The following is a 57,671-nucleotide window of genomic DNA, read 5'->3' as shown; positions in this document are numbered from 1 at the left end:
CCGCGGGCATGAACCCGATGGACCTCAAGCGTGGCATCGACCAGGCTGTCGCCGCCGTGGTCAAGGACATCAAGGCGAAGGCCAAGAAGGTCAAGTCGTCGGCCGAGATCGCGCAGGTCGGCACCATCGCCGCCAATGGCGATGCCAGCGTCGGCGCCATGATCGCCAAGGCGATGGACAAGGTCGGCAATGACGGCGTCATCACCGTCGAGGAGGCCAAGACCGCCGACACCGAACTCGACGTCGTCGAAGGCATGCAGTTCGACCGCGGCTATCTCTCACCCTATTTCGTCACCAATGCCGACAAGATGCGCGTCGAACTGGAAGAGCCTTACGTGCTCATCCACGAGAAGAAGCTCGGCAATCTGCAGGCGATGCTGCCGATCCTCGAAGCAGTGGTGCAGAGCGGCAGGCCGTTGCTGATCATCTCGGAAGACGTCGAAGGCGAAGCACTGGCGACGCTGGTCGTCAACAAGCTGCGCGGCGGCCTCAAGGTCGCGGCCGTCAAGGCGCCGGGCTTCGGCGATCGCCGCAAGGCGATGCTGGAAGACATCGCCGTGCTGACATCGGGCCAGATGATTTCCGAGGATCTCGGCATCAAGCTCGAAAACGTCACCATCGAGATGCTTGGCCGCGCCAAGCGCGTACTGATCGAGAAGGACACCACCACGATCATCGACGGCGCCGGCAACAAGGCGACCATCCAGGCGCGCATCGCGCAGATCAAGGGCCAGATCGAGGAGACCACGTCCGACTACGACAAGGAGAAGCTGCAGGAGCGGCTGGCCAAGCTCGCCGGCGGCGTCGCCGTGATCCGCGTCGGCGGCGTCACCGAGTCTGAAGTGAAGGAAAAGAAGGACCGCATCGACGACGCGCTGAATGCGACGCGCGCGGCGGTGGAAGAAGGCATCGTGCCCGGAGGTGGCGTGGCGCTTCTGCGCGCCAGATCGGCGCTGGCCGGGCTGACTGGCGCCAATGACGATGTGACGGCAGGCATTTCGATCGTGCTCAGGGCACTCGAAGCGCCGATCCGCCAGATCGCCGAGAATTCCGGTGTCGAAGGCTCGATCGTCGTCGGCAGGCTGTCCGACAGCAAGGACCACAATCAGGGCTTTGATGCCCAGAACGAGGTCTATGTCGACATGATCAAGGCGGGCATCGTCGATCCGGCGAAAGTGGTGCGCACCGCACTGCAGGATGCCGGCTCGATTGCAGCGCTTCTGATCACCGCCGAAGCGATGATCACCGACGTTCCGGCCAAGGATGCGGCGCCTGCGGGCGGCGGTGGCGGCATGGGCGGCTACTGACCATCGCCCGAAAATTGCCCGCCTGGGAATCTGGGCGGGCATAAATCAGAACAGGCTGCCGGGGACATTTCCCCGGCGAGCCAGGAATTTCCGTCAGTCAGTCAAGACCAGTCAGCAACGACAGGGAGATCGACAGATGATCACATTTGCCCCGAAGCCAAACGCTGTATCCGCGACCAAGCCGGCGGAGGAGAGCCGCTTCGATCGCATCCGCCGGATTGCCGCCGACAAGCACAGGCAGGCCGATGCCGGGCCGATTCGCCGCGAGCCGTCGAAGACCGGCGACAAGCGGCCGATGTGACGGCTGCCAACCTCACGACATCGGCAACGCTCCGCCCTCTTCGGTGCGGCGGGCAATGAACTCGTCGAGCACATCGGATGTGGCAACGGCCGACGCCGGCGGCTGGAAGTCGGCCAGCGTCCGCTTCCAGATGCCGGTGGCGCGCTCGGTGGCCGACTTCGAACCGGACTGCGTCCAGCTGCCGAAATTCGACCAGTCGGCGACCAGCGGCTCGTAGAAGGCGGTGCGGTAGCGCGTCATGGTGTGGCCGGCGGCGAAGAAATGCCCGCCCGGCTGGACTTCGGCGATCGCCTCGAAGCCGATCGAATCCTTGTCGCCGGGGGTCGTAGCACAGAGTTCGGCAACCGTCTGCAATGCCTCGATATCGGTGATCAGCTTCTCGTAGGAGACGCTGAGGCCACCCTCCAGCCAGCCCGCGGCATGGATGCAGACGGTGGCGCCGGCAAGCACCGAGCCCCACAGCGCGAACTGCGTCTCGTGCGCCGCCTGCACATCGGAAATGTTGGCCGCACTGCCGCCGCCGGACCGCCAAGGCAGGCCGGTGAAGCGGGCCAACTGACCGGCGCCCAGCGTCGCCTTGACGTGCTCGGGCGTGCCGAAGGCCGGTGCGCCGGACTTCATGTCCACATTGGAGGAGAAGGATCCGTAAACCACCGGTGCGCCCGGCCGCACCATCTGCGCCAGCGCGAGACCAGCCAGCGCCTCGGCATGCTGCAGCGTCAATGCGCCGGCGACGGTGATCGGCGCCATGGCGCCGGCCAGGCAGAAGGGCGTGATGATGGACACCTGGCCGGCCTTGGCGAAGTCGATGATGCCTTGCGCCATCGGGATATCGAGCTGGCGCGGCGAATTGGTGTTAATGACGGTATAGCAATGGACGCCGGCCAGGAACTCGTCCTGCGAGAGGCCGCGCGCCAACCGGATCATCTCGAACCCGTCCTCGACCTGCGGCGTGCCACGGGCGAAGACGAAGGGAAACTTGTCCGACAGGGTCAGCTGCGCACGGTTGACGGCATAGTGGCGCAAACGGTTGTCGACATCCTGAGGCTCGATCCAGGGGCCGAGCATATGCAGCACGTCGAAATTCTGAACAAGCTTGGTCAGTTCTTCGAAAGCGGCGAGCGTGCCCGGACGCCGTCCGCGTTCGAGATCGGTGACGTTGGGCGCCCCGGCTCCGGCGAGGAACGTCATCGAGCCGAGCTCCAGCATGAGATCGCGGCTACGGTTGCCCGCCAGCGCCCGGATGGATTTCGGCGCCGAGGCCAGTGCCGCAGTGACAATATCGCGGCCGATGCGCACCATCCGGCTGTCCTCGTCGACCAGCGCACCGGCTTTGGCGTAGATCGCCCGTGCCTCCGGCAGCAGCACCTTGATGCCGAGCTCTTCCAGCACGCGCAACGCCGTGCCGTGGATGGCCGCGACCTGGTCGTCCGAAAACACCGGCTGCGGCAGGAACGGGTTCTTGAGCGAGCGATAGTTCGGGTGGCGGCTTGGCCCGCTGCCGGCCTCACCGGTGTGCCCGCGCCGGCGCTCGCGCCTGGTCTCCCTTATGATGTCATCGACCATGGCCAAAACTCCTCATTGCCGCATCGCCTGCCCTCGGGGTCGTATGGGAAGGCCGGAATAATTCGCGCCGGCCGCTCGACGCCGACAATGTGCACCGAAAGCGCGGTCCCCTCCCCGGCGAATTCGTCGCCCAGCAACGTCAGCGCGACGCTTTTGCCTATTGTGTAGCCATAGCCGGCTGAGGCGACGAAGCCGACGCGCCGGCCCTTGTGCTAGACTGGCTCGAAGCCACTGGCGTCGGCATCGACGGCGTCGACCTCCAGCGTCACGATCCGGGCGGCGCTCAACAAACCGTGCGGTGTGGCCTGGCTGCCCTTGTGAGCCGGGCTGAAATGGATGAATAGTCTTGGCCGGGTATGCCCGCCCTGAAATTGCCCGCTTGCGGTTCTCAGGTGGGTTGGGTGAGTTTCGGGAATGGCCAGTCCTTTAGAACGACGTCCAAGACGAAGAGGTCCGATCGCCGCCGCATTGCTGGCGGTGGACGCGTGGATCGATTCCTCGCTCTACGAAATCGGCTTCAAGGCCGGCCAGTTCTGGGAATCGGCAACCATTTTTTCGCGGCGCTTCCGAGTCACCGGCTGGCGACGCGGCATCATCGAGGTGCTGAGCGAAGGTTTTACGATGGGCGCCGGCGGCGTCGTCGTGCTGCTCGCACTCGCGATGCCGGCCTTCCAGATCACCACCGGCGACTGGCGCAGTCAGGGCGATTTCGCCGTCACCTTCCTCGACCGCTACGGCAACGAGATTGGCCAGCGCGGCATCATCCAGCGCGATTCCGTGCCTGTCGACGAGATGCCGGACCATGTCATCAAAGCGGTGCTGGCGACCGAGGACCGGCGCTTCTTCGAGCACTACGGCATCGACGTGCTCGGCCTGTCGCGCGCCATCTTCGAGAATGTGCGGGCCAATTCCGTCGTCCAGGGCGGCTCCAGCATCACCCAGCAGCTGGCCAAGAACCTGTTCCTGTCGAATGAGCGTACCTTCCAGCGCAAGATCAAGGAAGCCTTCCTGTCGCTGTGGCTGGAGGCCAATCTGTCGAAGAAGGAGATCCTGCAGCTCTATCTCGACCGCGCCTATATGGGCGGCGGCACGTTCGGCATCGAGGCGGCGGCGGATTTCTATTTCGGCAAGAGCGTCAAGGATCTGAACCTCGCCGAGGCGGCGATGCTGGCCGGCCTGTTCAAGGCGCCGACCAAATACGCCCCGCACATCAACCTGCCCGCCGCCCGTGCTCGCGCCAATGTGGTGCTGTCGAACCTCGTCGATTCCGGTTTCATGACCGAAGGCCAGGTGCTGCAGGCAAGGCTGCATCCGGCCGAGATCGTCGACCGCGGCGAGCAGAAGAGCCCGGACTATTACCTCGACTGGGCCTTCGATGAGGTCAAGAAGATCGCCAAGCCCGGCCAGCATTCGCTGGTCGCCCACACCACTTTCGACGCCAACATCCAGAAAGCGGCGGAGGAATCCGTCGAATTCCATCTCCGCCAGTTCGGCAAGGAATACAACGTCACCGAGGGCGCCGTTGTAGTGATCGAGACCAATGGCGCGGTGCGGGCCATTGTCGGCGGCCGCGACTATGGCGCAAGCCAGTTCAACCGCGCCACCAAGGCGCTGCGCCAGACCGGCTCCTCGTTCAAACCTTACGTCTACGCCACCGCCATGGAGCACGGGTTCACCCCGGACTCCGTCGTCTCAGGCGGGCCGATCAGCTGGGGCGGCTGGTCACCGCACAATTACAATGGCGGCTCGGCCGGCAATGTGACGCTGATCACGGCGATCGCCAAATCGATCAACACCGTGCCGGTACGGCTGGCCAAGGACTATCTCGGCATCGGCCCGATCAAGGCGATGGCCGAATCATTCGGCGTGGAATCGCCGCTGGAGTCGCACAAGACCATGGTGCTCGGCACATCGGGCATGACGGTCATGGACCAGGCGACGGGCTACAGTGTGTTCGCGCAGAACGGCTTCGCCGGCTCGCGGCACGGCATCACCCAGCTCGTCACCCGCACCGGCGATGTCGTCTACGACTTTGCCAAGGATGCGCCGGCGCCGCATCGGGTTCTGTCGGAACAGGCTCTGAAATACATGAACACCATGCTGGCTGCGGTGCCGGCGATCGGCACCGCGCGGCGCGCGCAGCTGCCCAACATCGTCGTCGCCGGCAAGACGGGGACGACGCAATCCTACCGCGACGCCTGGTTCGTCGGCTTCACCGGCAATTACACCGCTGCCGTCTGGCTCGGCAATGACGACTTCACCCCGACCCGCAACATGACCGGAGGCACGCTGCCGGCGATGGTGTGGCAGCGGCTGATGGTCTACGCGCACCAGAATATCGACCTGAAGCCGATCCCCGGCCTAGACAAACCCTTCGTCGACGAAGAGATCGCGGCCAAGGCCGAGGAAGCGGAGAAGAAAAATGCCGATCAGGCAGCAGCGGATGCCGCGGCCGAGCGCCCGGCGGTGCTGTCCAGCCGCACGACACAGACGCTGCGCGAGATGACCAAGGTGTTCCAGACAGCGCCCGTGCTCGGCTCGCCGCAGACACCGGAGACCCTGTCGGCGCTTTGATTCCACAGCGCTGCTTGCTCTGTGGCCTGCCCCGCTATATCCCCGAACGATAATTCTCTCGTCCCGGTTCTTCATGCTCAAGACCGCCTTTTTCACGCTGCTTTCGCTTGCCATAGCCATCGGCCTCGGCGGCGGCAGCGTCTGGTATGCGCTGCAGGCGCAGAGCGGCGTCGGCGCGATCAGCATCGGCCAATGGACCGCCTTCCCCGAGATCGGCACGCAAGATGCCGACCCCTATTCGAAGGCGCGCGTGGCGCGCGAGGGCGTGCTGGCGCTCGGCAAGGCGGAAGGCTTGTCCTTCATCGCCGAACGCGATGCGGCCGGCGATGAGCTTCAGCGGCAATGCGACTACAGGATCGAAGGCAGTTTCCCGACCGCCCGGTTCTGGACGCTCTATGCCGCGGATCAATCGCTCGGCGTGGTCGACACCGGCAAGCCGAGGCTGGCGGCGCTGCAATCCTACCAGGTGCTGCGTCAGCCCGACAATTCGGTGATCATCGCCGTCGGCAACCGTCCGGCCCCCGGCAACTGGCTTCTGACCGAAGGTTTTGGCCGGATGTATTTCGTGCTCACCTTCTACGACACGCCGATTGCCTCAAGCACCGGCCTTTCCGACGTGTCGCTGCCCCGGATCGTCAAGGCTGGCTGCAATGCGTAGGTTGCTGCACGCCATCCTGCTCGGCCTGCTCGGCGCCGGCATCGTCCACATCGTGGTGCTTTTGCTGGTGCCGGAATTTACCGAGCGCGATGCCTGGTCACGGCTGGCGATGGCGTCCGACCTCTACAAGATGACCAGGCTGGATGCCGAGGCGGGCGGCGCGCCGGTGGTGAAGTCGGTGGATCCGCTGTTTTACGCCGCCGCCTGCCGCTTCGACCTTGCCGAAGGCATGGTGCGGATCAAGGCGCCGGGCAGCGTGCCGTTCTGGTCGGTGTCGGTCTATGACCGCAACGGCCACAATTTCTATTCATTCAACGACCGCACGGCGACCGGCAACAAGCTGGACACCGTGGTGCTGACGCCGGCACAGATGATCGACGTGCGCAGGGAGCTTCCCGAAGACCTGCAAGGGGCGATCTTCGTCGAGGCGCCGATCGAGGAAGGCATCTTCGTCATCCGCGCCTTCGTGCCTGACGACAGCTGGAAGCCGGTTGTGTCGCAGTTCCTGGACCAGAGCTCCTGCGAACTGCAGGACTACTGACCTCAGCCCGACGACCAGCAAACTCAGTGGTGCGGAACAGGCGTCCGTGGTGTGCCCGGCTTGTCCGCCGGTCGCGCCTGGCCCGCCAATGGCGGATGCTCGTAGCGGACGCCGGGAAAAATGATCACCGCCGCCGGCGTACCGGTGTCCTGAACTGCTCGATTGACTGGTGCCGATCGCGGCACGAAAGACAGTACCATGCCCATGGTTCGCGTATTCCTCTCGGTTGCCCCGGAGCACAACGCAACGCCTCCAAATGTGATTAAGGCCGGCAGAGGGTTAACGGAGCGCTAACGGATCGCGGCTAATTTGATGTTTGTTCCAGGCCTCACGCGAAACCGACACAGTTGCGGTTGAGCATGGTCCGGGTTGTGTCGAGTGTCGGGCGTATCTTCCGTGTCAGCTTCGGATTTCAGGCAAATCGCCATACGGACGGAATCGGGAAAAGCCGAAAGGCTGTTTCGCGCCGCGGTGTCGGCGTTCTGCTCGCTGACCCGCCCGTCGCGCCGCGAGATCGCCCAGCTCGAGGATCTGACGCTGCCGCTGTTCGACAGCGTGCCGGTCGAATCGCGCCGCTATGTCGCCGCCGCCCTGTCCGAATGCGAATATGCGCCGGCCGCCCTGGTGCGGCGGCTTTGCGAGGAGCCGGTCGATGTCTGCGCGCCCTTGCTGGTCCGTTCGCGGGCGCTGGGCGACATCGACCTGATCGCGTTGATCGGCCGCCACGGCCTGCCGCATGCGCGCGCCATTGCCCGCCGCAAGGATTTGAACCCGACCATCGCGCAGTTGATCAAGGCGCTGGAAAAGCCGACCCTGGTGCGCGTGCGGCAGCCCGAGCCGATCGCCGACGTGGCGGGCGACGGCGCCGAAGCCGCTGCCGCCGCTCCCAGCGCACCAAAACTGCCCGGCAGCGCCGCCGAAACCGCCAGGCGCCGCCTGCGCTCGATGATGCTCACCGAGGGCGAGGCGACATCGGTCACTCCCTTCGTCGGCTCAGCAACTTACAGCAAACTGCGCGAGACGGCGCTGACCGGCAACGCCGCCTTCTTCCAGACCGCGCTTGCCGACGCGCTCGATATCGACTTCTCGACGGCGCGGTCGCTGACCGAGCATTCGAGCTATGTCTCGCTGCTCGCCGCGCTGCGGGCGCTCGACCTCAGTGAGGACAGGGCATTCCTGATCGTGGTCGCGGTTTACCCCCGGGAGTTTCCGCACCCGCAGGCGATCCGCATCTTCCTCGACCGCTACCGGCTGCTGCACCACGAGGCGGCGCTCGACAAGGTGCGCGGCTGGAAGGCCGAAACATTGTCGCGAGCGGTGCGCGGCAACACCCCTGTCGCCGCGAATGGCGACCAAGCGCCGGACGTCGACAAAGCCAGCCTAGGGGCCAGCCTCAAGGCGTCTTGACGGAGAGAAGCTCCTCGACGGAAACCGTTCCGGCCTCGATCTCGACCACCCAGATGTCGGGATCGAATTTTTTCTCCCGCTCAAGCCTGGCGTCAAGCGCGGCGGCATCGTCGCCGGCGCCGAGCAGCGTGAAAAAGCGATCATCCGGTTTGTCCGAATCGTAGCTCGTCTGCGGCGCCGGGCCGAACAGGGAGACGTCGCCCAGCCTGCCGCGGGAGAGCACGAAGACAGCGCCGGCCTCGGTCGCGCCGCGCTTGACGACGGCCGCAAAGCCGCCGGCGCCGAAAACACGGCGCAGCAGGGCCGACACCCAAAACTCGGTGGTTACGCGCATGACGAGGCTCCGGAGGACATGCGCGGCGTCTTAGCCGGATTTTCGTCTATCCGCGAGCGGTCGTCTTGACCACTCAATTGGTCAGGCCGATCTCGCGCATCTTGACGTAGACGACCTCGTCGGGCTCGCCCGTTTCCGGCAGGCCGAACAGCGACTGGAATTCCTTGATCGCCGCCTTGGTGCGGGCGCCGACGACGCCGTCGAGCTGCATGTCGTCATTGCCGAATGCCTTCAGGCCGGCCTGGATCTTGACGATGCGGGCATCGGGCGCCTGGGCGGATACCGGCGCGGAAACCGGGATGGGCGCAGGCGCGGCCTCGGGCGCGGCAACTCGAGCGGCGGCCATATCCACGGGCCTCGGCACAGGATGCGGGATGCCAGCCGTTGTCTGCTTGGCGCCGAGCTGGTCGAGCAGGACGGCGTCGATCTCACCGGAGGCCGGCAGGCCAACTTTCTGCTGGTATGCCTGGATCGCCTTTTGGGTATTCGGCCCGGAAATGCCGTCGACCGTTCCCGTGTAGAAATCGAGATCCTTCAGGATGCCCTGGACCTGCTCGACGGTCGGATCGCTTTTGACCGGAGCCGGGCCGGGCCGCAGGATGTTGATGGTGGTTTCGGGTTCGTCCGCGCCGGGGTGCGGAAAACCCTCGATGCTGCGGGTGGCGAAGAAGGCGCCGGCATGCGGAAACGGCTGGTACCACAGCGCGTTGGCGGAAACGTAGAACAGCGTCACCAGGAAGGCGGTCGAGCCGCCGACCAGGACCGGATTGCGCGAGATCGCGCCGCCCAGCGCAATCGCGCCGGCCTCGAACGCGCCGCTGCGGCGCTTGACCGCCTTAGGCTGTTTTGCGGAGCGAGCCATTCCTGTCCCCTTTCGCGTCGCCTTTTGTCCTGGTCGCGGGCATCGGCAGCACGCCGTTCCTCTCGGTCGCGCTCCTCTTCGGCCCGTTCACCGGCAGGCTGATCGTGACCGTCGTCCCCTCGCCCGGCATGCTTTCGATCGACATCGTGCCGTCGTGCAGCGCCACCAGGCCCTTGACCAGCGACAGGCCGAGCCCGGTGCCCTCGAAGCGGCGCGTATAGTCGTTCTGGATCTGCATGAACGGCTTGCCGAGATTGACAAAATCTTCCTCGGCGATGCCGATGCCGGTGTCCCTGACCCAGAAATGCAGCCGCGAGCCGATCCGCTTGGCGCCGACGACGACATTGCCGCCATCGGGCGTGAACTTGACCGCATTGGAGACGAGGTTGATCAGGATCTGCTGCACGGCACGACGGTCGGCATTGATCTCCCCGGCGTCCGGCGCAATCTGCGCCTGGAGACCGATGTTCTTGGCATTCGCCTGCAGCTGCATCATCGACTGGCACATCTCGACCGCTTCGATGAATCGGAACGGTTCGGGCTCGGTCGCGTAGGCGCCGGCCTCGATCCTCGAGACATCAAGGATGGAGGTGACGACGGCAAGCAGATGCTGGCCCGACTCCTTCACCAGGCCGACATACTCCTTCTGGCGCGGGTCCTTGAAGCCGCCGAACATCTCATGCAGCAGCATGTCGGAAAAACCGATGATGGCGTTGAGCGGCGTCCGAAGCTCATGGCTGACGACCGCCAGGAAGCGGCCCTTTGCCACCTCGGCCGACGCTGCGGCCTCATTGGCGGCAGCAAGCTCGTCGCGCAATTCGGCAGTCTCGTCGTTCTCGCGCAGCAGCAGAGTGAAGGTCTCCTGCTGCTCTTCGGCACGCATCAGCTCGAGCTGAAATGGCCGGTAATTGTCGGCCGTCGAGGCGCTGCCGTCCTGCGGCAGCCTTACCCGAAGATCGAGCCGGCGCGCCAGGGCGCCATCGCGCATGTCGGCAAGCGCGCTGAGATAAGCGACGCGATCGGACAGGTGGATGCGGTCGAACAGCCCGGCGCCGAAAAGCAGTTCCGGCGGCAGCTTCAGGATGGTGCGCGCCTTGGCTGAGGCATCCAGGACCTCGCCATGCCGGGCGACATGCAGGACAACGGCGTCGATCATGTCTTCAAGGCGGTCGTTTGGAAGCAGCGCGGGCTGCGCGCGTGCGGCATCGCCTAGGGCTGCGAGCCGGGGAACCAGCGTCAGGCCCCAGGCGAGCGGCAGCAGCCAGTGCCACGCCGCGACTTGCGCCCCGCCGAGCGGGACGACAGAGGCGACAAAGGGCTGCAGCAGCATTGCGGCCAAGGCCGAGAGGCCGCCCCAAAGTGCCGCGCGCTTTGAACCGCCGATCCACCAGGCCTCGAATGGCAGTGCCAGGGCCAGCAGCGCAACCGGCGACGCCAGGCCGCCTGCTGCCGCGACGGCGCCGGCAAGCGCAAGACCGCCGGCGGCAAGGGCAACCTGGGCTGCCAGCGTCATCTTGCCTGACGCCGCCACCAGCAAGGCGGCGAACCAGCAAAGACCGAAGGCGGCGAAAATGGCTGCGACGGTGACGGCGGCGCCCATGCCCGAGGTGACCAGTGTCACCGCCGCACCGGCGGCGAAGAACGGAGCGGCAAGCATGATGCCGATGAACCGGCGCTGGCGCAGGCGATCGCCCTGGCCGATGATGGCCGGATGGACCATGCGTTCGCAACCGGCCGCCAGCGCGCCAGGCAGTTCAATGTATCTGGCAGTTGTCAAACTCAACGCACTCGCACCCGGTCGTGACTGCCCTGCTTTGCAGGTCGCTTTTGCTTGTTTGAAACTCGCATCCAGCGTTTAAGGAATGAATAAGGCTGACCGGAACAACGAGCGCGCTGCGGCAAAAATTGGAGCGCCGGCACCGGAATGCACCGCCATTTGTGGCCATAGTAAACGGAGCGTTATGTGCAAAGGGCGTGCTCGTGGCTGCGAAACCCTGAGCCGGCATGCCTGCTCTTCTGAAGATATCCATGCGCAACAATCGCTTAGATGGTTACTGCAAGGTTAAGAAAATTGCCGGCATTTGAGGCTAATGCACTGCAAAACGCCTCGCTTCGAATTTGCCTAAAATTTGAGGAAAATTTTCGCTGAGCAAGAAAGCCGTCCTTTGCGCCTCATGTGCCATTGTCGCTGATATAAAGAGGTCATTGCGCATGGACGCATGATCCGGTCATTGGACGAGAGGGCAGATCGATGGGCTTTTTGATAAGAATGACGTTCTGGTTTTCGCTGGTGTTGCTGGCGCTGCCGCTGACCGTCGGCCCCGACGAGGATGGCCGCGAGAGCGTCGGGCCGTTCCAAGCGCTTTTTGCGGCGCGCGAAGCGGTCGGCGACATCGCGGCGATTTGCGAGCGCAAACCGGACGTCTGCGAAACCGGCAAGTCGGCGATGCATACGATCAGCGCCCGGGCCAAGGAAACCGCCAAGATCGCCGCCGCCATGCTGGACGACAAGAGCGCCGAGACCTCGCCCGATACATCGCTGGCCACCGGCAGCGTCGCCAAGGACATCGTGCTGCCGGCGACAGTCAACATACCTGCCAAGCTGGTGGCGAAGAACTAAACACCGTTTCAGCTGTATCTACAGCGACACCGCAGGCCGGTCGGACCTCTCGATGCCTGCGGTGCTTTTCTTCTTTTTCCGTGACGCCGCAGCCGCGGATGACTATATCCCGAGCAATGGCCACGACGATCCAGACGATCCGCGACGACTTCTCCCTGCTCGACGAGTGGGAAGACCGCTATCGCTATGTCATCGAGCTCGGCGAAGCGCTGCCGCCATTTCCCGACGCCGAACGCAGCGCCGCCAACAAGGTGCCGGGCTGCGTCAGCCAGGTCTGGCTGACCACGAGCCGAGCGCCGGGCGCCGATCCGGTCATCACCTTCACAGGCGATTCAGACGCTCATATCGTGCGCGGTCTGGTCGCCATCATGCTGGCGCTGTTTTCGGGACGGACTGCCAGCCAGATCCTTGAAACGGACGCAGAGGCGACGCTGAGGTCGCTTGGCCTCGACGAACATCTGTCGCCGCAGCGGGCCAATGGCCTGCGCTCGATGGTCAAGCGCGTCAAGCGGGACGCCGAGATGGCTCTCAAGCAGACTGCTTGATTGCTCTATCTTCTCTTCTTTCGACGCAATTCCAAGGGAAAGCGCTCGGCAGTTTTCCTGGAATTGTTCTAGAAACAAAAACGGCGCCGTAAGGGGCGCCGTTGATCTTGTCCATTGGAGCCGGTGTTACCGCCCCTTGCGCTTGCGGCCGAGGCCCATCTTCTTGGCCAGCTGCGAACGGGCAGCGGCATAGTTAGGGGCAACCATCGGATAGCTGGCGTCGAGATTCCACTTCTCGCGGTATTCATCGGGCGTCAGACCGTAATGGGTCATCAGGTGGCGCTTCAGCGACTTGAACTTCTTGCCATCTTCAAGGCAGACGATGTAATCGTCATGAACAGAGCGCTTCGGGTTTACCGCAGGCTTCTGCTTGTCGGCCGGAGGCTGTTCGCTTGCTCCGCCCACGCGCCCGAGAGCGGCATGGACATCAGCGATAAGGTTCGGCAATTCGCCGACCGGCACGGGATTGTTGCTGACATAGGCTGCCACCACATCGGCGGTCAGCTCGATCAGCGCATCGCTATTTCTGGAAGGTGTTTCGACGATATCCATGGTTTAGGCCCCAACGAAGGATGTTTCTGTTTGCGCCCTTTTTGGAAGATCGGGCATGGCGCGAATTTCACGCGGGAAGAGCTTCATGGATTCGCGTCCGGGCATCTTAATGAGCCCCCAGACAAAGTAAGTCAATTCGCATCTTGCGCTATATTCAACGATATTCATCGAATAGTCGCTCTTCAGCTTCAATCTTTCGTGCACTCTGTAACTTCGCGATGTTTTCTGGTCGGACCAGGACTAGCATGACGTAAGGTCACGCCGTCGCTAAATCAGCAAGGACTCATAAAGTGGGCAGCGATGCTTGGTCTATGCTTCAAGATTTGGGCGGCTGATTGTCGGATTCGTACCAAACCGCAAGTTGCAAAGCGTTGGCGAAACACGCCGAAGAAGATCTTCGGTCTGACCGGATTCAATACGGCGTGAGGTATTTTCCATAGACCCAGCCACTAACAAAACCACCATTTTGCGCCGGGTCGTGCCAAACTTGACACCATTGATAGCGAATTGCCTGTTTCTGTTTCCAGTGCGGCTGGCCGGCGATCTCCAGAAGATTCAAGCCGCCGGTGCACTTGCCGGTCATCTGCAGGATCGTCCCGTTGGGATAGGCGGCCTGCTTCTGCGAGGTGCCGGACGGATATTTGCGAACGTTGAGCGTGTCGCCGAACGGCACGCCAGCCACTTGCCAAGCGGCGAACGCGGTTGCATGAGACTGGCCGGTGAAAGCCAGAACGGTCGAAGCGACGACGGCGAGAGCCGCAGCGGTGTTGATATGGAAATTCATCATCCTCTCCTTTTGGCTCATCTCCCGAGCCCGCCGCAACCAATACATCCCGGCCCTTGAACCCGCGCTGATCGGCGTGTTCATTTGCCATTCAAGTAATTTCTTCAGTGAGACGCAATGACCAAGACCTCAGCTTTTCCGACCGCCAGCCCGCCGAGCCCCGAGAAACACCCCGTCTTCGACACGCATCACGGCATTACCCGCACAGATGACTATGCCTGGCTGAGGGCCGAGAACTGGCAGGCGATGTTCAGGGACCCTTCCCTGCTTGAGGGCCGCATCCGCGCCCATCTCGAAGCCGAAAACGCCTATCAAGCAGTGCTTATGGCCGATACGCTAGAGCTTCGGAAGCAGCTGTTCGGCGAGATGAAGGGGCGCATCAAGGAAGATGATTCGACGGTGCCGATGAAGGATGGCCCCTATGCTTACGGCTCATCCTTCAAGCTTGGCGGCGAACAGCCCCGCTATTTCCGCATGCCGCGCGATGGCGGCGATGAGCAGATCCTGCTCGATGGCGACGCGGAAGCCGAGGGCAAGCCCTATTTCCGCCTCGGCGGCGTCGACCATTCGGCCGATCACCGCAAGCTGTTGTGGGCGTTCGACGACAAGGGCTCTGAATTCTTCACACTTCGCGTGCGCGATCTCACCAGCGGCAAGGAACTGAGCGACCAGATCGAGGCCACCAGTGGTGGCGGCGTCTGGAATGCCGCCGATGACGGCTTCTTCTACACAAGGCTCGACGACAATCATCGCCCGTCCAAGGTGCTGTTCCACGCGCTCGGCGGCAGCCCCCTTAATGACCGGCTGATTTATGAGGAAACCGATCCCGGCTTCTTCATGGATGTCGGCGGCACGCGCTGCAACGAATGGATCATGATCGGGATCAACGATCACGAAACCTCGGAATATCACCTGATGCGCGCCGATGAGCCTTTCGCCGAGCCAAAGCTGGTGGCAAAGCGCGAGACTGGCCTGCAATATGATCTGGAAGAAGGCGGCGACATCTTCTTCGTCCTCACCAATGCCGACGGCGCCAAGGACTTCAAGATCATGACGGCGCCGGCTAATGACCCGGTTCGCGCCAATTGGGAAGAGCTGGTGGCGCACGAGCCAGGCCGGCTGATCCTGTCGGTGGTCGGCTTCAGGGATCATATGGTCAGGCTCGAACGCAAGGAAGGGCTGCCGCGCATCGTCGTGCGCGATCGCCGCAGCGGCGAGGAGCATCTGATCTCGTTCGACGAAGAGGCGTTCTCGCTCGGCCTGTCGGGGTCCTATGAATACGACACCGAGATCATGCGCTTCACCTATTCGTCGATGACGACCCCGGCGCAGGTCTTCGACTACAATATGCGCAGCCGCGAGCGTGTGCTGCTGAAGACCCAGGAAGTGCCGTCCGGTCACAATCCGGATCATTATGTCACGCGCCGGCTGATGGCGCCGGCCGCCGATGGCGAACTGGTGCCGGTCTCGCTCCTGCATCACCGCGACACGCCGCTCGATGGCTCCGCGCCGTGCCTGCTTTACGGCTACGGCTCTTACGGCATTGCCATCCCGGCGGCGTTCAACACCAACTGGTTCTCGCTGGTCGACCGTGGCTTTGTCTTTGCCATCGCCCATGTCCGCGGCGGCAAGGACAAGGGCTATGGCTGGTATGACGACGGCAAGCGGGCGCACAAGATGAACACGTTCACCGATTTCATCGCCGTCGCGCAGCATCTCGTCGCCGAGCGTTACACCCAACACGACCGCATCGTCGCGCAAGGCGGCTCGGCCGGCGGCATGCTGATGGGTGCGATCGCCAACATGGCGCCGCAAAATTTCGGCGCCATCGTTGCCGAGGTCCCCTTTGTCGACGTGCTGACCACGATGCTCGACGCAAGCTTGCCGCTGACGCCGCCGGAGTGGCCGGAATGGGGCAACCCGATCGCGTCGGCGGAAGATTACCAAACGATCGCCGCCTACTCACCCTATGACAATGTCGCCGATCACGACTACCCGCCGATCCTGGCGCTGGCCGGCCTCACCGATCCGCGCGTCACCTATTGGGAGCCGGCCAAATGGGTGGCGCGGCTGCGCGAGCGCAAGAGCGGCGACAATCCGGTGCTGTTCAAGATCAACATGGATTCCGGCCATGCCGGCGCCTCCGGCCGCTTTTCAAGGCTGGAGGAGATCGCCTATACCTACTCCTTCGCGCTCAAGGTTACGGCCAAGCCCGAACCCGAGGTGACGGGCAAGGCTGAGAATGCAACGGAGGCGTCGCAATGATCGATCTATCCACCTTGACGGCTTACATAGCGGTTGTGCTTGGCTTTGTGTTTATTCCTGGCCCAGCCACGCTTTTGACGGTCGCGCGCGCGACGAGTTCCGGAACCAGGGTTGGCGTCGCGACGGGCGCGGGCGTCGCGGCTGGCGATGTGTTCCATACCATCATGGCGATGGTCGGCATTTCGGCGATCATCGCCACTTCGGCAACGCTGTTCAGCGTCTTAAAATACATCGGCGCGGCGTATCTCGTTTACCTCGGCATCCGCGCAATCATCGAGAGAATACCGGCCGACCCTACTGCCGGCGCACTCGCGATCTCCGCCAGCAAGGCGTTTCGTCAAGCTGTCCTGACCGAAGTGCTTAATCCAAAGACGGCGCTTTTCTTCCTCGCCTTCCTGCCCCAGTTCGTGCGGCCTGAAAACGGATCGGTGATGCTCCAGCTGATGACGCTGGGCATAATCTTTGTTCTGCTGGGCCTTTTCAGCACAGTCGTCTTTGCCGTGAGTGCGGGCCGGCTCGGCACGTTCCTGCGCCGCAATCCGTCGGTGGTGAAATGGCAAGGCAAGGTGGTTGGCGGCATCTACTGCGCGTTAGGCGTCCGTCTGGCCTTGCAGCAGCGCTGATGTCGATGCGAAAGGCGCGCCCGTCGAGGCGCGCCGGTCGTCACTTTTTGAATTCCAGGCTGCTCATTTTCACTCGCATTTGCAATGGCTGCGCGCTACCCAATGCGCGCCACCTTCCAGACCATGACATACGCAAAGGGGCCACTATGTTGCTCGTCGACACCTATCTCGAGAAATCACCGATCCAGGGCATCGGTGTTTTCGCCAGGAACCACATTGCCAAGGGCACGCTGGTCTGGAAGCTCGACCCCAGATTCGACCGGATTATCGACGTCGAGACCTATGAAGGCGAGAGCGGCCCGGTGAAGAACTATCTCGACCGTTATTCCTATCCAGACCGCCGGGATCCGAACTACATCGTCTTCGAAGCCGACGACGCCCGCTACATGAACCATGACGACGAACCGAATTGCGATGTCTCCTCGCCCGAGGAAACCTATGCCTTGCGCGACATCGCACCCGGCGAGGAACTGACCTGCAATTACAGCCATTTCTTCGAGACGGGCTTCGACTTCCTCGGCGATCGCCACCTGTAGATCGCCACCTGTAGCCGGGATCACTTGGCCGGCTTGCTGCGCACCGGGTAGCCGTTGGGATGCGGCGGCACCGCCTTGAGATAGGCGGCTATTGCCGCGCGATCTTCCGGCGGCAGTTCGGCCATGTTGCGCTGCACGTCGACCATGGCGCCGCCGACCGAATCGAAATCAGGGGTAAAACCGGTTTCGAGATAGTTGGCGATGTCGGCTTCCGACCAGTCACCGAGCCCGCCTTCGCCCGATGTGATGTTCGGCACGATGCCGCTGCCTTCGGCGGCCGCCGCGCCAGCCAGCCACTGGCTCTTCCTGGTGCCGCCGGTGACATCGCGCGGCGTGTGGCATTCGCCGCAATGGCCAGGCCCCTCGACCAGATAGCGGCCGGCGAGTACCGGATCAGGCGTGCCATCGGCAAAGGCAATCACCGGCTCTTTGCTGAGATAGAGCCGCTTCCACAGGCCGAGGCCGCGGCGGATGTTGAAGGGGAAAGTCAGGGAATTGTCGGGCGCCTTGCCGGCGACCGCCGGCAGCGTCTTAAGGAACGCATAGAGATCGGCAATATCAGCCGGCTTCATGCGGGCATAGGACGCGTAGGGAAAGGCCGGATAGAAATGCTCGCCCGACGGCGACACGCCCTTCAGCATGGCGTTGGCAAGGTCCTCGACCGTCCAGGCGCCGATGCCGTCCTTGGGATCCTGCGAGATGTTGGGCGGCACGAAGGTGCCGAACGGCGTCTTGAGCTCGAGGCCGCCGACCAGTTGCAAACGGGCGTCGCCTTGCGAGCCCGGCTTGGCGTGACAGGAGGTGCAGCCGCCGGCATTGAAAATGCGCTTGCCCCTGGCGGCGTCGCCGGGGCCGAGCTGCGCCAGGGTGCCAGTGTCGAGCTTGACCGGCGCCGACAACAGCCAGCCGGCGCCCGCACCGACGACGCCCAGGACAAGGGCGACGCCGACAAATTTTTTCCACAAGGGCATTGCCCGGGATCAGCTCTTCTTCACCCGATAGGTCTTGTGGCAGGTGCCGCAATCACTGCCGAGCGTATCGATCTGCGCCTTCAGCGCATCGACATCGGCGGGTGCGGCGGCGACTGCGGCCTTGACGTCGGCGAGGTACTTGTCTTCGGTCGATTTGAAGCCCGCCATGTCTTTCCAGATTTTGGGCGAGGCGGTGGTATCACCGCTGTCGCTGCCGGCCGGGAACAGCGTGTCGACATCGAACTTTTCCGCGTTGACCTGCAGCGCCTGCAGCGCCGTCAGCACGGCGGCGGCATCGAAGTCCGCTTCGCCCTTGGCGATCTTCGACAGGCCGCCGACGATCTTGCCTCGTTCCTTCATCAGTCCCTGTCGGTCGAGGATCGGGTCGGCAAAAGCCGCCGAGGCGGCGAGGCTGAGCATAGAGATGGCGATAACAAGCTTTCTCATTCAATTGGCTCCAGGATGATGAGGGGTCGCGACCTAACGTTAACGGAGGGCGGGCCGGGATTATTCCCTGTCCGCGGGCCGGATTCTGCCGAATTTTGTGTGCCTGCTGCTTCAGCTGAGAAAGAAAAGCCCCGGAGTACCGGGGCTTCTCTGGGTCGATCAGGCTTTCGCCTCTTCGTACATTTCAAGGACATGGTCCCAGTTGATGAGGCTGTCGACGAAGGCCTCCAGATATTTCGGCCGCGCGTTGCGGTAGTCGATGTAATAGGAATGTTCCCAGACATCGACGCCGAGGATCGGCGATGCGCCATGGACGAGCGGGTTCTCGCCGTTCGGCGTCTTGGATATCGCCAGCTTGCCGTCCTTCACCGAGACCCAGGCCCAGCCCGAGCCGAACTGCGTTGTGCCGGCGGCGATGAAGTCGGCCTTAAACTTGTCGTAGCCGCCGAGGTCGGCGTCGAAAGCCTTCTGCAGGGCGCCCGGAAGCTTGTTGCCGCCGCCGCCCTTCTTCATCCACTTCCAGAAATGGATGTGGTTGTAGTGCTGGGCTGCGTTGTTGAAGAGGCCGGCATTCTTGCCGAACGACTGTTTGACCACCTCTTCGACCGACAGATCGCCAAGGCCCGCTTCGGCGGCCAGCTTGTTGCCGTTGTCGACATAAGCCTTGTGGTGCTTGTCGTGGTGATACTCCAGCGTCTCCTTCGACATGTAAGGCTGCAAGGCCTCGTAGTCGTAGGGCAAGGCGGGCAATTCAAAAGCCATCGGTCATACTCCTCATGGAAAAATCCGGTGCGGATACCGGATTAAGATAGGGCTGCATTGATCTGGAACAACTCCGGAATGAAGCGCCAATTGCCTTTTAGCGGCTCAACCGGCGGAAGTCGAATGCGCCCATTCCCAATAAAGGTCGCGCGCTTTCTTGGCCACCGGCCCGGGCTGCAGATCGCGGTCCTCGATGCGGGTGATCGGCACGACCTTGGAATGATTTCCGGTCGAAAAGATCTCATCGGCTTCAAGAAAGTCGCGCACCGACAGCATCTTCTCCGTGGTCTTGAAGCCGTAATCGCCAAGCAGCGTCATGGTGCGCGAGCGGGTGATGCCGGACAGGAAGGTGCCGTTGGGCGCCGGCGTCAACACGTGGCTGTCCTTGACCAGGAAGATGTTCGAGGTTCCGGTCTCGGCGACATTGCCCAGCATGTCCAGCACCAGCGCATTGTCGAAGCCGCGTCCCTTCGCTTCGAGGATGGCGCGGCCATTGTTGGGATAGAGGCAGCCGGCCTTGGCATTGGTCGGCATGGTCTCGATGGTCGGCCGCCGGAACGGCGACACGGTGATCGAAAAGCCGGTCGGCGAGATCATCGGCGATTCGTAGAGGCAGAGGCAGAAACGGGTCGAGGCCGGATCGGCCGGCACGCCCATGTAGCCGCCATGCTCGGCCCAGTACATCGGCCTGATGTAGACCGCTGTCTTGCCGTCGAACTTCTTCAGCCCGTCCCAGGTCAGTCCAACAATCTCATCGGCGCTCATCGACGGCGCGAGGCCGAGCGCGGTCGCCGATGCGTTCACCCTAGCGGCATGCAGCTCGAGATCGGGGGCGACGCCTTCGAACCAGCGGGCGCCGTCGAAGACGCTGGTGCCGAGCCACATGGCGTGGCTGCGCGGACCCAGAATGGCGACGTTGCCTTCGTACCAGTCGCCGTCGACGAAGGTCCATGTCGCCGATAGCGCCGCAGTCGCCAGTGTCATTGTCGGTTCCGCTTCAAAGCTGCCTGTGCCAAGCATTGGAAGATGCTTTGACCGGCGCCGTCAACCGGCATGGAGCGGTTTTTGTTGAGGCCAGAGCGCCCCAAGAAAGCGATCAAGACTACAATCGATGCTTGCACCTTGCGCCGCCTGCCCTCAAAACTGTCGCCATGCATTACGCGGCTTACGTTTTCGACGCCTATGGCACGTTGTTCGACGTGCACGCCGCCGTGCGCCGTCACGACGGCGAGATCGGCCCCGACGGCCCGCTGCTTTCGGAAATCTGGCGCGCCAAGCAGCTGGAATATTCCTGGGTGCGCACGCTGATGGGCGGCTATGCCGATTTCTGGCAGCTCACCGAACAGGCGCTCGATTTCGCCCTGCGCAAGGTTCCCTCCGCCGACAAGGGACTGAAGGCCAAGCTGCTCGAAGCCTATTGGCGGCTCGACTGCTATCCGGAAGTGCCGGCCGTGCTCAAGGCGCTGAAAGCGTCCGGCGCCAAGCTCGCAATCCTGTCCAACGGCTCGCCCGAGATGCTGGAAGCGGCGGTCAAGTCGGCCGCCCTCGACCAGGTGCTGGACGATATCTTTTCGGTCGACGCCGTCAGGCGCTTCAAGACCGACCCGTCGACCTACGACATGGTGGCGACGGGCTGGCGGCTCTATCCGGGCGCCGTCTCGTTCCAGTCGTCCAACCGCTGGGACATCGCCGGCGCCACCAAATTCGGCTTTCGCACCGTGTGGATCAACCGCGCCAACCAGCCCGAGGAATACCGGGATTTCCCGCCGGCGCTGATCCTGCCGTCGCTTGACGGCCTGCTGACCGGCGGCTGATCACTCTGTTGCCTTCGAGCAACAGTGGCAGAGCGGTCACAGCTTCGCCTTTGTTTGTCCACCCTCAGGCCAGAATCGGAACCGCCTATCGCGTCAGGCATTGGGAGAGGCCGACCACTGCGCCGCTTGAAGGCATTCACGCTTTCTTGCGATTCGAGACTTAAAAAAGGCAACCATGTTGAAGACCGAAATCGACCCCTATCGCCTGAGCCGTCGCGGCTTTCTGAATGCCGCAGCCCTTGGTGCCGCCTCGATTGCGGTCTCCGCCTGCACCACCACCGGACCGGCACCGGCGCCGGTCGAACCGCCACCGCCGACCTATGACGAGCCGCCGCTCGGCGACTATGCGACGATGTACGGCCCGATTTCCGACAGCGGGTTCGAGCTCCCAGCGATCCCGATCAAGAAGATGGACCCGCAGTTCCTACGCCAGATTGTTCCCGATCCGACCGGCCAGCGGCCAGGCACCATCATCGTCGATACGACCAACCATTTCCTCTATCTGGTGCGCGAAGGCGGCCAAGCGATCCGTTACGGCGTCGGCCTCGGTCGCGCCGGCTTCGAATGGTCGGGAGACGCCGTCGTCCAGTGGAAGCAGAAATGGCCGAAATGGACGCCGCCCGATGAGATGGTCGCCCGCCAGCCTGAACTGGAAGAATACAGCGCCAAGAACGGCGGCATGCCCGGCGGCCTCAAGAACCCGCTCGGCGCCCGCGCGCTCTACCTGTTCCACGACAACGTCGACACGCTCTACCGCCTGCATGGCTCGCCGGAATGGAACTCGATCGGCAAATCCGTCTCGTCAGGCTGCGTGCGCCTGATAAATCAGGACATCATCGACCTCTACGACCGCGTGCCGTCGAAGAGCCCGGTCATCGTGACGTCCGACATAGGCCAGCCGATGGCGGCGAGCGGAAACCGCAGAGCCATCCCGATCGATGGCGGGGTGCCGGATGGCTCGGTCCTGCTCGGCCCGGTGACCTGATCGACTTCATCTATGCCATGAAGCGGCAGGTTCCGCTCCATGCGGCAAAGCTCGTCAGGATCCCGATAGCTTCACGCGAATGCCTGGGGTTCGCATCCAAGATATGCAATGCCGGCAACAGGAGGCCAAAAAAGACGTCCAGACAAACCATGGAGCCGCTGCAATCGGGGCGGCCATGCCCTGTCAATCTCGACGCTGCTGTGTTTCGTTTCCGATTGATGTATATTAGACGGGAGTATGATTGCAGAGACATACATTTCATTAGATCATTGATGGCGGGGGAACGCCGATGGTGGGATTTGATTTCGATAGTCCGCCTGCCGACGGCGCCGAGGCCAACCTGTCGGCCGAATGCGAGCGCCAATTGCTGCCGCTCGTCCGCGGAATTGTCGAGGCGGCGGTTGCCGCCGGGTGGAGCCAGGAAGACGTTCTTCTGGCCATGGTCGAGCTGTCCTGGGATCTGTACGAGAAACGCCGAGGCGATCTTTAGCAGGCCTGCGTGAGCCGGATAGTTCGGTAGCGCCGGCCAAGCCAGGCCATGTTTTTCTCGCGCGAACTTTTTTCTTCACTTACAATGTTTTTTCTATCCGCGGGATGCGCTACGCTGCCTTTGGGCAGGACTATGGGGGATACAAATTACCGTCCGGATTTCCGGGTTGGCTGTTGCACGGCACGGAATTTCGATGCGCTGGCAAAGCGGCTGAGGCAAGGCTGAGTGAAAAATGCGGGCGAGGTTCAGGAACGCAGCGCAAGCGCCGATCGGGTCGATCGGCACGCATCGACACAATCCCCGAAAATGCCAATCCCAGAAGAGCAACCATGCGGGGGAGCGGGATATGCTCTGTCCGCAGCCCTGGATCGCTCCCGGAGGGTCGCCATCGCCGAAGTCGCCTACCTCGCGGGATTTTCGGATCAAGGCCATTTGGCCACCGCCATGAAGAAGCACAAGGGAAAGAAGCCATGATTCGGGCGATAACTGCTGCCGGATCGTCCGTGGCAATGACAGATAGTCGACCAGCTCTGTCAATGGCCGCGCGATCTATATTCGGAATACAACGCTGGATTGCGACGGCACACTATGCACAATAACTAGGCAAAATGGTAAGATAAGATCGGAAAATAGTCAGGTAGCCTTGGCTAAAAATTCAAACCTGTAAATTTATAGTCAAAATCCTGGTAAAATTTTCATTTGAGCTCAAATTCTTCTTTGCAATATAAAGCAGCATCTGTAGGATTCGAAGGAACGTCCAGGAGCAAACGTGAATTCTGGGCGCCTCGATACAGCACAGGATTGGATTGATCGGCGCAGCAGTGGCAGAGACGAAGATGCAACATAGAGGCAACGTCCAGGAAAGCGCCGGGACAGAGCGGCGGCGCGCGGATCGTCGCATCTTCGACGGAATTCCGGAAAGCGCGGGGCGCTACCTGGTCACGTTTCGAGGCGGCGCGGCTCATGTCGTTCATGGGCCGGGATCACACACATTCAAAGCGGCGGAACATTTCGCTTCGGTTCTGCTTACACCCTCACCAGGGATTGCGGCATCGCTGGGCAGCGACAAAGTCCACGAATACGACGGCGACGTCGGCATGATCATGATCGTCCCAGCCGACCTCGGCGGCAAGGTGACCCGGTCATCCACCACGGAAAGCGTAATCGTGGCGCTCACCCCCGAGAGTCTCTTCGAGCTGGCAACGCGTGAATTCGACACCGGCCATGCCGAGCTTCAGCCGCCGCCGTACGGGACCGTCGACTTCCAAGCGCTGCAACTCGCGCAGTTGCTGAAGGCGGAACTGACGGATCGGGAAACTCCAAACGAGTTCTATATCGATTCGTTGGTCACCATGTTCGGCGTCCATTTGCTTCGGAACTACGCAGGAGCGCGAAAGTTGCCACAAGCCCCAAAGGGCGGTCTGTCGAACCGCAGCGCCCGGCGGGTGCGCGAATTCCTGGAGGTAAATTTTTCCAGCAAAATCGCGGTGGCCGAGTTGGCCGCACTCTGTGGCCTTTCGCCGAGCCATTTCATCCTGGCATTCACCAAGACCTTTGGCGAGCCGCCGCACAAATACCTGCTGCGGCTGCGTCTCGATTTCGCCGAAAAACTTCTCATCGAGAGCGACCTGTCGATTGCGGAAGTCGCTCATCTCAGTGGATTCTCGGACCAGAGCCACTTGACAGTCACCATGTCCAGATACCGGAACAGAACCCCCAGGCAGGTGAAGCTGCAACGTTAACGACTGTTGCGGCGCGCATGATTGTCCGCGGCGATACCTCGATTGATCTTCAGTATAGTCGAAGGTTGTGTGGCAGAGCAGTCACAGTTGTCGCGCAGGGACCAAATACCGGATTTTCCTACAAAGATTCCGGATTATTCCAAAATACCTGCACCGCGAATGTGCTCATGGTCGCGATTGAAGTCATTTGGGGCGGGGGAGCAACCAGATGATACAGCATGTCGGATTGTCCCATGGACATTCAATTCGCGGAAATCGAGGTCTTCGCGCCTAAGGCCGAAGCGGCCTGGGCTGCACTGCAACGCCAATACGCCAGCCGGATCAGCGCTGAACTCGACCATCTCCTGGCCTGTTTCGTGCTTGGACTGACCTCTCCGGCTTGTGGTGAAGGCGATCCGGGATTTCATTTCGATCTCTGCCGCGCGCTGGTGGCGGTAAACCTGCCGCCGGAACGGACGGAGGCTGCACTGCATGCGGTTCCAGAACCGACGCAGCCATGGGTCGCGAGCGCCTATCAGCTGATTGAAAAACAAGGCGCGAAGGTCGGTCTCTCGTTGCGGGAGAAGACGCGCAATTTCGAAGATTTTTTGGCCACCGAGGCGAATGGTGCGGCACATCAGAGCGCCTCGGCAATTGCGAGGAAAAACTAGCATGACCAAACGCGTCGAGGGGCGGAGAAGGATCGAACTTTCTTCAAGCTTTGTCGGAAACTGGATCGCGGGCGCGGCCGACAGCCGCTCGGTGCGGCGCCGCCTGATGGCGGTGCTGCGCAACGCGTGCCGCGTGCTCGGCATGCGACGCAAATGTCTGGGGCTTGGCACGCTGGGCAGCGGCAGAATTGCGGCAGCGGCGCTGGGTGCAATCGCATTCGGGAGCATCGCCACCCCGGCGTCCGCGCAGTATGCCGCCGGCGGCGGCACCGCGACGGCCAGTGGCTCAGTCGCTATCGGCCCGGCCGCGACGGCCTCTCAGCTCAATGCTGTTGCGATCGGGACCCGGTCTGTCGGGTCAACGCAATACGCAGTGGCGATCGGCCAGGATGCGCAGGCCACAGGCACCGGCGGCGCGGTGGCGATCGGCGGCGGCGCGATTTCAAACAACATCAATACGGTAGCCATTGGCGTTCAGTCCGACGCCACTGCGGCCGGGGCCAGCGCACTGGGCACAAACTCCCACGCTTCGGGATCGAACTCCACCGCGGTCGGTGTCGGCGCCACGGCCAGCAACAATTATGCGTTCGCCACTGGCTACGGGTCGGTAGCCAGCGCCCAATACGCATACGCCATGGGCTATCAGTCCAGTGCTAGTGGCCTGCGCGGTATGGCGCTTGGATATCAAGCAACCCAGAGCGGAATCGATTCCCTTGCCCAAGGTACCAACGCCAATGCAGGCAGTCAAAACGCCATCGCGATAGGCTTCCAGTCGGTCGCGTCCGATATCAACTCTATCAATATCGGCGCGCGCACCGTTGCGGGGTCAGGGGCCTTGGCCCAAGGCGCCATCGCCCTTGGCACGGATGTCACAGCAAATCAGCAAAACGCCCTTGCCATTGGCGTCCTGACCAAAGCAACGGGAACGAACGCCGCAGCGGTGGGTAGAGGAGCCAGTGCATGGGGCAACCAGTCCATCGCATTCGGCACGGGCGCGCAGGCGGGCGTTCAGGCCAACACGGCTGTGCCCAACAGCATCGCGATCGGTACCAATTCGCTCTCTTCGGGCGCTTTCGCCACGGCGATGGGTGCTACCTCGGTTGCGAGTGGCTCCGCCAGCACAGCGATCGGCAACACGGCTGTCGCCAGCGGCGCGAACGCCTCCTCATTCGGGTCCGGCGCGAATGCGACGGGAGACAATTCTCTTGCCGCCGGTGTCAGCGCCGCCGCTAGCGGGATTGCCAGCACCGCGCTCGGCATCGGCTCCAAGGCCAGTGCCACCAACGCCGTGGCGATCGGTAATGCTGCGGTCGCCAATTCCGCCGACGCGGTTGCCATCGGCACGGCCGCGACGGCCACGGGCGGCAAGGCTGTCGCCATTGGCGCCGGCAACACGGCTTACGGCAACGGCGCGGTCTCCATCGGCGATCCGAGCTATGCCAGCGGCACCGGCGCCTTCACCGGCGGCGCCAACAACATCGCCAACAGCGACGGCACGGCAACCGCCACAGCCGCAAACCAGGCCGCAGGCGCGGTTGCCATCGGCAACAACAACAAGGCCGTCGGGCAAGGCTCCGTGGCGCTGGGCAATGGCTCGACGGCGGGTGCAGCCGGCCTTGCCGGCAATGTCGCGCTGGGCAACGGCGCGACGGCGACGGCAAGCTCCGGCGACGTAGCGCTCGGTTCGGGCTCGGTGACCGCGACGGCGGTCGGCACCAGCGGCGCGACGATCGGCGGCACGGCCTACAGCTTCGCCGGCACGACGCCGACGAGCACTGTCAGCGTCGGCGCGCTCGGCGCGGAGCGGACCATCACCAATGTCGCGGCGGGCCGGCTCAGCAACTCGTCGACCGACGCGATCAACGGCTCGCAGCTGTTTGCGACCAACCAGCAGGTGACGCAGAACACGGCGGCGATCGCCGCCAACACCGCCGACATCACCAATCTCGGCAACACGATCAACAGCATCAGCACCGGCGGCGGCATCAAGTATTTCCATGCCAACTCGACGGCGGCGGATTCGTCGGCAACGGGCACGGACTCCGTCGCCATCGGACCGGTCTCCACCGCGACGGGGACGAACGCCATCGCGGCGGGTGTCAATTCGAGCGCCTCCAATGCCAACGCCTCGGCCATTGGCAGCGGCGCCGTCGCATCGGCGCTTGACGCAACGGCTATGGGATACATATCCAAGGCTTCGGGCCAATACAGCACCGCGGTCGGCGCCAACGCCAATGCTACTGCCACGTCCAGCACCGCGATCGGACAGAACGCGTTTGCGACCGGCTTTCAGGCAACCGCTCTCGGCGTAGGCGCGAATGCCGCCGCCCAGAACGCGATCGCGCTGGGCGCCGGCTCTGCTGCCAGCAACGTAGGTGACGTGGCGCTGGGTTCGGGCTCGGTGACCGCAGCGGCGGTCGGCACCGCCGGCACGACGATCGGCGGCGTCGCCTACAACTTCGCCGGCACGACGCCGGCGAGCACCGTCAGCATCGGCACGGTCGGCGCGGAGCGGACCATCACCAATGTCGCGGCGGGGCGGCTCAGCAATTCGTCGACCGACGCGATCAACGGCTCGCAGCTCTTCGCCACCAACCAGCAGGTGACGCAGAACACCACGGCGATCGCCGCCAACACCGCCGACATCACCAATCTCGGCAACACGATCAACAGCATCAGCACCGGCGGCGGCATCAAGTATTTCCACGCCAATTCGACGCTGGCGGATTCGCAGGCGCTGGGGACGGATTCCGTTGCCATCGGCCCGAATGCCGTGGCCAACAATGCCGGCGACGTGGCGATCGGCGCGAATGCGGTGTCGACCGTGACGACGGCGGTCGGCGGCACCACGATCGGCGGCGTTGCCTACACCTTCGCCGGAACCACGCCGGCGGGAGCGTTTTCGGTCGGCTCGGTGGGCGCGGAACGCCAGATCCAGAATGTCGCGGCCGGGCAGTTGAGCGGCTCCTCGACCGACGCGGTCAATGGTTCGCAGCTGTTTGCGACCAACCAGCAGGTGACGCAGAACACGACCGACATTGCCGCCAACACGGCTGACATCACCAATCTCGGCAATTCGATCAGCAACATTACCGGCGACACCTCGCTGGCCTACACCGACGCCAATGGCGACGGCATACGCTATGTGCGCACCAACGACCGGACGCTCGCCGTCGCGGACTCCTTCGCGCAAGGGATCGGCTCGTCCGCCCTCGGCTACCAGGCGACCGCGAGCGCCGACAATGCGCTGGCGCTCGGCCGCGACACCCAGGCCAGCGTCATCGGCGGCGTGGCGCTCGGCGCCGGCTCGGTTTCGGACCGGGCGGTCGCGCCCGTCTCGGGATCGATCCTCTCCGGCACCGGCCTCATTCCCTACAACACCGCGGACATGAGCCTGCTCGGCGCCGTCTCGGTCGGCACCTCCACCTCCTATCGCCAGATCATCAACGTGGCCGACGGCACGCAGGACCAGGACGCGGTCACGCTTCGCCAGTTGAAGGGCGCGCTGAGCTCGTTCGCGGTGACGGGGAGCCTGTACTTCCACGCCAATTCGACGGCCGCGGATTCGCTTGCGGTCGGCGTCGATTCGGTTGCGGTCGGTCCGCGCACCACCGTCAATGGCGACAACGGCATCGGCATCGGCAATGGCGCCATCGTGCAGCAGACGGCGCCGGGAGGCATCGCGATCGGCCAGAATTCGACGGTCAACCAGGCCGACAGCATCGCCCTCGGCACCAACGCAACCACCAACGGAGCGCAGGCCGTGGCGCTCGGCGCCGGCGCAAAGGCCAACGAGCCGGGCAGCGTCGCGCTCGGCGCGGGCTCGACGACGGCGGCGGCGGTCGCCACCACCGGCACCACGATCAACGGCGTTGCCTATACCTTCGCCGGAACAGCTCCGACGAGCACGGTCAGCGTCGGCACCGTCGGCAACGAGCGCACCGTCACCAATGTCGCGGCGGGCCGGATCAGCGGCACCTCCACCGATGCCATCAACGGCAGCCAGCTCTTCGCCACCAACCAGGCGGTCGAAGCCATGCAGGGTAGCGTCGGCGACCTGAATCAGTTCGCCGTCCAGTACGACAAGGACGGGAACGGCAACAAGTCCAACTCGATTACCCTTGCCGGCGGCGACCCGAACACGCCGGTGGTCATCCACAATGTCGGGCCGGGCGTCGCCAACACCGATGCGGTCAATGTTCAGCAGTTCAACAGCGGGTTAGCACTCAACCTGGACAATTCGAAGAACTACACCAACCAGGTGGCGGCCACCACGCTGCAGCAAGCCAATGCGTATGCGGACTCCAAACTCAGCCAGCTCAACATGGACATGGGAGAGGTCAGGGGCGAGGCGCGCCAGGCTGCGGCAATCGGCTTGGCGGCCGGCTCGCTGCGCTACGACGATCGTCCCGGCAAGCTGAGCGTGGCCGCCGGCGGAGGCTATTGGCGCGGTGAAGGCGCCCTGGCCTTCGGCGCCGGCTACACGAGCGAGGAGGGACGTGTTCGAGCGAACCTGTCCGGCACAACGGCAGGCGGGCACTGGGGCGTCGGCGCGGGCGTCAGCCTTACGCTGAACTAGAGCCCGGCCATGATCAGGCAGGCAGTCCTTGCTGTCGCGATATCCATGACGTCAATGCTCCTGTCCGGCTCGTTAGCGGCCGGGCAGGAAGCGATCCCTTCCGACTACAGGGTAAAACCTTCCGACGTAGCGATCCCTGCGGATGCGAAGCTTGGCGAATATCAACGGACCACCCGTCCGTTCGAGAACTGGACGCTGATCTGCGACGAGAACCTGAAGGCGCGCCAAAAGGTCTGCAATGTCACCCAGATCATCGAGGACCAGGCAGGACAGGTTGCGTTCAGCTGGTCGCTTGCCGCCACCAAGGAAGGCAACCCCTACATGATCTTGCGCGCCCCGCCGATCGCCAAGAGCGACGCTCCTGTCTCGCTGACATTCGAGGGGCGCAAGGAGCCGATAAAAATTCAACTCGACGGATGCAATCAGGCCGTCTGCGTCGGCATGCTGCCGGTTGGTCCGATCATGCGCGAACAGATTTCGAAGGCCGCGGCATCCGTCATCTCCTTCCCGACCACGGATGGCAGGACGATCAACGTAACCGCGACCCTCAAGGGCTTGGCCGCGGCCGTTGCGGCGATCAATTGACGAGGCAATCGCGATGAACCAGCAATCGATCCATGACCGGATAATGGCCCGCAACCAGGGAAAGGGTGCTGTCCGGGTCGGCATCGAAGACCGGAGCAGACCGCAACGAAACCGGGCGAAGACCGCTGTCTTCTCGTTGCTCGCCATTGCCGTCGTCGCCACGGCCGGCTTCGCGGCCATGCGCTACGGCCTGCTCCACAATTTATTGCCGCAGCCGGCGGTCGCGGAGACCAACCAGCCCAATCCGGCCCTGGCCGAGACGCCATTTCTGCAACACGCCAAAGAGGCAGGCTTGCAGTCTTGTTCCAACATTTTCCCGGCCCTTGGGCAGATGCTGACAACCGGCACGACGTACAGCGTCCAGTCGATCTGGAACAACGAGGCCCCCGACAAACACCTCGTGGAAGCCCTGGTCGGCATGAACTACGCCACACAGGGCTACAGCGGCCCGGCGGCAGGCCTGGTGTTCGCGGCACCCACGGCATCCGTTTGCGAAGGTACGATGGTCAGGGTGGCGCCAATCGCGGCCAATTGCGCCGATGTTCCGGCCCTGCTTCCGAAAGACAGCAAGCTTGCCAACAATCTTGGACAAATCAGCGTCTACGAACTCGCCAATGGAGGGGGCAACGCGATGCTGCTGCCAACCGGCAACAGCTGCGTCGTCATTTCCGTGGCCTCGGCAGCAGGTAAACAAGGAGGCGTACAATGAGGGTGAATTCCGCCATTGCGGCGATCGGCATGCTGTTGCTTTGCGCCGGGCGGCTGGGCGCGGCGGACCTAGCCCCGGCGGCGGACGTGCCCGAGCCGCCGGCCCAGGAGGAGAGAGGCATCTGGGCGGCGATCGCCTATTCGAGCCCCGACGAGAAGCACGGCTTCTTTTGGGGCGCCGACAAGCGGCAGGAGGCGATGGACATCGCGCTGAAGCATTGCCAGAACGCCGGCGGCGGCAGCTGCGCCGTGGTCAGCGTATTCCGCAATCATCGCCATTGGGACGATGACGACAATACCGGCTTTCCCTACAAGCATTGCGGCGCCCTCGCCGTAGGCGAGAAGCCGGAAGGGCGGCTGACCAGTTGGGGCGCCGAGACGGCGCAAACACGCCGGGATGCCGAAGACCTGACACTGCAGGCGTGCGAGCGGAACGGACAAAAATGCAAGATCCGCGAGTGGGTGTGCACATGACGCATCAGAGCGAAGCAGCGGAACGCCAATCGAGGCGCATGTTTGCACTCAGCGTAGCGCCGTGCTCAAGCGGGGTCAGCCCTTTGCCGTGATGCGCATCGACGGTATGCGACACCGGCTCGAAGCAGAAGAAATCGGCATCCTGCGACGGCGAATAGAGGATGAAGACGTCGAGCAATGGCGAGGCGGTGAGCGAGATGGCGATCCTGTCCTCGGGCCGGGTGATCCTGGCGCGGCGGTCCCAGCCGTCGAAGGCGTTGTTGACCCAGCTTCGCGGCAACAGGGAGGCGTTCGAGAAATTCCACGCGGGGTAATCGGCCACCGGCGCCACGCCGACCGGCAGATGATGCTTGTCCTCCAGCCAGACCCGCGCCGCCTTCGCCTCGAGCGTCGTTCCGGCGCTGCGCGGGAACCACGGATGAAAGCCGAGCCCGTAAGGCAGGCGAATGCCGGTGCGATTCTCCACCGTGAGCGTGGCATCCAAGGCCCCGTCATGCAGCGCATAGGCGACCCGCGCCGTATATCGGTAGGGGCCGATTTCACCGGCGTCGAGGACCAGTTCTGCCTCGGTGGCGCTGTGGCTGGCAATCCGCCACTCCCTCTGGAAGCCGTCGCCATGGATTGGAAAGGCCTCCCCCGGCACGTTCGGCTCGATCGCATGGAAGCGGCCGTCGAAGGCGAAACCGCCGCCTGAGATGCGGTTCGACCAGGGAACCAGAAGCTGGCAGCCGGAGGCGCCGGTGCCATCGTCGGGGCGGAGCAGCGGCACCGTTGCGCCGCAGACCAGTGCGTCGAAGCGGGCGATCGCTGCGCCCTTTTGCGGCGCCAGGACCAGACGGGCGCGGTCGTCGCGCAGTTCCAGGAGGCCGGCCATCCCTACCAACCGCCGTCAATAGCGATATTTTGGCCGCTGATCATGTCCGAGGCGGGCTGGCTGACACTTTTCACCGCCCCCTGGACAGGCTGCCCAGAATCCCGCGCACGATCGCGCGGCCGACCGACGAGCCGACCGAACGCACGACAGCCTTGATCGCGGCTTCGGCCACCGTCTGGCGGTTGGACGGCCTTGGCGCAGGGGCCCGGCGACCGCCTGATTGCTGCGGCGGCGGATCGTCATTGCCGAAGCCCGGAATGGTCCAGCGCGAGCGCCCGCTGTCGGCCGGCTGTGCCTGTTCTTCCGCCTCCTGCGCGCCCATGGCTTTCTTCTGCAGCATCTCGAAGGCCGATTCGCGGTCGATGGTCTGGTCGTACTGGCCCGCGACCGGGCTCTGGTCGATCAGCTTGCGGCGCTCGTCCGCCGTGATCGGGCCAAGCCTGGACGATGGCGGCCGGATCAATGTCCGCTGCACCATGGACGGCACGCCCTTGACCTCCAGCGTCGAGACCAGCGCCTCGCCGGTGCCGAGCTGGGTGATGGCGGTGGCGCAGTCGAAATCGGGATTGGGCCGGAAGGTGTCGGCGGCGGTCTTGACCGCCTGCTGCTCACGCGGCGTATAGGCGCGCAGCGCGTGCTGCACACGGTTGCCGAGCTGGGCGAGAACCTTTTCAGGGATATCCAAGGGGTTCTGCGTGACGAAATAGACGCCGACGCCCTTGGAGCGGATCAAGCGAACCACCTGCTCGACGCGGTCGATCAGCACCTTCGGCGCCTCGTCGAAAAGCAGATGCGCCTCGTCGAAGAAGAACACCAGCTTCGGCCTGTCGGGATCGCCGACCTCGGGCAATTCCTCGAACAGTTCCGACATCAGCCAGAGCAGGAAGGTGGCGTAGAGCCTGGGGTTCATCATCAGCCTGTCGGCAGCGAGCACGCTGATGGCGCCGCGGCCGTCGCGGGTGGTGCGCATGATGTCGGCGATGCGCAAAGCCGGTTCGCCGAAGAAATGCGCCGCGCCCTGCTGTTCCAGCACCAGAAGCGTGCGCTGGATTGCGCCGACCGACGGCTTGGTGACATTGCCGTAGCGCGAGCTGATCTCGTCGGCGCGCTCGGCGATGTTGGCCAGCAGCGCCTGCAGATCCTTCATGTCGAGCAGCAGCAGGCCATCCTCATCGGCGATGCGGAAGGCGATGTTCATGATGCCTTCCTGCGCTTCGGAGAGGTTCATCAGCCGCGACAGAAGCAGCGGCCCCATTTCCGAGACGGTGGCGCGGATCGGATGGCCCTGCTCGCCGAACAGGTCCCAGAAGATGACCGGGAATTCCTGGAAGTCATAGGGATCGAGCTTGACCTGCTCGGCCCGCTTGACCAGGAAATCCTGCGCCTTGCCCATCATGGCGATGCCAGACAGGTCGCCCTTGATATCGGCGCAGAACACAGGCACGCCGGCATTGGAAAACCCCTCGGCCAGGATCTGCAGGCTAACCGTCTTGCCGGTGCCGGTGGCGCCGGTGATCAGGCCATGGCGGTTCCCATATTGCAGCAAGAGCTGTTCGGCGCGCTGATAGCTGTCGTCGGGCTTGCGGCTGGCGCCGAGGAAAATGCTGGTGTCGTCAGCCATATGGCCATGTCTCCGCAAACTGATGTGTTAAAAGCCTGTGGCCTTGCCGCAGGGTATAGTCAGGCCATTGCGCAGCGACAATGCTATTCTCCAATTGGGCTATCCATCCAGTTGGCTATTCATCCAGATTGGGCCAATCGTCTAAATTGAACAATCCTCCAAATCGGTTTTTGGAACTTGCGGATTTTGCCGCTGTTTGGCAATCGTTCATGGTTCGTCCACGTAGGCTGCCCTATATCCAGGACATCGAATCCAGCCGTCGCAGGCGCATTGCATTGCGATATCGGGCAGGGAACCGTAGACTGGACCGCTGAGGTTGGTGCGGCCGCATAAAAACGAGGAGCATGGATGGGCGCCGGAGCCTTGACCAGGAGTGTCGAACCCGCTGACGTCGAGCGCCAGCGTTGGCTGGCCTTGGCCGAAAAGGCGCTCGCCGGCGCCTCCTTCGAGGAAAAACTGGTCTCGCATACCGACGATCAGATTCGCATCGAACCGCTCTACGATCGCGCCGGCGGCGCCGAGCCGCTTGTGCGCGCCAACCCCAAATTGCCCTGGATCGTCAGCCAGCGCATTGACGATCCCGATATCGGCCGCGCCAAGGCGCAGGCCCTGGACGATGTGGCACAAGGCGCGACGGGATTGTCGCTTGTCTTCGAAGGTGCTCCGAATGCGTTCGGCTATGGCCTGCCGAGGACGGCGCAGGCGCTGGAGACGGTGCTGGACGGCGTACCGCTCAACCGCACGCAGATCCGCATCGACGCCCATCCCTGGAGCCGTGCCGTCGCCGACTGGCTGGTGGCGTTCCTGAGCAAGCGCCGCTCCGACCCGGCAAAGCTGAACCTCTCCTTCGGCATCGACCCGGCGGCAATCTTTGCCGGAACCGGCCGGCTTCGCATGTCGATCGAGGCGTTGCAGGCATCGATGCCGCAATCGCTGGCGCATTTCTTCTCGCTGGGCGTGCCGGGTGTGCTGCTGGAGGCAGACGGGCGGGTGTTCCACAATGCCGGCGCCACGGAGGCGCAGGAACTCGGCACCATGCTCGCTTCCGCCGTGTCCTACCTCAGGATGTTCGAGGATGCGCGCCAGCCGCTTGTCTATGCCGCTCCCCATATCGGCTTTGCGCTGAGCGTCGACCAGGACCAGTTCCTGTCCATGGCCAAGGTCCGGGCGTTGCGCAGGCTGTGGGCACGTATCCAGGAAACCTGTTCCATCCCGGAATCGACAGCCAACATCCATGCCGAGACGTCGTTCCGCATGATGACGGCGGCGGATGCCGAAACCAACATCCTGCGCACCACCATCGCCAGCTTTGCAGCGGCAGCAGGCGGCGCGGAATCGATCTCCACCCTGCCACACACCATCGCCCACGGGCTGCCGGCCGGCTTTGCCCGCCGCATCGCCCGCAGTGCGCAGTTGATCATGGCCAATGAAAGCCATATCGACCATGTCGCCGACCCAGCATTTGGGTCGGGCGCAGTCGAGGCGCTGACCCTGGGCCTGTGCGAAGCGGCGTGGGAAGAGTTCCAGCGGATCGAAGCGGAAGGCGGCGTTCTGGCAAGCCTGCAGCAAGGGCATATCCAGAAGCGCGTGAAGGCAGCATCCGAGCGCCGCGCCGAGGCTTATCGGAGTGGTGAACGGGCAATCATCGGCACCACGCTTTACCCGCTGAAAAACGATGCCCCGGTCGAGACGCTGGCGGCTGAGCGGCGGCCGCCTTTCACAGAGGGCGTGGCGGTGTGCGAGGCGCTGTTTCCCGTCCGCATCGACCAGGCAATCGGAGCCGCACAGTGATCCCGGATTTCAGCCACATTGGCTGGTCGGCGCCACGGCGCGCGCCGGTCGAGGTCAAGGGCCAGCGGCTGACGCCGGAAGGCATCGCCGTCAAGCATCTCTACAGCCAAGGCGATCTCAAGGGGCTGCCGCATCTCGACACCTATCCGGGAATGCCGCCCTTCGTGCGCGGTCCCTACCCGACCATGTATGTCCAGCAGCCGTGGACGATCCGGCAATATGCCGGCTTCTCGACGGCCGAGGAATCCAACGCCTTCTACCGGCGCAATCTCGCCGCCGGCCAAAAGGGCCTTTCGGTCGCTTTCGATCTGCCCACCCATCGCGGCTATGACAGCGACCATCCGCGCGTTGCCGGCGATGTCGGCATGGCGGGCGTGGCCATCGATTCCATCCTCGACATGCGGCAATTGTTCGACGGCATCCCGCTGGGCGAGATGACGGTGTCGATGACCATGAACGGCGCGGTGCTGCCGATCATGGCGCTCTATATCGTCGCGGCCGAAGAACAGGGCGTTGCTCAGAAGGATCTCGCCGGCACCATTCAGAACGACATTCTGAAGGAGTTCATGGTCCGCAACACCTACATCTATCCGCCGAAGCCCTCGATGCGGATCGTGTCTGACATCTTCTCCTATACCTCCCAGCACATGCCGAAGTTCAATTCGATCTCGATCTCCGGCTATCACATGCAGGAGGCCGGCGCGACCGCGGACCTGGAACTCGCCTACACCATCGCCGACGGCATCGAATATGCCCGCGCCGGCGTCGCCGCCGGGCTCGACATCGACCGTTTCGCCCCGCGGCTTTCCTTCTTCTGGGCGATCGGCATGAACTTCTTCATGGAGATCGCCAAGCTCCGCGCGGCGCGCCTGTTGTGGGCGACCCTGATGCAGAAGAATTTTGCACCGAACGACGAACGCTCGCTGTCGCTGCGCACCCATTGCCAGACCTCCGGCTGGTCGCTGACGGCGCAGGACCCCTACAACAACATCACCCGCACCATGATCGAGGCGATGGCGGCGACGCAGGGACATACCCAGTCGCTGCACACCAACTCCTTCGATGAGGCGATGGCGCTGCCGACCGACCACTCGGCGCGCATCGCCCGCAACACGCAGTTGATCCTGCAGAAGGAATCCGGCACCACCCGCATCATCGATCCGTGGGGCGGCTCGGCCTATATTGAACGGCTGACGCATGATCTGGCGGCGCGTGCGCTCGCCCATATCGAAGAGGTCGAGGCGCTTGGCGGCATGGCGGCGGCAACGGAACAGGGCATTCCAAAACTGCGCATCGAGGAAGCGGCGGCGCGCACGCAGGCGCGTATCGATTCCGGCGAGCAGATACTGGTTGGCGTAAACGCGCATCGCCCCGAGAACGACATCGACGTCGACGTGCTGAAGATCGACAATGCCGAGGTCAAGGCCCGGCAATTGTCGAAGCTGCAGAACCTGAAAGGCACGCGCAATGTCGGCGCGGTCGAGAGCGCGCTCGAGGCGCTGACCCGCGCTGCGCAGGGTAACGAAAACCTGCTGGAATTTGCCATCCGCGCCGCGCGCGCCAATGCCACGGTCGGCGAGATCTCGCTGGCGCTCGAAAAGGTCTTTGGCCGTCACGTCGCCTCGGTGCAAACGATCTCCGGCGTTTATCGCAATGCGCTTGGCGACAATCTGACGGTCGACCGATTGCTGGAGAAGCTCGAAGCTTTCGAGAAGAAGTCCGGCGGCAAGCCGCGCATCCTGGTCGCAAAGATGGGACAGGACGGCCACGACCGTGGCCAGAAGGTGATCGCCACGGCCTTCGCCGATCTCGGCTTCGACGTCACGGTCGGCGCGATGTTCCAGACACCCGAGGAGATCGCCGGGCTGGCGGTGGCGCAGGACGTCCATGTCATAGGCGCCTCGTCGCTGGCGGCGGGGCACCTGACACTGATCCCCGAACTACGCGACGCGCTGAAGAAGCTCGGCCGCAGCGACATGCTGATCGTCGCCGGCGGCGTCATCCCGCCGCAGGACTATGACGCGGTGCTGGAAGCTGGCGCCGCGGAGATCTTCCCGCCAGGCACGGTTATTCCGGAGGCTGCGGATCGGTTGCTGGACCGCCTGCTGGCGAGCTGATTGAAACAGTTGCACTGCTTATCGCAGTTGCGTTACAATATCGGGCGCAACCTATGGTATAGCTATGAACAAACACCATCATTCACGGACTTGAGGACGGATCGGGCGTTGTAATCCTGCCGCGGGAAACGCTCGACAGCTTGAGCCTGCAAGTGGGCGATGAACTCCAGATCATCGAAACCACGACGGCATCATCCTAAGGCCGGTGCCGTGTGACGACGTCGAACGGCAAATACGTGCTGCTCGCGATGTCATGGACAAGTATGAGCCCGCGTTGCGAAAGCTGGCTGTGCAAATAGGGTGAGCTGGCGTCAGGCGTCCGACAGCTTGACAATTTCCCATTCCTTGCCGTTGACGCTTGCGACGTCGCCGACCTTCTTGCCGAACAGCGCCACGGCCATTGGCGAGACGTGTGAGATGCTGCCCTTTGAGGGGTCGGCCTCGTCCTCGCCGACGATCTTCCAGTGCACTTTCTTGCCGTCATCGCTTTCCAGCGTGACACCCATGCCGAAGCGCACCTGGTCGCTGCCCGGTTCCGGCACGGAAAGCTCGGCGCTTTCGCGGCGCGCTGTCCAGTAGCGCAGGTCGCGCGAGACGACGGCAATGCGCTCGCGATCGGCTTTTCGCTCGGCTTTCGCCAAAATGTCGCGCAGATCGGCCAGATTGTCCTCGATCATCGCCAGGCCGCGCTCCGTCACCAGATTGCGGTGTTGGCTGATCGGCCGCTCGCCGATGCCGGCAATGGCGTTTTCGCTGTCTTCCTCGCGGGTGAAAGCCCTGCTCATCGGATAAACTTAGGCCCGCTTCGGCGACTGTACAAGCCACTTGGCGGACCCGGTCATTGGTCGGACTATCGCCGAGCGGAGACCTATGCGGCTGGCCCAATTCCTGCGAAGAACCATTTCATCGCAGGGATCTGTGCCGATGTTGAACAGACGAACGCTTCTCAAGGGGACTGTCGGCTTTGCGGTGCTCGGCGTTTCGCTGGACAACGCCTTGGCGAAGACGGCAGCGCTTGGCTCGATCAATGCCGCCGAGCTTGGCGTGGAGCCGGACGCACCGGACGACCAGAGCAAGGCCTTCGCCACGATGCTAGCCGAGGCAAGCCAGCGCAATGCGCCGGTGTTCCTGCCGCCGGGCACCTATGTCGTGTCCAACCTGACCCTGCCCGCCCGCGTCAGGCTTTCGGGCGTGCCGGGCGCCTCGCGCATCCTCTATGGCGGCAATGGCCATTTGCTGACGGCCGAACAGGCCGAGCATATAGAGTTCACCGCATTGGTCTTCGACGGCGCCAACGGCGGGTTGGCCGACGATGCGCAAGGCCTGCTCGACCTGCGCCGCGTCGCCCATCTCGTCATCGACAATTGCACGATCACCGGCAGCTGCAAGCATGGGCTGGCGCTGGAGCATGCGTCGGGCCGCGTCGAGCGCTCCGAGATTTCGGGGGCTGCGGACGCCGGCATCTACTCCGTCGAGGCCGCTGGCCTGGCGATATCCGATAATGCCGTATCCGACTGCGGCAATGGCGGCATTCTTGTCCATCGCTGGCAGCAGGCCGAGGACGGCACGATCGTCAGCGGCAACCGCGTGCAGCGGATCGGCGCGCGCAGCGGCGGCACCGGGCAGAACGGCAATGGCATCAACGCATTCCGTGCCGGCAATGTCTCCGTCACCGGCAACATCGTCTCGGACTGCGCCTTCTCGGCGATCCGCGCCAACAGTTCAAGCAATCTGCAGATGACCGGGAACACCTGCTCGCGGTCGGGCGAAACCGCGCTCTATTCCGAATTCTCCTTCGAAGGCGCCATCATCGGCAACAACATCGTCGATGGTGCCGCTAACGGCATCTCGATCGTCAATTTCAACGAGGGCGGCCGTATGGGTGTCTGCTCGAACAACATCGTGCGCAACCTCTCGACCACCGGCCCCTACCCCGCCGACGCGCCGGGCTTCGGCGTCGGTATCAGCGTCGAGGCCGACACCACCGTCTCGGGCAATGTCATCGAGAACGCGCCGCTCTACGGCATGCAGATCGGCTGGGGCGCCTATATGCGCAATGTTGTGGCGACGGGAAACATCATTCGTCAGGCCGGAACCGGCATCGCCGTCACTGTGGTCGAGGGCGCTGGGAACGCCATCATCTCCGACAACGTCATCGACGGCGCCGAGAACGGCGCCATCATCGGCCAGCGCTGGGCCGAACGGGCGACCGGCGACCTCGCGCGGTCGAGCGATAGCGGCTATGCGCACCTGACGGTCGAGCGAAACAGGGTCAGCTGAGCGTCGTCGTCGGCCGCAGCGAGCCGACCTTGGCGCCGATGCGGCTTTCGATCGGCGGATTGGCCCGCTCCAGAAGGTTCGCCGCCAGTGCGCCGTCGGCGCTGAGAAGTTTTGCCAGCACAGCAGCAATCATCACCTCGGCGGCGCGGCCGGCGCCGTCATCACATTTCAGCGCGATGCCGAGGCCAAGCTCCGGAACGGCAGCGCAATAGACGCCTTCGGCGCCCGTCTTGACGAAGATGCGGCCGGGCGCGGCCTGCATCAGCGCCACATCGGCCTTGCCGGTGCCGGCGACCAGGAAAGGCTCGGCCATGCAGGCAGACAGCAGGCGTTTGGCCGCCTTGGCACGCTCAGGGCCAAAGCTCCTGCCCGTAGCCATGCGGGCAAAGCCAAGGGCAAAACTTTTCAGCGGCACGGCATAGGTGGGGATCGAGCAGCCATCGGTTGCCCGGTGATCCGCATCGTGGGCAGCGCCGGTCACCGCCTGCATGGCGTCGCGCACCATCTCCTGCAAACCATGGCCTGCCTTGACGTAGCCTTGGTGGGCAATCCCTGAGTGCACGCAGGTGCAGAGAAATCCGGAATGCTTGCCCGAGCAATTGTTGTGCAGTGCGTTCGGCGAGACGCCTGTGCGGGCCAGTGCGATCGTCGCGTCGTGGCTCGACGGCCAATGCGCGCCGCATTCCAGCGCCGACTTGTCGAGGTCGGCCTTGGCCAGCATCGCCTGCGCCAGTTCGACATGCGCGGGTTCGCCTGAATGTGAAGCGCAGGCCAGCGCCAGTTCGCGGTCGCCGAAGCCATAGGCATCGGCGGCACCCGTTTCGACCAGCGGCAGCGCCTGGATCGCCTTGACCGCCGAGCGCGGAAACACCGGCCGCGCCGTATCGCCGATCTCCAGGACAGGCTTGCCGTCACCGTCAAAGATTGCGACAGCGCCGCGATGGGCGCTCTCGACGATCGCGCCGCGCAAGACTTCGACCAGAACCGGATTTGTCATCACCACCCCGAAAAATACGGGCCGCTTCTACCTGATCCGGTCGAGGATGGAAACGTAGTTGGCGACGGCAGCGCCACCCATGTTGAAGATGCCGCCAAGCTTTGCGTCCGGCACCTGGATGCCGCCTGCTTCGCCGGTCAACTGCATGGCGGTCAGCACATGCATCGACACACCGGTGGCGCCGATCGGATGGCCCTTGGCCTTCAGCCCGCCCGAAGGGTTGACCGGCAGCCTGCCGTCTTTTGCAGTCGTGCCGTCTAGCGCCAGCCTGCCGCCCTCGCCCGGCTTGGCTAGGCCCATCGCCTCATATTCGATCAGCTCGGCAATGGTGAAGCAGTCATGCGTCTCGACGAAGGAGAGGTCGTCGAGCGTCACGCCGGCCTTCTTCAAAGCCTGGTTCCAGGCTTGCTCGCAGCCTTCGAAGGACAGGATGTCACGCTTCGACATCGGCAGGAAATCCTGGACATGCTCGTTGGCGCGGAAGGCGACGGCGCGGCGCATCTTCAGCGCCGTCGAGGTGTCGGTGAGCACAAGAGCGGCGGCGCCATCGGAAACCAGGGAGCAATCGGTGCGCTTCAGCGGACCGGCGACGAAGGGGTTCTTCTCGCTTTCCTGGCGGCAGAATTCGTAACCGAAATCCTTACGCATCTGCGCGTACGGATTGTCGACGCCGTTCTTGTGGTTCTTGGCGGCGATCATCGCCAGCGCGTCCGACTGGTCGCCATAACGCTGGAAATAGGCCTGCGCGATCTTGCCGAAGACGCCAGCGAAACCGGCCGGCGTGTCGCCCTCCTCCGGCAGATAGGAAGCCTTGAGCAGGTTCTTGCCGATCTCGGGGCCGGGGGTCGTCGTCATCTGCTCGGCACCGACCACCAGCACGATGCGGGCGGCATTGGCGTCGATGGCGCGGATGCCTTGGCGGAGCGCTGCCGAACCCGTGGCGCAGGCGTTCTCGACCCGCGTCGCCGGCTTGAAGCGCAGCCGGTCATCGGCCTGCAGCACCAGGCTGGCGGTAAAATCCTGAGGGGAGAAGCCGGCGTTGAAATGGCCGAGCACGATCTCGTCGACCTCGTCCGGGCCAATGCCGGCATGGTCGAGCGCGTCGACCGCGACCTTTGTGATCAGGCCCTCGAGCGTCTGGGCTTCAAGCTTGCCGAAGCGCGAATGCGCCCAGCCGACGATGCATGCGGTCATGGCAACCTCCGTTCGCCGCAAGCCTAACATGTCATAGCGCGGCATCAGCCTCTAATATTGTTCAACAGTGAACCGTTTTCCAGTCCAAGGGATGGGCCAGAGCGACACGATCGGTTGATCCGAGCGCGAGTTTTTTATTGATTGATCCGTCAATAAAAAATAATCTCGGTTTTGATCTGGATCTCCCCAATGCCGAAAGTCGGAATGGAACCGTTGCGCCGCAAGGCGCTCATCGACGCGACGATCTCGGCGATCGGCGAGCGCGGCTCGCTTGATGTGACCATGTCGGAGATCGCCGGACGGGCGGGCGTGTCGTCGGCCCTTGCCCACCACTATTTCGGCGCCAAGGACGAACTGCTGCTGGCGACGATGCGGCACATACTGGCCGAACTGACCATCGACATGCGGCGCGCCCTGCAATCCGCCGGCTCGCCGCGCGAACGCGTCTCGGCGGTGGTCGCCGTCAACTTCTCCGACATCCAGTTCCGGCCGGAAACCATCGCGGCCTGGCTCGCCTTTTATGTCGAGGCACAGAAATCATCGGCCCTGCGCCGGCTGCTCAGGGTCTATGCGCGGCGGCTGCACTCGAACCTGATGAGCGGACTGACCGGCATACTGCCGCGCAACGAGGCCGACCGCGCGGCGGAAGCGGTCGCGGCGATGATCGACGGGCTGTACATCAGGCGCGCGCTGAAGGACGGCGTGCCGGATGCTCAAACCGCGATCGCGCTGGTCGAAGATTATCTCGAAATCAAACTCGGCGGGCGACAGACACAGTGACAGCCTCAGTGATATCAAGGCGACCCAACATCCTGATCGTCATGGTCGATCAGCTCAACGGCACGCTGTTTGCGGACGGGCCGGCGGACTTCCTGCATGTGCCGCATCTCAAGGCGCTGGCCGCACGCTCGGCGCGCTTCGGCAACAACTACACGGCCTCGCCGCTTTGCGCGCCGGGCCGCGCCGCTTTCATGAGCGGGCAATTGCCGTCGCGCACCCAGGTCTATGACAACGCCGCCGAATTCGCTTCCTCGATCCCGACCTATGCGCATCATCTGCGCAGCGCCGGCTACTACACCTGCCTGTCGGGCAAGATGCATTTCGTCGGGCCGGACCAGTTGCACGGTTTCGAGGAGCGGCTGACCACCGACATCTATCCCGCCGATTTCGGCTGGACGCCGGATTACCGCAAGCCCGGCGAGCGCATCGACTGGTGGTATCACAATCTGGGCTCGGTCACCGGCGCCGGCGTTGCCGAGATCACCAACCAGATGGAGTATGACGACGAGGTCGCCTTCCACGCGGTGCAAAAACTCTACGATCTTGCCCGCACCTCCGAGGACGAGGCCAGCCGGCCCTGGTGCCTGACGGTTTCCTTCACCCACCCGCACGACCCCTATGTCGCACGGCGGCAATATTGGGATCTCTATGAAGACTGTCCGGCGCTTGAGCCGGAGGTGGGATTCATCCCCTATGCCCATCAGGACCCGCATTCGCAACGGCTTTACCGGGCCAGCGACTACGACAGTTTCAACATCACGCCCGAGCAGATCCGCCGCTCGCGGCGCGGCTACTACGCCAACATCTCCTATCTCGACGACAAGGTCGGCGAGTTGATGTCAGTGCTGGAGCGAACGCGCATGCTGGACGACACCATCATCCTGTTCTGCTCCGACCATGGCGACATGCTTGGCGAGCGCGGCCTGTGGTTCAAGATGAATTTTTTCGAGGGCTCGGCGCGAGTACCTTTGATGATCGCCGGCAAAGGCATTCCTGCAGGGCTGATCGAGGCGCCGGTCTCCAACCTCGACGTGACGCCGACATTGTGCGATCTCGCCGGCATCGACATCTCCGCGATCGCACCGTGGACCGATGGCCAGTCGCTGCTGCCGTTGCTTGATGGCGGACAGCGCACCGCGCCGGTGCTGATGGAATATGCCGCCGAGGGCTCCAACGCGCCGTTGGTGGCGATCCGCGACGGCCGCTACAAATTCATCCATTGCGAGATCGACCCGCCGCTTCTGTTCGATCTCGAAGCCGATCCGCAAGAACGCACCAATCTTGCCGCCGATCCGGCGCATGCCGATCTGGTGGCCGCCTTCACAGGAGCAGTGCGGGCGCGCTGGGACATGGCGGCCTTCGATGCCGCGGTGCGCGTCAGCCAGGCGCGGCGCTGGGTGGTTTATCCCGCGCTGCGCAACGGCACGCATTACCCCTGGGAGTTCCAGCCACTGCAGAAGGCGTCGGAACGCTACATGCGCAACCACATGAACCTCGACAATCTCGAGGAACAGAAACGCTTTCCGCGAGGCGAATGATGACAATTGTCCCCTCCCTCGAGCACCTCAGACAGGCCTATGCCGTGACGTCGAAGGCGACGCAGATCACGCCTTTGCTGGAATCGACAGCCTTGGCCAAGGAGACGGGTGCGGCCCGCGTCTTCATCAAACCGGAATCGCTGCAATGGGCGGGATCGTTCAAGGTGCGCGGGGCCTATTGGCGGTTGAAGCGGCTGTCGCCGGATGAGGCCAGAAAAGGCGTCGTCGCCTACTCCTCCGGCAATTTCGCGCAAGGGTTGGCGGCTGCCGGCCAGGCGCTCGGCATTCCCGTCACCATCGTCATGCCGATCGACGCGCCGGCCGCCAAGCGCGATGCGACCGCAGGTTATGGCGCGCGCGTCGTGCTGACCGATCATGGCGAGCGCGCCCGTGAAGAGGTCGCAGCCGCCAAGGCCCGCGAGATTGCCGAGACCGAAGGGCTGGCGTTGCTGCATCCATTCGACGATCCGGAGATCGTTGCCGGCCAGGCCGGCGCCGGGCTCGAAGCGCTCGAACAATTCGAGGCAAAGGACGCCAGTGCCGAACTTCTGTTCTGCTCGGTCGGCGGCGGCGGACTGATCGGCGGCATGTCGCTCGCCTTCCACTATCTGTCGCCGGCAACCGAGATCATCGGCGTCGAGCCGGAAGGCTTCAACGGCATGGGTGCATCGCTAGCGCATGGCGCCATCGAGACCATGCCGATCGCGCCGAAATCGATTTGCGACGGGCTGATGTCGCGGCGGCCGGGCGACGCGCCGTTTGCGGCGGTCAAGACCGCCGGCGTGCGCGGCATCACCGTCGATGATGCCTCCGTGCGGCGGGCAATGAAGATCGCCTTCGAACGGATGAAGCTGGTGCTCGAGCCATCGGGCGCCGCCTCTCTGGCGGCGCTCCTCGGCGGCAAGGTGGATGTGACGGGTAAAACGGTCCTGGTCATGGCTACCGGCGGCAATGTCTCGCTCGCCGATTTTATTTCGCATATGAACGATGGGCGCATGTGAACCATGCTTGAAGCAGACTTCGTCATCATCGGCTCCGGCTCGGCCGGCTCGGCCATGGCCTACCGACTGTCGGAAGACGGCAAGCATTCGGTGATCGTCATCGAGTTCGGCGGTACCGATATCGGGCCGCTGATCCAGATGCCGTCGGCGCTGTCGATCCCGCTCAATATGAGCCTTTACGACTGGGGCTTTGCCAGCGAACCAGAGCCGCATCTCGGCGGCCGCGTGCTGGCGACGCCACGCGGCAAGGTGATCGGCGGCTCGTCCTCGATCAACGGCATGGTCTATGTCAGGGGCCACGCACGCGACTTCGACCACTGGGCCGAACAGGGGGCAGCCGGCTGGGGCTTCGCCGACGTGCTGCCCTATTTCAAGCGCATGGAGGACAGTGACCGGGGCGAGGACGGCTGGCGCGGCCATGGCGGCCCGCTGCACGTCCAGCGTGGCCCGCGCAAGAATCCGCTCTACGGCGCCTTTGTCGAGGCCGGCCGCCAAGCCGGGTTCGAACTGACCGACGACTACAATGGTTCGAAGCAGGAAGGCTTCGGGCCGATGGAGCAGACCATACGCGGCGGCCGCCGCTGGTCGGCGGCGTCAGCCTATCTGAAGCCGGCGCTCAAGCGGCAAAATGTCAGCGTGATCAGAGGCTTCGCCCGCCGGGTGATCATCGAGAATCAGCGTGCCGTCGGAGTCGAGATCGAAGCTCACAAACAGATTCAGGTCGTTAAGGCGCGACGTGAGGTGATCGTTGCCGCATCATCGATCAATTCGCCCAAGATCCTGATGCTATCCGGTATCGGCCCGGCCGCGCATCTCAAGGAGAACGGCATCCAGGTCGTGTCCGACCGGCCCGGTGTCGGCCGCAATCTGCAGGATCATATGGAGCTCTACATCCAGCAGGAATCGACCCAGCCGATCACGCTGAATTCGGTTCTCAACCCATTCTCCAAGGCGCTGATCGGGGCGCAGTGGCTGTTCTTCAAGACCGGCCTCGGCGCCACCAACCATTTCGAGGCCGCAGCCTTCGTGCGCTCGCAGGCCGGCGTCGACTACCCCGACATCCAGTATCACTTCATCCCGGCTGCGGTGCGCTATGACGGCAAGGCGGCGGCGAAGGCCCATGGCTTCCAGGCGCATGTCGGGCCGATGCGGTCGAAGTCGCGCGGTTCGGTGACGCTGCGCTCGCCCGACCCGAAAGCGACGCCGGTCATCCGCTTCAACTACATGTCGCATCCAGACGACTGGACCGAGTTCCGCCACTGCATCCGGCTGACCCGCGAGATCTTCGGCCAGAAGGCTTTTGACGGCTTCCGCGGCAAGGAAATCTCGCCGGGTTCGCATGTCCAGTCGGACGAGGATCTCGACGCCTTCATCCGGGATCATGCCGAGAGCGCCTATCACCCGTGCGGCACCTGCAAGATGGGTCGGGCCGATGACATCACGAGCGTCGTCGATCCGGAGTGCCGCGTCATCGGCATCGACGGGTTGCGGGTCGCCGACTCCTCGATCTTTCCGCGCGTCACCAATGGCAATCTCAACGCGCCCTCGATCATGACCGGCGAAAAGGCCTCCGACCACATTCTCGGCCGCACGCCGCTGGCGCCATCCAACCAGGAACCCTGGATCAATCCGCGCTGGCAGGTGGCGGATCGATAGGGCATTGTCCGGCGGACTGCTCCGCAATAGCGAATACATCTGGAGAACAGCATGCGCGCCCAGCCAACGGCATCGCACTATGTCAACGGCCGCTACATCGAGGACGAAGGCGGCGCGCCGCTGCCGGTGATCTATCCGGCGACCGGTGAGGTCATCGCCACTTTGCATTCGGCGACTCCGAACGTGCTGGAGCTCGCCATCGAAGCCGCGCGGGCCGCACAACCGGCCTGGGCGCGGATGAAGCCGGTCGAGCGTGGCCGCATCCTGCGCCGCGCCGCCGACATTTTGCGCGCGCGCAACGCCGATCTGGCGCGGATCGAGACGCTCGACACGGGCAAAGCGATCCAGGAGACGCTGGTGGCGGATGCACTATCGGCCGCCGACTGCCTCGAATATTTCGGCGGCGCGGTTGCCGCCTTCAACGGCGAGGCGATCGATCTTGGTGGACCTTTTGCCTATACGCGCCGCGAGGCGCTCGGTGTGTGCGTCGGCATCGGCGCCTGGAACTATCCGATCCAGATCGCCGGCTGGAAATCCGCCCCGGCGCTCGCCATGGGCAACGCCATGGTATTCAAGCCTTCGGAGAACACGCCGCTGTCGGCGCTGGCGCTGGCCGAGATCTACTCAGAGGCGGGCCTGCCCGACGGGCTGTTCAACGTCGTGCAAGGCTATGGCGAAGTCGGCGCCGGCCTCGTCGGCCATGATGTCGTTGCCAAGGTTTCGGTGACCGGCTCGGTGCCGACCGGCCGCAAGGTGCTGTCGCTCGCCGGTTCGAAGATGAAGCATGCGACGATGGAACTCGGCGGCAAGTCGCCGCTGATCGTGTTCGACGATGCCGATCTCGAAAACGCCATCGGCGGCGCCATGCTCGGCAATTTCTATTCGAGCGGGCAGATCTGCTCCAACGGCACGCGTGTTTTCGTACAAAGCGGCATCCATGACCGCTTCGTCGACCGGCTGGTCGAGCGGACGAAAAAGATCCGCATCGGCGATCCGCTCGATCCTGAGACGCAGATGGGGCCGCTGGTCAACAAGGCGCAGCAGGAGAAGGTCGTTTCCTACATCGCGGCCGGCAGGCAGGATGGAGCAACGCTCGCCTGCGGTGGCAACGTGCCGTCGCTGCAAGGGTTCGATGGCGGCTTCTTTGTAGAACCAACCGTGTTCACCGGTGTCACCGATAAGATGCGCATTGCGCGCGAGGAGATTTTCGGGCCGGTGATGAGCGTGCTGAAGTTCGACGGCGAGGACGAGGTGATCGACCGCGCCAACGACACCGAATTCGGCCTCGCCGCCGGCGTCTTCACCCGCGACCTGCAGCGCGCTCATAGGGTGATCGCCGAACTGCAGGCCGGCACCTGCTGGATAAACGCCTACAATCTGACGCCGGTGGAAATTCCGTTTGGCGGGGTGAAGCAATCCGGCATCGGGCGCGAGAACTCGCTGGCGGCTTTAGCGCTCTATTCGCAGCTGAAGGCGGTGTATGTCGAGACCGGGGATGTAGCGAGCCCGTATTGAGGGGTTGGCGCGAGGCACCCCCCTCTGCCCTGCACGGCAGAGGGGGGTGCCTCGCACCGGCCTCTCAACAACCTCACCCCTTCTGCGCTGTCCCATCAAGATACTGCGTCAGCGCGCAGACCAGATGATAGAAGATGCTGGCCGGCACGTCCGATGCCAAGGAGCGGCCGCGTTCGTCGATGCGGTCGATCCACAGGCCGAGCGGCGCCGGGTCGATGTGCCAGCGGAATAGCCGGCCGACGCGCGCCTCGATTTCGGGCTTGAGGTCGGGACCACCCGAGCCATCCAGCGCAATCGCCGCCTTGATCGCTTCGGCCTGTGGCCAGCTCCGCGACACAAGGTCGAGCGGCAGGCCCTGTCTGGAGACCGCGCCGTAGGCAAGGCCGGTGGCGCGGTTGAGGCCGTTGGCGATGGCCGAGGCGTAGAGCTTGCGGGCAAAATTGCTCAACTCGCCCTGGCCGCTGCGGGCGACGAAATCGGTGAGCAGCGAGGCCCATTCGAAATGATGGCCGGGCTCGGTCCATGTGCCCTTCTCGCCGGCGGCCGGCTTCCACCCGGCGTCGAAATATTCGCCCAGCGTCCAGCTCTCGGCATCGAAGAAATGACTGCGGAAAAGGTCGATGATGCGCGCGGCGCGGCGCAGATAGGTGCGGTCGCCGGTCGCCTTATACCAGGCGAGGAAGGCCTCGAGCAGATGCATATGCGGGTTGGAGCGCCGCTCGCCCTCGCCGTCCGACGTCTCGAGGAAGCCGGTCATGCGGCTGTCCTCGAGATGCGCGTCGAGGAACACGAAGGTCTCCTGGCCCAGCCGCAGCGCATCCGGATTGCCGCACATATGCGCATGCGCCAGCGCCAGCAGCACGCAGGAATGGTCGTAGGCATCCTCGGTTGGGTCGGCGACGGAGCCGTCGACATTGAGCGTGCGCACCCAGCCGCCTCTCTCGGTGCGGCCCTTGCCGGCCATGAAGGCGATGCCGTGGCTAATCAACCGGTCCGCCGGACCGTCCCAGCCGCGTGCCCTGGCGACCGCAAAGGCATAGACCTGTCTGGCCGTCGTGCGCATACGCTTGGGCTTCAACAGCGGATTGCCATCGAAACCCAGCGCCTCGTGGAAGCCGCCATGACGCTCATCGACGCCTGAAGTTGACCACAGCGGCAAGGTCTCCTCGAACAGCCAGTGATGCACGCGCCGACGCCAGGCGCCGCTCTCGATGACGCGGTCGTGTGCCGGCGTAAACCTGGTTTCCAGCCGTCCCGATTTCTCCAGCTGCTCGACGATCTTCTTGACGTGCTGGCTGTGGCTGACCGGTGCGACGAAGGTGGCGTCCGCCGTCGAGACGATCGCGACGTCCTTCATGCCGATAGCCGACAAAAGCCGGCCGTCGCTTCTGATGTAGGAGTTCTCGCAATCGATGGCGACAACATCGCCGACGACGACATTGCCATTGGCATCAGCAGGGCCGACATCGAGCAGCGACTGCCAGGAGCCGAGGTCGTTCCAGCGAAAGCCGGCCGGCACCATGGCGATGTCCTTGGCCCGTTCCATGATGGCGTAGTCGATCGAGTTCGACGGGATGGCGGCGTAGAGGTCGAGCGGCATATAGAGGCCGGACAGATCCGAAGTCGCTGCCTTGTAGGCCGCTTGGGTGGCCTCCCAGATGTCGGGCTGGAAGGCCGCAAATGCATCGCGCATGGCGCCGGCGCGAAACAGGAAAATGCCGGTGTTCCAGTAGAAGGTGCCCGCCCTGAGATAGCTCTGCGCGATGGCGAGGTCGGGCTTTTCGACGAAGCGCGACACGTCGAAGACGCCAGCGCTTTCGGCTGCGACTTCGATATAGCCATAGCCGGTCTCGGGCTGCGTCGGCTTGATGCCGAACACCACCAGACGGCCGGCAAGCGCTGCCTGGCTGCCCGCCTCGACGCTCTGCCAGAACTGCTTGGGCGTGGCGATTTCATGGTCTGACGGCACCACCAGCACCAGGCTGTCGCCGAACTCCGACAATGTGCGCAGCGCGGCCAGCGCCACGGCGGCAGCCGTGTTGCGCCCGGTCGGCTCGAACAGCGGGCCACCGCCGGCGAGGTCGAGGCCGGCAAGGTCGGCATGCACGCGCTCGGCATGGCGCTCGGCGGCGATCAGGAAGATCGGCGTTTCGCCCTCCGGCCGCGCCGTCAGCCGGCGCAGTGTCTTGGCCAGCATCGAGCCGTCGCCGGAAAGATCGTGGAACTGTTTCGGGTTGTCCTCGCGCGACAGCGGCCACAGCCGCGAACCGACACCGCCGCTCATGACAAAACTGACGATGCGCTCGCTCATGAAAGGTCCAATCAGAACGTCTGGTTGTAAGCGCCGACTTCGGGGCTGCGGCGCAGCACGGCGTCGACCGCCTCGAACATCTGCCGGCGGCGGTCGGACGATACCGGGCTTTCGACAACCACGACAAGCTCCGGCTTGTTCGACGACGCCCGTACCAGGCCCCAGGTGCCATCTTCGGCCACGATGCGCACGCCGTTGACGGTGATCAGGTCGGCGATCTTCTGGCCGGCAAAAGCCTTGCCGGCGCGCTGCATCGCCTGGAAGTCCGCCACCACCCGATCGACCACGCCGTATTTCACGTCATCGGCGCAATGCGGCGACATGGTCGGCGTGCCGAAGGTCAGCGGCAGCGCGCGATAGAGATCGGCCATCGAACTTGTGGGGTTGCGGACGAGCATCTCACATATGGCTATTGCCGTGATGAGACCGTCATCATAGCCGCGGCCGATCGGCGGATTGAAGAAAAAATGGCCCGACTTCTCGAATCCGGCGACGGCGCCAAGCTCGGCGACGCGGCGCTTGATGTAGGAATGGCCGGTCTTCCAGTAATCGGTGACCGCGCCATTGGCGCGCAGGACGCTGTCGGTGTGGAACAGGCCGGTCGACTTGACGTCGACGACGAAAGTCGAGCTGGAATGCTGGCTGGAGATGTCACGCGCCAGCATGACGCCGACCTTGTCGGCGAAGATCTCGTTGCCCTCATTGTCGACCACGCCGCAACGGTCGCCGTCGCCGTCGAAGCCCAGCCCGACATCGGCGCCGGTCTCCAGCACCTTGTCGCGGATGGCGTGCAGCATCTGCATGTCTTCGGGGTTGGGGTTATAGCGGGGAAAACTGTGGTCGAGCTCGACATCGAGCCGGATCACCTCGCAACCGATGCGCTCCAGCGCCTGTGGCGCGAAGGCGCCGGCAGTGCCGTTGCCGCAAGCCGCCACAACCCTGATCTTGCGCGCGATGCGCTTGTCCTGGGTCAGGTCGTCGAGATAGGTCTCGCGAAAACCGGAGACGAATTCGTAGCAACCGCCGCCGGCGAGATCGAAATCGCCCGACAGCACGATCTGTTTCAGGGCGCTCATCTCCTCCGGTCCGAAGGTGAGCGGCCTCGCCGCACCCATCTTGACTCCGGTCCAGCCATTCTCGTTGTGCGATGCCGTGACCATGGCGACGGAAGGCGCGTCGAGCGCGAACTGGGCGAAATAGGCCATGGGCGACAGCGCCAGGCCAATGTCTTTCACCTTTGCGCCCGCAGCCATCAAGCCGGAAACCAGCGCCAGCTTGATGGCAAGCGAATAGGAGCGGAAATCATGCCCGGTGACGATGTCGGGACCCGCGCCAAGACGGCGGATCAAAGTGCCCAGGCCCATGCCCAACGCTTGGACGCCGATCAGGTTCAGGTCCGGCGGTTGCGTCGAACCGGCATGGCCAAACCACCAGCGCGCGTCGTATTCGCGAAAGCCGGACGCCTTGATCAGCGCTTCGGTTTCGAATTCGAAGCTGTTGGGCCGGGCGTCGCCTACGATTTTCAGGGGCAAGGCAGCAAAGCTCCAGATGGCGAAAACACGATTTATCGAGGCTGCTGCCTAGCACACAAGGCTTTAAGCCAGGTTTATCCCGGGAGGGAAAGCCAAGCTTTGCGGCAATGCCCAACGAAAGCCAACGGAATGCGACAGAAGCGCTGCCATTGCCGCTTGCAGGAACGGTATGCGGCAGCTATAAGCCCGCGGTCTGGTCACGGAGTGTAGCGCAGCCTGGTAGCGCACCTCGTTCGGGACGAGGGGGTCGCAGGTTCAAATCCTGCCACTCCGACCAGAAAAAACAGACACTTAGGTGTTTGTTCTCCCGACCCACAAGATAGCTTGATGCAAACCGGCCGCGTCGGCGTCGCTGTCAGCATGGTGTTTTGACGCGACAACCTTCCGCGCTACCTCGATAATAGGAATGCCGCCGAGACAGCGGCCGGAACGAGGTTTGCGGAAGATGAATTTGTTGATTTCAAGCCGGCTGTCAGCGCTGCTCGCTTTGTCCCTGGCGGCAGGCTGCTCATCGCTGGGCAGCGCGGTGAACCCGGCGAAATACGACAGCATGACATGCGCCGAGCTCAACACCGCCGTAGGCGATACCGCGCGCGACATCTCGCAAACCGCCATCACCCGCGGCAAGGTCGCCAACACCAGCGTGCCGAACTGGCTGCTCGGCGGCACGCGCGTGAAGAGCGCAGTGGCCAAGCGTGAGACGGCCAGAATCGAACTGCTGAAGCAGCGGCAAGAGGCCATTGTCGCGACAAGGGCCAACAGATGCCCCAGGTCAGCGGGCTAGCGAACTGGCCCTACCTATCTGCTGAACGTCACGCCTTAAGCACTCAGCCTGAAGCGCGTGACATCGATCGCCGCAGCCATCAGCGTCTGGGTGTAGGCGGCCTGCGGGTTGCTGAAGATCTCTTCCGTCGGGCCTTCCTCGACGATCTTGCCCTGCCTCATGACGATGATGTAGTCGGCCATGGCGCGCACCACGGAGAGATCGTGGCTGATGAAGAGGTAGGACAGTTCGTGGTCGGCCTGCAGCTTGCGCAGCAATTCGACGATCTGCTTCTGCACCGAGCGGTCGAGCGCCGAAGTCGGCTCGTCCAGCACCACCAGTTTGGGCTTCAGGATCACTGCACGCGCGATGGCGATGCGCTGGCGCTGGCCGCCGGAGAATTCGTGCGGGTAGCGGTTGCGTGCGTTGGGGTCGAGGCCGACCTCGAGCAAGGCCTCGACGGCGCGCTGATCGCGTTGCTTGCCTGACAGGTTCGGCTCATGCACCAGAAGCCCTTCGGTGATGATCTGGCCGACGGTCATGCGCGGCGACAGCGAGCCGAACGGATCCTGGAAGACGAGTTGCATCTCACGTCGCAGCGGCCGCATCGCATGGCGGTCGGCGGTGGAGATGTCGCGGTCGCCGAAGCGGATGACACCGTCGCTGGGCAACAGGCGCAGAAGTGCGCGGCCGAGCGTCGATTTTCCCGAACCGGACTCGCCGACGATACCGATGGTCTGGTTGCGCTTCAGCCGGATCGAAATGTGATCGACGGCGCGTAGCAGCAGCGGTTCGCCGGCAAGGAAGCCGCCGCCGATCTTGAAGGTCACTTCGACATTGCGGCCCTCCAGCAGCACAGGAGCGCTGGGCGGCGGCGCCGCCTTGGTGCCGGTCGGTTCGGCGGCCAGCAGCATTTTGGTATAGGCATGCTGCGGGTTGGCGAAAAGTGCTTCCGCCTCGCCTTCCTCGACCACCTCGCCATAGCGCATGACATAGACGCGGTCGGCAAAGCGCCGGACGATGCCGAGATCGTGGGTGATAAAGACGATGGCCATGCCGAGCTTGCGCTGCAATTCGGCGAGCAGCACCAGGATCTGCGCCTGGATGGTGACGTCGAGCGCCGTCGTCGGCTCGTCGGCGATCAGGATGTCGGGGTCGTTGGCGAGCGCCATGGCAATCATGACGCGCTGGCGCTGGCCGCCCGACATTTCGTGCGGATAGGATTTCATCCGCCGCTCGGGATCGGGAATATGCACAAGCCGCAGCAGCTTGAGCGCCTCGTTCCGTGCCTCGGCTGCGTTCAGCCCGCGGTGCTTGCGGATTGGTTCGATCAGCTGGTTGCCGATCGAATAGAGCGGATCGAGCGAGGTCATCGGCTCCTGGAAGATCATGCTGATCTTGGCGCCGCGCACCTTGTTGAGGTCGGGCTTGCTCATGGTCAAAAGGTTGCGGCCGCGATAGTCGACGTGCCCCGTCGCCTCGCCGTTGGACGCCAGCAGGCTCATCGCCGCCATCATGGTCTGGCTCTTGCCGGAGCCGGATTCGCCGACCACGGCTACGGTTTCCCCTGCCTTGACGTGGATGTTGATGCCCTTGACCGCTTCGACCGCGCCGTCGAGCGTGCGGAAGCGGACGCGAAGGTCCTTGACGCTGAGGATCGTTTCGGGCGTTTCCATCGCAACGGTCCCCATTTTATTTGGTCCCCATATTATCGGTCTCTCGGATCGAGCGCATCGCGCAGGCCGTCGCCGACGAAGTTCAGCGCAAACAGCGTCGACACGAGGAAGAAGGCGGGGAACAAAAGCAGCCAGTTGGCGGTGCCGATGTTCTTGGCGCCGACGGAGATGAGCACGCCCCAGCTGGTCATCGGTTCCTGCACGCCAAGGCCGAGGAAGGACAGAAAGCTTTCCAGGATGATGACCTGCGGCACCAGCAGCGTCATGTAGATCACCACTGGTCCGAGCAGATTGGGGATGACATGGCGCAGCAGGATGCCGCGCTGGCCGACGCCCATGGCTTCGGCCGCCTGGACATACTCCTGCCGCCGGATCGACAGCGCCTGGCCGCGCACGATGCGCGCCATGTCGAGCCACAGCACCGCTCCCACCGCCAGGAACATCAGCACGAAGTTGCGGCCGAAGAACACCACCAGCATGATGACAAAGAAAATGAAGGGCAAAGAATAGAGCACGTCGACGATGCGCATCATCACCTCGTCGATCTTGCCGCCGGAAAAGCCGGCCGCCGCCCCGTAGAGGACGCCGATGACCACCGCGACAATGCCGGCAAGCAGGCCGATGGCCAGCGAGATGCGCCCTGCCATCAGCGTTCGCGAGAGAAGATCGCGACCGGTGTTGTCGGTGCCGAACAGGAAGTACTGCTGTTTGACCGACGCAGTCATAGTCAATTCGAGCCCGTCGGCCGATTTGCTCTCTATCTTGGTATCGTCGAAGGCATCGGAGCGGTCAAGATAGCGGATGTTGCGGTCGTCGATCGGTTTGGTCGAGGTGACGGTGACGGTGACGCGACTGCCGTCCAGTTTCCACTCCTTGATGTCGACGCGCATGCGCTTGATGGCATCCTTGAGCGCCGTCTCGATCATGTCGGGCTTCGGATAGGCTGAAAAGCTTGGCGGCGTGCGCACATAGTCGGCATAGATGGTGGTGTACTGATGCGGCACGAACCAGGGGCCGAAGATGCTGATGACGCCAATGAAGCCCAGGTAATAGAGGCTGAACATGGCGGCGCGGTTGGCTTTGAGGCGCGCCCATGCGTCGCCCCAGAGCGAGCGGCCGACGACGGCCGGCGGAGCGGCGGCGGCTGTGATGTCAGTCATAGCGCACCCTCAGTCATAGCGTACCCTCGGGTCGACGACCGCGTACATGACGTCGACGATCAGGTTGAAGACGATGGTGAAGAGCGCGATCACCACCACGGTCCCCATCACCAGCGTGTAGTCGCGGTTGAGCGCGGCATCGACGAAATAGCGGCCGACACCGGGAATGGAGAAGATGGTCTCGACGATGACCGAACCGGTGAGCAGCGCCGCGGCTGCGGGGCCGGTGAAGGAAACGATCGGCAGGATGGCGCCGCGCAGCGCGTGCTTGACCACCACCGACCAGTCGGAGAGGCCGAGCGCACGCGCCGTTCGGATATGATGCGAACGCAAGCTCTCGATCATCGACCCGCGCATCAGGCGGGCAACGATGGCGATCTGCGGCAAGGCCAGCGTCAGCACCGGGCCGATCTTGTTGATCAATGCGCCATCACCCCAGCCGCCGATCGGCAACAGCTTCCAGGTCAATCCGAACACCAGCTGAATCACAGGAGCGATGACGAAGGTGGGGATAGTGCTGCCGGCGGTCGCCAGCGCAATCACCGTATAGTCGCCAAGCTTGTTCTGGTTGAGCGCGGCGATGGTGCCGAGCACCGAACCAAGCAGCAGCGCCAGGATCAGCGCCGAGGTGCCGAGCTGGACCGATATCGGCAGCCCCTTGGCAAACAGTTCGGTGACGGTGAAGTCAGGCAAATTGTAGCTCGGCCCGAAATTGCCGCGCAGAAGATTGCCGAGATAGTGGGCATATTGCAGCCAGAGCGGATCGTCGAGGCCGAACTGTGCTTCCAGATTGGCCCTGATCTCGGGACTGAGGCCCCGCTCCTGATTGAAGGGGCCGCCCGGTGCGACGCGTATCAGGAAGAACGCCATGGTCACGATGACGAACAGCGTCGGAATGGCGGTCAGAAGCCGCCGTAAGATGTATCGCAGCATCGGCGCCCCGCTTCGGCCAGAGCGACATACGTCCATGCGGACGCATTGCCACGCTCCGGCGCCAAATCTTCGCACCGGGCTTGCCGAAAATCGACCACGACTTTCGGACCGGTGCGATGACCGACCAGTCCGGGGGGGGGCGCCCGGGGGGGGGGGGGGGGGGGGGGGGGGGGTTTGTTAGATGTTGGGGCGGGGGCGGGGGGGGGGGGTGGGGGGAGTAAGGGTTGTGTTTAATAAAAAAAGCAGCCGG

General features: G+C 63.6%; 49 protein-coding genes, 1 tRNA gene and 1 pseudogene (1 of these 51 running past the window's edge). 30 read left to right on the top strand and 21 right to left on the bottom strand.

Translation table 11 applies throughout. The features are described 5' to 3' along the window. Both groL and NKJ58_RS13565 read left to right on the top strand, forming a co-directional pair. Positions 1-1,307 carry the 3' portion of a chaperonin GroEL gene (gene groL, locus NKJ58_RS13570; RefSeq protein WP_352853300.1) on the top strand. The gene continues 322 nt to the left of window position 1, outside the view, so 1,307 of the gene's 1,629 nt are visible here — the last part of the coding sequence; its start codon lies off the left edge, out of view; its stop codon occupies positions 1,305-1,307. 136 nt (positions 1,308-1,443) lie between these two features. Continuing rightward, positions 1,444-1,608, top strand: coding sequence for a hypothetical protein (locus NKJ58_RS13565; protein ID WP_023705441.1), 165 nt, complete (start codon positions 1,444-1,446; stop codon positions 1,606-1,608). 12 nt (positions 1,609-1,620) lie between these two features. Here NKJ58_RS13565 and NKJ58_RS13560 read toward each other — a convergent pair whose 3' ends face one another. Continuing rightward, a complete protein-coding gene (locus tag NKJ58_RS13560) occupies positions 1,621-3,174 on the bottom strand; it encodes a trimethylamine methyltransferase family protein (RefSeq protein WP_023735533.1) in 1,554 nt (517 codons plus the stop codon). After that, a pseudogene (locus NKJ58_RS13555) lies at positions 3,156-3,371 on the bottom strand (glycine cleavage T C-terminal barrel domain-containing protein); the annotation flags it as partial. The gene NKJ58_RS13560 and the pseudogene NKJ58_RS13555, both read right to left, overlap by 19 nt. A 217-nt stretch (positions 3,372-3,588) precedes the next feature. Between NKJ58_RS13555 and NKJ58_RS13550 the strand changes: the two are divergent. The 4 genes from NKJ58_RS13550 to NKJ58_RS13535 all read left to right on the top strand — a co-directional run bounded on the left by NKJ58_RS13550 (position 3,589) and on the right by NKJ58_RS13535 (position 8,354). Beyond that, positions 3,589-5,748, top strand: a complete 2,160-nt coding sequence (locus NKJ58_RS13550; protein ID WP_023687235.1) for a transglycosylase domain-containing protein — start codon at positions 3,589-3,591, stop codon at positions 5,746-5,748. Positions 5,749-5,821: 73 nt separating this feature from the next. Next, entirely contained in the window at positions 5,822-6,406 is a 585-nt protein-coding gene (locus NKJ58_RS13545; protein ID WP_023670163.1) for a DUF1214 domain-containing protein, read from the top strand. Continuing rightward, complete coding sequence (locus NKJ58_RS13540) at positions 6,399-6,947, top strand: DUF1254 domain-containing protein (protein WP_023732034.1); 549 nt, start codon at positions 6,399-6,401, stop codon at positions 6,945-6,947. Before NKJ58_RS13545 ends, NKJ58_RS13540 begins: the two co-directional genes overlap by 8 nt. Before the next feature lie 396 nt (positions 6,948-7,343). Next, positions 7,344-8,354, top strand: coding sequence for a hypothetical protein (locus tag NKJ58_RS13535; RefSeq protein ID WP_352518904.1), 1,011 nt, complete (start codon positions 7,344-7,346; stop codon positions 8,352-8,354). On the opposite strand, the gene NKJ58_RS13530 is transcribed toward NKJ58_RS13535, so the two are convergent. From NKJ58_RS13530 to NKJ58_RS13520, 3 genes are all read right to left on the bottom strand, one after another. Next, positions 8,341-8,688 carry a DUF1491 family protein gene (locus NKJ58_RS13530; RefSeq protein ID WP_023698568.1) on the bottom strand — a complete coding sequence of 116 codons (348 nt, stop codon included), beginning with the start codon at positions 8,686-8,688 and terminating at the stop codon, positions 8,341-8,343. The two genes, NKJ58_RS13535 and NKJ58_RS13530, sit on opposite strands and share 14 nt — an antisense overlap. A gap of 73 nt (positions 8,689-8,761) precedes the next feature. Then, positions 8,762-9,550, bottom strand: coding sequence for a peptidoglycan-binding domain-containing protein (locus NKJ58_RS13525; protein ID WP_023670159.1), 789 nt, complete (start codon positions 9,548-9,550; stop codon positions 8,762-8,764). After that, positions 9,525-11,270 (bottom strand): sensor histidine kinase, encoded by a 1,746-nt coding sequence (locus tag NKJ58_RS13520; protein ID WP_352518980.1) that lies wholly within the window; start codon positions 11,268-11,270, stop codon positions 9,525-9,527. The genes NKJ58_RS13525 and NKJ58_RS13520 overlap by 26 nt, the downstream gene beginning before the upstream one ends. Before the next feature lie 531 nt (positions 11,271-11,801). Between NKJ58_RS13520 and NKJ58_RS13515 the strand changes: the two genes are divergently transcribed. Beyond that, complete coding sequence (locus NKJ58_RS13515) at positions 11,802-12,170, top strand: DUF5330 domain-containing protein (protein WP_352518903.1); 369 nt, start codon at positions 11,802-11,804, stop codon at positions 12,168-12,170. A 116-nt stretch (positions 12,171-12,286) separates the two neighbouring features. Continuing rightward, entirely contained in the window at positions 12,287-12,715 is a 429-nt protein-coding gene (locus NKJ58_RS13510) for a SufE family protein (RefSeq protein ID WP_352518979.1), read from the top strand. 126 nt (positions 12,716-12,841) lie between these two features. On the opposite strand, the gene NKJ58_RS13505 is transcribed toward NKJ58_RS13510, so the two are convergent. Further along, complete coding sequence (locus NKJ58_RS13505; RefSeq protein ID WP_023673680.1) at positions 12,842-13,267, bottom strand: Ros/MucR family transcriptional regulator; 426 nt, start codon at positions 13,265-13,267, stop codon at positions 12,842-12,844. Between the two features lie 412 nt (positions 13,268-13,679). Continuing rightward, positions 13,680-14,054, bottom strand: coding sequence for an SH3 domain-containing protein (locus tag NKJ58_RS13500; protein ID WP_023702200.1), 375 nt, complete (start codon positions 14,052-14,054; stop codon positions 13,680-13,682). A gap of 114 nt (positions 14,055-14,168) precedes the next feature. Between NKJ58_RS13500 and NKJ58_RS13495 the strand changes: the two genes are divergently transcribed. The 3 genes from NKJ58_RS13495 (at position 14,169) to NKJ58_RS13485 (ending at position 17,475) form a co-directional block, all read left to right on the top strand. Continuing rightward, positions 14,169-16,316: a S9 family peptidase gene (locus NKJ58_RS13495; protein ID WP_352518902.1), complete on the top strand. Its 2,148-nt coding sequence runs from the start codon at positions 14,169-14,171 to the stop codon at positions 16,314-16,316. Continuing rightward, positions 16,313-16,939, top strand: a complete 627-nt coding sequence (locus NKJ58_RS13490) for a LysE family translocator (protein WP_352518901.1) — start codon at positions 16,313-16,315, stop codon at positions 16,937-16,939. The genes NKJ58_RS13495 and NKJ58_RS13490 overlap by 4 nt, the downstream gene beginning before the upstream one ends. A gap of 146 nt (positions 16,940-17,085) precedes the next feature. Next, entirely contained in the window at positions 17,086-17,475 is a 390-nt protein-coding gene (locus NKJ58_RS13485; protein ID WP_023673684.1) for an SET domain-containing protein, read from the top strand. 20 nt (positions 17,476-17,495) lie between these two features. Here the strand turns inward: NKJ58_RS13485 and NKJ58_RS13480 are convergent, their stop codons facing one another. From NKJ58_RS13480 to NKJ58_RS13465, 4 genes are all read right to left on the bottom strand, one after another. Further along, positions 17,496-18,446, bottom strand: a complete 951-nt coding sequence (locus tag NKJ58_RS13480) for a cytochrome c (protein WP_023684551.1) — start codon at positions 18,444-18,446, stop codon at positions 17,496-17,498. 9 nt (positions 18,447-18,455) lie between these two features. Next, positions 18,456-18,893 (bottom strand): c-type cytochrome, encoded by a 438-nt coding sequence (locus tag NKJ58_RS13475; RefSeq protein WP_023684552.1) that lies wholly within the window; start codon positions 18,891-18,893, stop codon positions 18,456-18,458. A 159-nt stretch (positions 18,894-19,052) separates the two neighbouring features. After that, positions 19,053-19,655: a superoxide dismutase gene (locus tag NKJ58_RS13470; protein ID WP_023673687.1), complete on the bottom strand. Its 603-nt coding sequence runs from the start codon at positions 19,653-19,655 to the stop codon at positions 19,053-19,055. 105 nt (positions 19,656-19,760) lie between these two features. Further along, positions 19,761-20,639 carry a branched-chain amino acid aminotransferase gene (locus tag NKJ58_RS13465; RefSeq protein ID WP_023673688.1) on the bottom strand — a complete coding sequence of 293 codons (879 nt, stop codon included), beginning with the start codon at positions 20,637-20,639 and terminating at the stop codon, positions 19,761-19,763. A 167-nt stretch (positions 20,640-20,806) separates the two neighbouring features. Between NKJ58_RS13465 and NKJ58_RS13460 the strand changes: the two genes are divergently transcribed. The 9 genes from NKJ58_RS13460 to NKJ58_RS13420 all read left to right on the top strand — a co-directional run bounded on the left by NKJ58_RS13460 (position 20,807) and on the right by NKJ58_RS13420 (position 31,682). Continuing rightward, positions 20,807-21,469 carry a haloacid dehalogenase type II gene (locus NKJ58_RS13460; protein WP_023684554.1) on the top strand — a complete coding sequence of 221 codons (663 nt, stop codon included), beginning with the start codon at positions 20,807-20,809 and terminating at the stop codon, positions 21,467-21,469. A gap of 175 nt (positions 21,470-21,644) precedes the next feature. Continuing rightward, positions 21,645-22,454, top strand: coding sequence for a L,D-transpeptidase (locus NKJ58_RS13455; RefSeq protein ID WP_023684555.1), 810 nt, complete (start codon positions 21,645-21,647; stop codon positions 22,452-22,454). Positions 22,455-22,743: 289 nt separating this feature from the next. Next, entirely contained in the window at positions 22,744-22,944 is a 201-nt protein-coding gene (locus NKJ58_RS13450; RefSeq protein ID WP_023684556.1) for a hypothetical protein, read from the top strand. Between the two features lie 806 nt (positions 22,945-23,750). After that, positions 23,751-24,686, top strand: a complete 936-nt coding sequence (locus NKJ58_RS13445; protein ID WP_306413643.1) for a helix-turn-helix domain-containing protein — start codon at positions 23,751-23,753, stop codon at positions 24,684-24,686. A 233-nt stretch (positions 24,687-24,919) separates the two neighbouring features. Beyond that, positions 24,920-25,336 (top strand): hypothetical protein, encoded by a 417-nt coding sequence (locus NKJ58_RS13440; RefSeq protein ID WP_352853296.1) that lies wholly within the window; start codon positions 24,920-24,922, stop codon positions 25,334-25,336. A gap of 1 nt (position 25,337) precedes the next feature. Further along, the gene (locus NKJ58_RS13435) at positions 25,338-29,915 is read left to right on the top strand and encodes a YadA-like family protein (protein ID WP_352638914.1); all 4,578 of its coding nucleotides are present in this window, start codon (positions 25,338-25,340) and stop codon (positions 29,913-29,915) included. 9 nt (positions 29,916-29,924) lie between these two features. Next, positions 29,925-30,500, top strand: coding sequence for an invasion associated locus B family protein (locus NKJ58_RS13430; protein WP_023684559.1), 576 nt, complete (start codon positions 29,925-29,927; stop codon positions 30,498-30,500). A gap of 13 nt (positions 30,501-30,513) precedes the next feature. Further along, complete coding sequence (locus NKJ58_RS13425; protein ID WP_352853294.1) at positions 30,514-31,209, top strand: hypothetical protein; 696 nt, start codon at positions 30,514-30,516, stop codon at positions 31,207-31,209. Further along, positions 31,206-31,682: a DUF4189 domain-containing protein gene (locus tag NKJ58_RS13420; protein WP_023687219.1), complete on the top strand. Its 477-nt coding sequence runs from the start codon at positions 31,206-31,208 to the stop codon at positions 31,680-31,682. Before NKJ58_RS13425 ends, NKJ58_RS13420 begins: the two co-directional genes overlap by 4 nt. 4 nt (positions 31,683-31,686) lie before the next feature. On the opposite strand, the gene NKJ58_RS13415 is transcribed toward NKJ58_RS13420, so the two are convergent. Both NKJ58_RS13415 and NKJ58_RS13410 read right to left on the bottom strand, forming a co-directional pair. Beyond that, entirely contained in the window at positions 31,687-32,556 is an 870-nt protein-coding gene (locus NKJ58_RS13415; protein ID WP_023705454.1) for an aldose 1-epimerase, read from the bottom strand. 70 nt (positions 32,557-32,626) lie between these two features. Continuing rightward, positions 32,627-34,177 (bottom strand): helicase HerA-like C-terminal domain-containing protein, encoded by a 1,551-nt coding sequence (locus tag NKJ58_RS13410; RefSeq protein WP_352853292.1) that lies wholly within the window; start codon positions 34,175-34,177, stop codon positions 32,627-32,629. Between the two features lie 348 nt (positions 34,178-34,525). On the opposite strand from NKJ58_RS13410, the gene NKJ58_RS13405 reads away from it, so the two are divergent. Beyond that, positions 34,526-35,968: a methylmalonyl-CoA mutase subunit beta gene (locus NKJ58_RS13405; protein WP_352853290.1), complete on the top strand. Its 1,443-nt coding sequence runs from the start codon at positions 34,526-34,528 to the stop codon at positions 35,966-35,968. After that, positions 35,965-38,085, top strand: a complete 2,121-nt coding sequence (gene scpA / locus NKJ58_RS13400; RefSeq protein WP_352853288.1) for a methylmalonyl-CoA mutase — start codon at positions 35,965-35,967, stop codon at positions 38,083-38,085. Before NKJ58_RS13405 ends, scpA begins: the two co-directional genes overlap by 4 nt. A 311-nt stretch (positions 38,086-38,396) precedes the next feature. Here scpA and greA read toward each other — a convergent pair whose 3' ends face one another. Continuing rightward, the gene (gene greA / locus NKJ58_RS13395) at positions 38,397-38,870 is read right to left on the bottom strand and encodes a transcription elongation factor GreA (RefSeq protein ID WP_023670749.1); all 474 of its coding nucleotides are present in this window, start codon (positions 38,868-38,870) and stop codon (positions 38,397-38,399) included. 139 nt (positions 38,871-39,009) lie between these two features. On the opposite strand from greA, the gene NKJ58_RS13390 reads away from it, so the two are divergent. Continuing rightward, entirely contained in the window at positions 39,010-40,365 is a 1,356-nt protein-coding gene (locus NKJ58_RS13390) for a TIGR03808 family TAT-translocated repetitive protein (RefSeq protein ID WP_023816476.1), read from the top strand. On the opposite strand, the gene NKJ58_RS13385 is transcribed toward NKJ58_RS13390, so the two are convergent. Together NKJ58_RS13385 and NKJ58_RS13380 are read right to left on the bottom strand one after the other, a co-directional pair. Further along, entirely contained in the window at positions 40,358-41,362 is a 1,005-nt protein-coding gene (locus NKJ58_RS13385; protein WP_023754817.1) for an asparaginase, read from the bottom strand. The genes NKJ58_RS13390 and NKJ58_RS13385 overlap by 8 nt on opposite strands. A 27-nt stretch (positions 41,363-41,389) precedes the next feature. Next, on the bottom strand, positions 41,390-42,556 hold the full coding sequence (locus tag NKJ58_RS13380; protein WP_352853285.1) for an acetyl-CoA acetyltransferase: 1,167 nt from the start codon (positions 42,554-42,556) through the stop codon (positions 41,390-41,392). A 189-nt stretch (positions 42,557-42,745) separates the two neighbouring features. Here NKJ58_RS13380 and betI point away from each other — a divergent pair, with 189 nt between their 5' ends. Genes betI through betB form a run of 5 tightly spaced genes read left to right on the top strand, consistent with a single transcriptional unit; the run spans position 42,746 to position 49,046 of the window. Further along, positions 42,746-43,336 carry a choline-binding transcriptional repressor BetI gene (betI, locus tag NKJ58_RS13375; protein WP_023742680.1) on the top strand — a complete coding sequence of 197 codons (591 nt, stop codon included), beginning with the start codon at positions 42,746-42,748 and terminating at the stop codon, positions 43,334-43,336. A gap of 8 nt (positions 43,337-43,344) precedes the next feature. Next, positions 43,345-44,874 (top strand): choline-sulfatase, encoded by a 1,530-nt coding sequence (gene betC / locus NKJ58_RS13370; protein ID WP_023834450.1) that lies wholly within the window; start codon positions 43,345-43,347, stop codon positions 44,872-44,874. Then, positions 44,871-45,875 (top strand): threonine/serine dehydratase family protein, encoded by a 1,005-nt coding sequence (locus NKJ58_RS13365; protein WP_352853283.1) that lies wholly within the window; start codon positions 44,871-44,873, stop codon positions 45,873-45,875. Before betC ends, NKJ58_RS13365 begins: the two co-directional genes overlap by 4 nt. 3 nt (positions 45,876-45,878) lie before the next feature. Continuing rightward, positions 45,879-47,531 carry a choline dehydrogenase gene (gene betA / locus NKJ58_RS13360; RefSeq protein ID WP_352853281.1) on the top strand — a complete coding sequence of 551 codons (1,653 nt, stop codon included), beginning with the start codon at positions 45,879-45,881 and terminating at the stop codon, positions 47,529-47,531. 51 nt (positions 47,532-47,582) lie between these two features. Beyond that, complete coding sequence (gene betB, locus NKJ58_RS13355; protein ID WP_023709830.1) at positions 47,583-49,046, top strand: betaine-aldehyde dehydrogenase; 1,464 nt, start codon at positions 47,583-47,585, stop codon at positions 49,044-49,046. Between the two features lie 73 nt (positions 49,047-49,119). Here betB and NKJ58_RS13350 read toward each other — a convergent pair whose 3' ends face one another. Then, positions 49,120-51,357: a mannose-1-phosphate guanylyltransferase/mannose-6-phosphate isomerase gene (locus NKJ58_RS13350; RefSeq protein WP_352853279.1), complete on the bottom strand. Its 2,238-nt coding sequence runs from the start codon at positions 51,355-51,357 to the stop codon at positions 49,120-49,122. 11 nt (positions 51,358-51,368) lie between these two features. Then, positions 51,369-52,889, bottom strand: a complete 1,521-nt coding sequence (locus NKJ58_RS13345) for a phosphomannomutase/phosphoglucomutase (protein ID WP_352560178.1) — start codon at positions 52,887-52,889, stop codon at positions 51,369-51,371. A gap of 200 nt (positions 52,890-53,089) precedes the next feature. On the opposite strand from NKJ58_RS13345, the gene NKJ58_RS13340 reads away from it, so the two are divergent. Both NKJ58_RS13340 and NKJ58_RS13335 read left to right on the top strand, forming a co-directional pair. Next, positions 53,090-53,166, top strand: a tRNA-Pro gene (locus NKJ58_RS13340). Positions 53,167-53,334: 168 nt separating this feature from the next. Beyond that, entirely contained in the window at positions 53,335-53,673 is a 339-nt protein-coding gene (locus NKJ58_RS13335; protein ID WP_023684572.1) for a hypothetical protein, read from the top strand. A 35-nt stretch (positions 53,674-53,708) separates the two neighbouring features. Here NKJ58_RS13335 and NKJ58_RS13330 read toward each other — a convergent pair whose 3' ends face one another. The 3 genes from NKJ58_RS13330 to NKJ58_RS13320 are packed head-to-tail and all read right to left on the bottom strand — an operon-like array spanning position 53,709 to position 57,421. Continuing rightward, complete coding sequence (locus NKJ58_RS13330; RefSeq protein WP_023698152.1) at positions 53,709-55,328, bottom strand: ABC transporter ATP-binding protein; 1,620 nt, start codon at positions 55,326-55,328, stop codon at positions 53,709-53,711. A 32-nt stretch (positions 55,329-55,360) separates the two neighbouring features. Further along, positions 55,361-56,488, bottom strand: a complete 1,128-nt coding sequence (locus NKJ58_RS13325; RefSeq protein ID WP_352520191.1) for an ABC transporter permease — start codon at positions 56,486-56,488, stop codon at positions 55,361-55,363. Between the two features lie 9 nt (positions 56,489-56,497). Next, positions 56,498-57,421, bottom strand: a complete 924-nt coding sequence (locus NKJ58_RS13320; protein ID WP_023684574.1) for an ABC transporter permease subunit — start codon at positions 57,419-57,421, stop codon at positions 56,498-56,500. Positions 57,422-57,671: the final 250 nt, after the last annotated feature.

Origin of the sequence: Mesorhizobium sp. M0139, assembly GCF_040322455.1 — a bacterium.
In the GTDB taxonomy this organism is placed as follows: domain Bacteria; phylum Pseudomonadota; class Alphaproteobacteria; order Rhizobiales; family Rhizobiaceae; genus Mesorhizobium.
This window is presented reverse-complemented; position numbering and strand designations above follow the sequence as displayed.

Bases quoted from the DNA above. Each gene is read 5' to 3' on its own strand.
- NKJ58_RS13485 (WP_023673684.1), top strand. From the start codon at position 17,086: ATGTTGCTCGTCGACACCTATCTCGAGAAATCACCGATCCAGGGCATC.
- NKJ58_RS13410 (WP_352853292.1), bottom strand. From the start codon at position 34,177: ATGGCTGACGACACCAGCATTTTCCTCGGCGCCAGCCGCAAGCCCGAC.
- NKJ58_RS13440 (WP_352853296.1), top strand. From the start codon at position 24,920: ATGGACATTCAATTCGCGGAAATCGAGGTCTTCGCGCCTAAGGCCGAA.
- NKJ58_RS13560 (WP_023735533.1), bottom strand. From the start codon at position 3,174: ATGGTCGATGACATCATAAGGGAGACCAGGCGCGAGCGCCGGCGCGGG.
- NKJ58_RS13525 (WP_023670159.1), bottom strand. From the start codon at position 9,550: ATGGCTCGCTCCGCAAAACAGCCTAAGGCGGTCAAGCGCCGCAGCGGC.
- NKJ58_RS13540 (WP_023732034.1), top strand. From the start codon at position 6,399: ATGCGTAGGTTGCTGCACGCCATCCTGCTCGGCCTGCTCGGCGCCGGC.
- NKJ58_RS13390 (WP_023816476.1), top strand. From the start codon at position 39,010: ATGTTGAACAGACGAACGCTTCTCAAGGGGACTGTCGGCTTTGCGGTG.
- NKJ58_RS13510 (WP_352518979.1), top strand. From the start codon at position 12,287: ATGGCCACGACGATCCAGACGATCCGCGACGACTTCTCCCTGCTCGAC.
- NKJ58_RS13480 (WP_023684551.1), bottom strand. From the start codon at position 18,446: ATGCCCTTGTGGAAAAAATTTGTCGGCGTCGCCCTTGTCCTGGGCGTC.
- NKJ58_RS13495 (WP_352518902.1), top strand. From the start codon at position 14,169: ATGACCAAGACCTCAGCTTTTCCGACCGCCAGCCCGCCGAGCCCCGAG.
- NKJ58_RS13465 (WP_023673688.1), bottom strand. From the start codon at position 20,639: ATGACACTGGCGACTGCGGCGCTATCGGCGACATGGACCTTCGTCGAC.
- NKJ58_RS13545 (WP_023670163.1), top strand. From the start codon at position 5,822: ATGCTCAAGACCGCCTTTTTCACGCTGCTTTCGCTTGCCATAGCCATC.
- NKJ58_RS13550 (WP_023687235.1), top strand. From the start codon at position 3,589: ATGGCCAGTCCTTTAGAACGACGTCCAAGACGAAGAGGTCCGATCGCC.
- NKJ58_RS13335 (WP_023684572.1), top strand. From the start codon at position 53,335: ATGAATTTGTTGATTTCAAGCCGGCTGTCAGCGCTGCTCGCTTTGTCC.
- NKJ58_RS13325 (WP_352520191.1), bottom strand. From the start codon at position 56,488: ATGACTGACATCACAGCCGCCGCCGCTCCGCCGGCCGTCGTCGGCCGC.
- NKJ58_RS13460 (WP_023684554.1), top strand. From the start codon at position 20,807: ATGCATTACGCGGCTTACGTTTTCGACGCCTATGGCACGTTGTTCGAC.
- NKJ58_RS13470 (WP_023673687.1), bottom strand. From the start codon at position 19,655: ATGGCTTTTGAATTGCCCGCCTTGCCCTACGACTACGAGGCCTTGCAG.
- betB (WP_023709830.1), top strand. From the start codon at position 47,583: ATGCGCGCCCAGCCAACGGCATCGCACTATGTCAACGGCCGCTACATC.
- NKJ58_RS13350 (WP_352853279.1), bottom strand. From the start codon at position 51,357: ATGAGCGAGCGCATCGTCAGTTTTGTCATGAGCGGCGGTGTCGGTTCG.
- NKJ58_RS13385 (WP_023754817.1), bottom strand. From the start codon at position 41,362: ATGACAAATCCGGTTCTGGTCGAAGTCTTGCGCGGCGCGATCGTCGAG.
- betI (WP_023742680.1), top strand. From the start codon at position 42,746: ATGCCGAAAGTCGGAATGGAACCGTTGCGCCGCAAGGCGCTCATCGAC.
- NKJ58_RS13320 (WP_023684574.1), bottom strand. From the start codon at position 57,421: ATGCTGCGATACATCTTACGGCGGCTTCTGACCGCCATTCCGACGCTG.
- NKJ58_RS13520 (WP_352518980.1), bottom strand. From the start codon at position 11,270: ATGGTCCATCCGGCCATCATCGGCCAGGGCGATCGCCTGCGCCAGCGC.
- NKJ58_RS13425 (WP_352853294.1), top strand. From the start codon at position 30,514: ATGAACCAGCAATCGATCCATGACCGGATAATGGCCCGCAACCAGGGA.
- NKJ58_RS13505 (WP_023673680.1), bottom strand. From the start codon at position 13,267: ATGGATATCGTCGAAACACCTTCCAGAAATAGCGATGCGCTGATCGAG.
- NKJ58_RS13420 (WP_023687219.1), top strand. From the start codon at position 31,206: ATGAGGGTGAATTCCGCCATTGCGGCGATCGGCATGCTGTTGCTTTGC.
- NKJ58_RS13500 (WP_023702200.1), bottom strand. From the start codon at position 14,054: ATGATGAATTTCCATATCAACACCGCTGCGGCTCTCGCCGTCGTCGCT.
- NKJ58_RS13450 (WP_023684556.1), top strand. From the start codon at position 22,744: ATGGTGGGATTTGATTTCGATAGTCCGCCTGCCGACGGCGCCGAGGCC.
- NKJ58_RS13530 (WP_023698568.1), bottom strand. From the start codon at position 8,688: ATGCGCGTAACCACCGAGTTTTGGGTGTCGGCCCTGCTGCGCCGTGTT.
- betA (WP_352853281.1), top strand. From the start codon at position 45,879: ATGCTTGAAGCAGACTTCGTCATCATCGGCTCCGGCTCGGCCGGCTCG.
- NKJ58_RS13490 (WP_352518901.1), top strand. From the start codon at position 16,313: ATGATCGATCTATCCACCTTGACGGCTTACATAGCGGTTGTGCTTGGC.
- NKJ58_RS13380 (WP_352853285.1), bottom strand. From the start codon at position 42,556: ATGACCGCATGCATCGTCGGCTGGGCGCATTCGCGCTTCGGCAAGCTT.
- NKJ58_RS13435 (WP_352638914.1), top strand. From the start codon at position 25,338: ATGACCAAACGCGTCGAGGGGCGGAGAAGGATCGAACTTTCTTCAAGC.
- greA (WP_023670749.1), bottom strand. From the start codon at position 38,870: ATGAGCAGGGCTTTCACCCGCGAGGAAGACAGCGAAAACGCCATTGCC.
- NKJ58_RS13475 (WP_023684552.1), bottom strand. From the start codon at position 18,893: ATGAGAAAGCTTGTTATCGCCATCTCTATGCTCAGCCTCGCCGCCTCG.
- NKJ58_RS13415 (WP_023705454.1), bottom strand. From the start codon at position 32,556: ATGGCCGGCCTCCTGGAACTGCGCGACGACCGCGCCCGTCTGGTCCTG.
- NKJ58_RS13405 (WP_352853290.1), top strand. From the start codon at position 34,526: ATGGGCGCCGGAGCCTTGACCAGGAGTGTCGAACCCGCTGACGTCGAG.
- NKJ58_RS13455 (WP_023684555.1), top strand. From the start codon at position 21,645: ATGTTGAAGACCGAAATCGACCCCTATCGCCTGAGCCGTCGCGGCTTT.
- NKJ58_RS13365 (WP_352853283.1), top strand. From the start codon at position 44,871: ATGATGACAATTGTCCCCTCCCTCGAGCACCTCAGACAGGCCTATGCC.
- NKJ58_RS13565 (WP_023705441.1), top strand. From the start codon at position 1,444: ATGATCACATTTGCCCCGAAGCCAAACGCTGTATCCGCGACCAAGCCG.
- NKJ58_RS13515 (WP_352518903.1), top strand. From the start codon at position 11,802: ATGGGCTTTTTGATAAGAATGACGTTCTGGTTTTCGCTGGTGTTGCTG.
- NKJ58_RS13430 (WP_023684559.1), top strand. From the start codon at position 29,925: ATGATCAGGCAGGCAGTCCTTGCTGTCGCGATATCCATGACGTCAATG.
- NKJ58_RS13330 (WP_023698152.1), bottom strand. From the start codon at position 55,328: ATGGAAACGCCCGAAACGATCCTCAGCGTCAAGGACCTTCGCGTCCGC.